Annotated in this window: 28 protein-coding genes; 1 reads left to right on the forward strand and 27 read right to left on the reverse strand. The window is 49.4% G+C overall.

Annotation, left to right across the window (positions count from 1 at the left end; genetic code table 11):
- Positions 1 to 524: 524 nt before the first annotated feature.
- The 17 genes from ACFVTB_RS21910 to ACFVTB_RS21990 all read right to left on the reverse strand — a co-directional run bounded on the left by ACFVTB_RS21910 (position 525) and on the right by ACFVTB_RS21990 (position 30,316).
- Entirely contained in the window at positions 525 to 1,250 is a 726-nt protein-coding gene (locus tag ACFVTB_RS21910; protein ID WP_387753992.1) for a response regulator, read from the reverse strand.
- Positions 1,251 to 1,258: 8 nt separating this feature from the next.
- Positions 1,259 to 2,416: a sensor histidine kinase gene (locus ACFVTB_RS21915; protein ID WP_387753995.1), complete on the reverse strand. Its 1,158-nt coding sequence runs from the start codon at positions 2,414 to 2,416 to the stop codon at positions 1,259 to 1,261.
- A 211-nt stretch (positions 2,417 to 2,627) separates the two neighbouring features.
- The gene (locus ACFVTB_RS21920; protein WP_387753998.1) at positions 2,628 to 5,330 is read right to left on the reverse strand and encodes a stalk domain-containing protein; all 2,703 of its coding nucleotides are present in this window, start codon (positions 5,328 to 5,330) and stop codon (positions 2,628 to 2,630) included.
- Positions 5,331 to 5,521: 191 nt separating this feature from the next.
- On the reverse strand, positions 5,522 to 9,904 hold the full coding sequence (locus ACFVTB_RS21925; RefSeq protein ID WP_387754001.1) for an Ig-like domain-containing protein: 4,383 nt from the start codon (positions 9,902 to 9,904) through the stop codon (positions 5,522 to 5,524).
- Between the two features lie 157 nt (positions 9,905 to 10,061).
- Positions 10,062 to 11,270, reverse strand: coding sequence for a methionine adenosyltransferase (metK, locus tag ACFVTB_RS21930; RefSeq protein WP_387754004.1), 1,209 nt, complete (start codon positions 11,268 to 11,270; stop codon positions 10,062 to 10,064).
- Between the two features lie 169 nt (positions 11,271 to 11,439).
- Positions 11,440 to 11,715: an alpha/beta-type small acid-soluble spore protein gene (locus tag ACFVTB_RS21935; RefSeq protein WP_387754006.1), complete on the reverse strand. Its 276-nt coding sequence runs from the start codon at positions 11,713 to 11,715 to the stop codon at positions 11,440 to 11,442.
- A 113-nt stretch (positions 11,716 to 11,828) separates the two neighbouring features.
- Positions 11,829 to 12,311: a hypothetical protein gene (locus ACFVTB_RS21940; protein WP_387754009.1), complete on the reverse strand. Its 483-nt coding sequence runs from the start codon at positions 12,309 to 12,311 to the stop codon at positions 11,829 to 11,831.
- An 85-nt stretch (positions 12,312 to 12,396) separates the two neighbouring features.
- Positions 12,397 to 14,499, reverse strand: coding sequence for a hypothetical protein (locus ACFVTB_RS21945; protein ID WP_387754011.1), 2,103 nt, complete (start codon positions 14,497 to 14,499; stop codon positions 12,397 to 12,399).
- Between the two features lie 179 nt (positions 14,500 to 14,678).
- A complete protein-coding gene (locus ACFVTB_RS21950) occupies positions 14,679 to 17,288 on the reverse strand; it encodes an S-layer homology domain-containing protein (protein WP_387754013.1) in 2,610 nt (869 codons plus the stop codon).
- A 524-nt stretch (positions 17,289 to 17,812) separates the two neighbouring features.
- Positions 17,813 to 21,445 carry an S-layer homology domain-containing protein gene (locus ACFVTB_RS21955; protein ID WP_387754069.1) on the reverse strand — a complete coding sequence of 1,211 codons (3,633 nt, stop codon included), beginning with the start codon at positions 21,443 to 21,445 and terminating at the stop codon, positions 17,813 to 17,815.
- Positions 21,446 to 21,865: 420 nt separating this feature from the next.
- Positions 21,866 to 22,999 (reverse strand): glycosyltransferase family 4 protein, encoded by a 1,134-nt coding sequence (locus ACFVTB_RS21960; RefSeq protein ID WP_387754016.1) that lies wholly within the window; start codon positions 22,997 to 22,999, stop codon positions 21,866 to 21,868.
- Between the two features lie 106 nt (positions 23,000 to 23,105).
- Positions 23,106 to 23,807 carry a WecB/TagA/CpsF family glycosyltransferase gene (locus ACFVTB_RS21965; RefSeq protein WP_387754072.1) on the reverse strand — a complete coding sequence of 234 codons (702 nt, stop codon included), beginning with the start codon at positions 23,805 to 23,807 and terminating at the stop codon, positions 23,106 to 23,108.
- Between the two features lie 79 nt (positions 23,808 to 23,886).
- On the reverse strand, positions 23,887 to 25,020 hold the full coding sequence (gene csaB / locus ACFVTB_RS21970; protein ID WP_387754018.1) for a polysaccharide pyruvyl transferase CsaB: 1,134 nt from the start codon (positions 25,018 to 25,020) through the stop codon (positions 23,887 to 23,889).
- Positions 24,984 to 27,095, reverse strand: coding sequence for a DUF5693 family protein (locus ACFVTB_RS21975; RefSeq protein WP_387754021.1), 2,112 nt, complete (start codon positions 27,093 to 27,095; stop codon positions 24,984 to 24,986). Before ACFVTB_RS21975 ends, csaB begins: the two co-directional genes overlap by 37 nt.
- A gap of 164 nt (positions 27,096 to 27,259) precedes the next feature.
- Positions 27,260 to 28,972: a phospho-sugar mutase gene (locus ACFVTB_RS21980; protein ID WP_387754024.1), complete on the reverse strand. Its 1,713-nt coding sequence runs from the start codon at positions 28,970 to 28,972 to the stop codon at positions 27,260 to 27,262.
- Positions 28,973 to 29,138: 166 nt separating this feature from the next.
- Positions 29,139 to 29,570 carry a 3-hydroxyacyl-ACP dehydratase FabZ gene (fabZ, locus tag ACFVTB_RS21985; protein WP_387754027.1) on the reverse strand — a complete coding sequence of 144 codons (432 nt, stop codon included), beginning with the start codon at positions 29,568 to 29,570 and terminating at the stop codon, positions 29,139 to 29,141.
- A gap of 200 nt (positions 29,571 to 29,770) precedes the next feature.
- A complete protein-coding gene (locus tag ACFVTB_RS21990; RefSeq protein WP_387754029.1) occupies positions 29,771 to 30,316 on the reverse strand; it encodes a CDP-alcohol phosphatidyltransferase family protein in 546 nt (181 codons plus the stop codon).
- A 243-nt stretch (positions 30,317 to 30,559) separates the two neighbouring features.
- Here ACFVTB_RS21990 and ACFVTB_RS21995 point away from each other — a divergent pair, with 243 nt between their 5' ends.
- Positions 30,560 to 32,767, forward strand: a complete 2,208-nt coding sequence (locus ACFVTB_RS21995; RefSeq protein WP_387754032.1) for an Ig-like domain-containing protein — start codon at positions 30,560 to 30,562, stop codon at positions 32,765 to 32,767.
- Between the two features lie 250 nt (positions 32,768 to 33,017).
- Here ACFVTB_RS21995 and ACFVTB_RS22000 read toward each other — a convergent pair whose 3' ends face one another.
- The 10 genes from ACFVTB_RS22000 to ACFVTB_RS22045 all read right to left on the reverse strand — a co-directional run bounded on the left by ACFVTB_RS22000 (position 33,018) and on the right by ACFVTB_RS22045 (position 42,359).
- A complete protein-coding gene (locus ACFVTB_RS22000) occupies positions 33,018 to 33,341 on the reverse strand; it encodes a DNA-directed RNA polymerase subunit beta (protein WP_387754035.1) in 324 nt (107 codons plus the stop codon).
- A gap of 15 nt (positions 33,342 to 33,356) precedes the next feature.
- Entirely contained in the window at positions 33,357 to 34,187 is an 831-nt protein-coding gene (locus ACFVTB_RS22005; RefSeq protein WP_387754038.1) for a flagellar hook-basal body protein, read from the reverse strand.
- A 34-nt stretch (positions 34,188 to 34,221) separates the two neighbouring features.
- Entirely contained in the window at positions 34,222 to 35,085 is an 864-nt protein-coding gene (locus ACFVTB_RS22010) for a flagellar hook-basal body protein (RefSeq protein ID WP_387754041.1), read from the reverse strand.
- Between the two features lie 154 nt (positions 35,086 to 35,239).
- A complete protein-coding gene (gene mreB / locus ACFVTB_RS22015) occupies positions 35,240 to 36,241 on the reverse strand; it encodes a rod shape-determining protein (protein ID WP_387754043.1) in 1,002 nt (333 codons plus the stop codon).
- Positions 36,242 to 36,377: 136 nt separating this feature from the next.
- Positions 36,378 to 36,665 (reverse strand): sporulation transcriptional regulator SpoIIID, encoded by a 288-nt coding sequence (gene spoIIID, locus ACFVTB_RS22020; protein ID WP_387754046.1) that lies wholly within the window; start codon positions 36,663 to 36,665, stop codon positions 36,378 to 36,380.
- 185 nt (positions 36,666 to 36,850) lie between these two features.
- A complete protein-coding gene (locus ACFVTB_RS22025) occupies positions 36,851 to 37,597 on the reverse strand; it encodes a peptidoglycan DD-metalloendopeptidase family protein (protein ID WP_387754049.1) in 747 nt (248 codons plus the stop codon).
- 134 nt (positions 37,598 to 37,731) lie between these two features.
- Positions 37,732 to 38,877: a stage II sporulation protein D gene (gene spoIID, locus ACFVTB_RS22030; protein WP_387754052.1), complete on the reverse strand. Its 1,146-nt coding sequence runs from the start codon at positions 38,875 to 38,877 to the stop codon at positions 37,732 to 37,734.
- A gap of 95 nt (positions 38,878 to 38,972) precedes the next feature.
- Positions 38,973 to 40,145, reverse strand: coding sequence for an ABC transporter permease (locus ACFVTB_RS22035; protein ID WP_387754055.1), 1,173 nt, complete (start codon positions 40,143 to 40,145; stop codon positions 38,973 to 38,975).
- Positions 40,087 to 40,845 carry an ABC transporter ATP-binding protein gene (locus ACFVTB_RS22040; protein WP_387754058.1) on the reverse strand — a complete coding sequence of 253 codons (759 nt, stop codon included), beginning with the start codon at positions 40,843 to 40,845 and terminating at the stop codon, positions 40,087 to 40,089. Before ACFVTB_RS22040 ends, ACFVTB_RS22035 begins: the two co-directional genes overlap by 59 nt.
- Positions 40,842 to 42,359: an efflux RND transporter periplasmic adaptor subunit gene (locus ACFVTB_RS22045; protein WP_387754061.1), complete on the reverse strand. Its 1,518-nt coding sequence runs from the start codon at positions 42,357 to 42,359 to the stop codon at positions 40,842 to 40,844. The genes ACFVTB_RS22040 and ACFVTB_RS22045 overlap by 4 nt, the downstream gene beginning before the upstream one ends.
- Positions 42,360 to 43,448 lie beyond the last annotated feature (1,089 nt).

Here is a 43,448-nt window from a genome sequence, read left to right on the forward strand (position 1 = left end):
TTCTTCCCTGTAACGGCCATTTCGGCCGTTATTTCAGCTAAAAGTTACTTTCATGCGTCCTTCTGACCTCACTCGTCTCCTCCAACGGCCATTTTGGTCGCTATTGCGACGCTGCGTGCTCACTTCTGCCCTGCAACGGCCATTTCGGCCGTTATTTCATTAATTCCAATGTTCACCACCCTACCATAACGCCCGCCCCACGCTCACGGATCAAAAGAGCCAGAAAACAAAAAAAGGCCTCCAAACCTCGCTCGACGGACTGAGCCGTCGAGCTCGGAACCGCTAAGCTGCGGCGCTCCGAGACCGCGGACGGCGCCGCGAGCGGGTTTAGAAGTCTTTTTCACTGCTTGCTGTTTCTTAAAGCCCCAGCATGAGGACTGTAGATACGCTTTGTTTATTTCAAGGATCCTGCTTTATATGTATGCGTCCCTATCCATCGGCCAGCCTGACCGGCCAACTAACGCAGCAACCACACACGAAGCCGCTGCTCCATCCGGCCAGACCAGCCTTCGGCTCAACGGTCGCTACAGCGTTACCCAGCCGTACTTGATCGATTGGATAACCGCCTGTGTACGGTCGTCCACTTCCATCTTTTGCAGAATGCTGCTGACGTGATTTTTTACCGTTTTCTCGCTGATGAACAAAAACTCGCCAATCAGCTTGTTGCTCTTGCCTTCGGCCATCAAGCGAAGCACTTCCGCCTCGCGCCTTGTGAGCGGGCTGTCCTCGCCGATGAATTTCACACCAGGCTCTCTTGCCGCCGCCGCACCGGATACAACGCCCATTTCGTCGAGATAAGTCATCCGGCGAAGCTGGTTGATCAACTTGCCTGTTACCTTCGGATGAATATAAGCGTGGCCGTTCACGACCGAACGAATCGCGTTAATCAGCGACTCCGCCTCCATATCCTTCAGCAAGTAACCGGTAGCGCCTTTGCGCAGCGTCTCGAATACATAGCTTTCGTCATCATGAATGGATAGAATGATGACCTTCACTTCGGGAAAAATCGTTTTTAACCGTTCTGTTGTTGCTACCCCGTTCTCGATCGGCATATTGATGTCCATGAGAACGATTTCCGGCAGTGTGTGATTGCAGAACTCCAGCACCTGAATGCCGTCGCCGCATTCGCCGATGACTTCCAAATCGTCTTCCATATTCAGTATCCGCTTTAAGCCTTCCCGAAAAAGCTGATGGTCGTCAGCCAGCAAAACTTTAATTTTCCGTTTGCCATCCAGGGCATTTTGCGTCATTCGTCATCTTACTCCTTTCTGCTCTCTGTAATAGGGATTTGATACATAACTTTCGTCCCTTGTCCTAATTTTGAGTCTATTTCCAACCTCCCTTCGAGTAGATCGACACGCTCGCGCATGCCCATCAGGCCGTAATGAGAGTTGTGGCTAGCATGAAATTCGACAAGTTCACTCTGAAAACCTACCCCATTGTCAAGGACGGTTATGGTGACTAAATCTGGCTGATAAGCCATCTCCAGTGTGACGAAAGAAGCGTTAGCATGCTTTTGCGCATTCGCATATGCCTCTTGCACCAATCGGTAAATCGCTGCCTCCATCGCGGAAGGCATTCTGATTTCTTTCCCAGTCAGCTCGAATTTGGTATGTATCTTGGTTTTTTCCTCAAAGTCCTGAACGAATTTGCGAAGCGTAGGCACAAGTCCCAGATCATCCAAAGCCATTGGACGCAAATTGAAAATAATTTTACGTATTTCCTCCAGCCCCGAACGCACTTGCCCTTTCAAATCTATTAATTCGTCCTGCACCAGTTGAAATTCCTTCTTGATGAGCATTCTTTCTGCAATTTCTGTGCGGAGAACGATATTCGCAAGTGATTGCGCCGGTCCGTCATGAATTTCGCGGGCAACCCGTTTGCGTTCTTCCTCTTGCCCGAGAATGATTTTAAGTCCGATGGCTTGCCTTGTCTTAGCGGACTCCAATATTCTCGTCACTTGATTGAGATCGCCGGATAAATACTCTAGCACGACGTTAATTTGCGAAGCGATCATCTCGGCGCGCTCGATAGAGTTCTCTACATTACGCACCCGCTTCTGCAGATCATCCCGCCGCGTTTTCAAGTAGGCTTCTTTTTCGCGATACACCATTAAATCGAGCTGGATTTGCGTCGCCTTCTCGTAAGCGAGCTTAATATCCTCTTCCTTATATCGGACAAAATCCTTGCTGACTTCAGTCAACCGGATACGAGCACGCCGGTAATCGGCCTCCAATTCATCCACTTTCTTGATCGTCTTGGCGTTCTCCTCAAGTACGATATCAAGCTCTTGCATGAGAGAATCCAATTCGCCTCGAGCTGTCTCGCATATTTCATAAATTTGAATCTTGCTGTCTTCCATGACAGCGATCGCGTTCGTTATAACGCGGTTAATATCTTCGATATGTTGGTCCACGACAGATCGGCTACCTTTCCGCATGCATTAACGGCATCGCCCGTCATCGCGAACGTTTCCGGGCGAAGCTCGTTTTGCAATGAAATATAAATTCTTCTTTATATTCCTAGGCTGCGATAGAAATCTGCCGCCCGATCGGGCGGCAGAAACCGCCCAGCTCATGAAGGTTATACCATTCTATCATAACATAGAACGGCTGCCGCTCGCCCACCTAATCAATGGTAACTTTTCTAGTCGCTTTCTCGTATCCAACCTTTAGTCCTAGATTTTCAGAGAACAATCGAATCGGAATGAGTGTTCTGCCGTTGCGAATAATTGGCGCAACCTGCGTCTCCGAAAGCTTGCCGTTCGTAATCAGCTCTTTCTTCCCGATCGTCATCTCCAGCATTGTCGAGCCGTTAATCACGGTCACACGATTGAGCTTATTGTCCCATTGCAAACGGGCGCCCATCGCATCGGTGACGAAGCGAAGCGGAACATAGGTCGTACCGCTCAGTTCGAGAGGAGGCACGTCTAGCGTTAGTTTTTTATCGCCGACAACGGCATTCTTGCTGCCGATCGTCATCTCAACATGCGTTCTCGTTGCCGCCGACGGATCGGCCGCGTATTGCAGCTTCAAGTTGTCGACACCGACCGTGCCGGTTGCGGATCGTTCGTCTTGGCCTTCCGCAATCGTAACGACGTAAACCCTTTTCAACTTCACCGGGTATTTCATGCCGTAAGCTCCCAAGTCGGCGCGAACGGTCTTCCATCCCGTCCAATCGAGCTGCTTCGCCAGATCGACCATATAGTTTTTGCCGTCCGCATCGGTGAATTCGGCGCGCAGCCAGTTCAGGCTTCCGTCGCCATATACGTCCGCCGACAGCCCCGTAGGGGATCCAGTTACTGATCTACCGCTCGTGCCATTAAAGACGGCATATACGGCTTTAGTCCCTGTTCCGGCGGAGAAATCATAGTCGATTTGCAGTGCCTTGCCGGAGGATTGTCCCGGCAAATCGGTCGCAAGTTTCACGCCGCCGGTAGTCGTGGCGGCCGGTGTAAATTGAGATGTAATGCTGTAGCCAACTTCTTCGAAGTTCTCCAGCTCCCGTTCGGTGCCGCCTGCCGTCAAAGGCAGCAGCGTCGGATAACCGTCGTATCTGCCGATTGCGTAACCGGTCGATCCGGTCACCGTGTTGACGGTCAGCGTATTGCCTTTAACCGATCCTGTCAATCCGATATATTCCCATTTGAGCGAATCGCCGGAAAGCTTATAGCTTTTGCCGTTTTTGAGCGTCACCGTTACCGGCACGGAAACGGTCGCTCCTGCGGCCAGGACGCCTGCTGCCGTATCCAGTCTCAGGTCCGCGATCTGATCTCGTCCGATGACCTCGACCGTTTGTGATGCGGTTACGGAGCCGGATTTTACCGTTACTTTTCCCGTACCTGCTTTCGTCGCTGTAAAATCCGCCCCGCTTAACGAACCGATGCCGCCGCTGCTGCTCCAGTTTGCGTTCGTACCGTCGAGTGTGAATGGATTGTAGTACGTGTCGTAGCCCTTCACCGTGAAGGATGTCTTCTGACCGACAAACAATACATTCGATCCGCTTACCGTAATTCCTTTTAACTGGCCTTTCGGCGCCGTCGTGAACACGCCAATCCCGTTGGCGACGCTGCGCTGCGTCGTGCCGTACTGCGTGGAATGCGTCAGCTGCAGCCCGGTCTCGCCTAGCGGACGGTCTATCATCGTTGTCGAGCCGCCGCCGTCCAAGTTAATGCCTTTAAATACGCCTAGCTGCACCATAATCTGCTGCAGTTCCTTTAGATTTGTGCCGGTGCTGTTCCCGAACTTTTCGGTCGTAATCAAGTATGCCTTTTTACCGTCCTTGGAGTAGCCGACCGCCGAGCGGGATACGTAGGAGGAGCCGCTTACTCCGGTAATATCGCGAGAAAAAGCTGCCGCCGCCCCGTTATTTACGAGAATGGTATGGCCCCCGATCATCATCTCAAAAGTAGAAGGATCGACCTTGTTGCCGCTTGTCTGAGAAACTAGCGAATATTGGTTTTGCACCGCTTGCCCTACTTGCAAATGCTGCACGATAAAGTCGGCCGCCGTACCGTGTCCGCGAAGGATATAGCCGTCGCTCGGCACTTTGCCCGCAATCGCCGCCTTCTCCGATATTTGTTCGACGATGCCGTTGCGCACGAGCACCTCGGTTGGCGTCGCGCTGGAATTTTTCGGACGCTCCGCCCCGCCCCATGCGCTAGTATAAATGTATAAGGCGTTGACGTGGCTGTACTTAGAGCCCATCTCCGGGTTATTGGCCGATTGGTTAATGCCGGCAAGCGCGAAGGTCGCTCCGTCTCCTGCCGTCACCGTTCCATCGAATAAGTAACTGTCGATAACCGGTTTTTTGTCTTTGGTCACGCCAAAAGCGTACATGCCTTTTATTTGCATCGGGCTTGTCAGCAAGGAGCCGCTTGTAATTTGCGCGCCCATCGGCGAGCCTTCTGTGGTCGTTATAAAAACGTCGGCGTTTATGCCCGCAACCGCTCCGTTTTCTTTTACCATGTTCGTTACCGTGTTCAGTTGGCCGATACTGTTGCTTCTGCCGCTCAGTGCGTTTAATTGCACATAGGGATTGGAAAGATCAATCTCGATCACATTGACATTCGATTGCACGCTCTTTCCGCTGCGTGTTCCCGTCCAGACATAGCTCAGTTTTTGCGCGCCAGCCGTTATGTATGATTTGTCGATAAGCTTCAAATTAGTGCCGACTGCGGCCGCTGCGATCGATACCTTCATCGGGCTCCAAGGAACCGAAACTGCTGCTGTCAAAGGTTGAAGGAGCAATGCCCCGCCAATTACAACTACAATCACTTTCTTGCCTAGACCTAACGTCTGCCGAACGCTGTTGTCCCCTGCCTTACGCATATTGATTGCAACTCTCCCATCTCTCGGATCCTGTTCGAATAAGAACGGACTCTATAAGTCTATCAATTATAGACTACAAGTGGGGAGTAAAAGTTACGATTTTTAAGATTAATATTTATTCATGGTAGAAAATATTACCGGCATAAAAAAGCGGCGGCTCTATGAAAGAGTCGCCGCTTTGCCATGTTGATTTACAGGAATTTCACATATTCCAATAAACGCTTAATCATAACCGTCGCTTCCGCTCGAGTCGCATTTGTCGTAGGACTGAACGTAGTCGTCGTCTTGCCGGTAATAACGCCCGTATAGACCGCTTTCGCTACGTCCGTTTGCGCCCAAGAAGCGATTTTATTGCGATCGCTAAATTTGCTCAAATAGGAAGCTGTAGAAGATGGCAGCGAAACGCTAACGTCTGCTACTTTCGCTGCTCGCGTCATCATAACCGCCATCTCCTGGCGAGTGATTGGGCTGTTCGGCTTAAACGTGCCGTCCGGATGGCCCATTACAATACCCGCATCGGAAGCAGCTCCGATATAAGCCGCCATTTTCGTCCCGCTGTACACGTCCCTATACTTAGCGGCTGCCGCGTCATTGCCTGGCAATCCTAGCCCCTTCGCAATATATGTGGCGAACTCGCCCCTTGTAATCGGCTTTTCCGGCTCAAAGCCGCCGGAGGAACGTCCCTCGACAATAAATTTATTTGCCAGCAATAGAATCGTTTCGCCGGCCCAATGCCGGTTGATATCGTTGTAGTTAAACGAGCCTTGTACTAGAGCGTAAACGCCGTTGCCTTTACGCTTGAAGGACGCAATCGTATCGGAACCGGATACTTGGAATACCGTCGGGACATACGATATGCCTTGAACGGCAGGATCGTACCACACGACAGTCGACGATTTCACGGTTACGGAGGATGTCACTTGGAACGTTTTCGTGACATGACTGTAGAACGCCGTTACCGGTTGTTTAGCCGAACCGTTTGTCGCCGACAAGACAAAGTTGGCCGGCGTTGAAAGAATAGTAGCTCTTGAGTTGCTGTTAATCGCGCTCGTCAAAGAGGACGTCAAGTTGTTGTTTCCTTTGTCGATCTCGATCAGCAAGTCTGAGCCTACTCCGTAAGAACCGACAGAATTCAAAATCTGTGAATAGTTAAGCGAAGCAAGCGGAATTTCATAGGACACGCCGTTATATTGGACGGCGAAGATCCCTTTCTCGCTGTAATACATTGCGCTTTGTAGTGCGGCGATAGGAACGGCGACAATAGCCGCATTTTCCGAACTAGGTACTTGAATCACCAATCGGGCAACTGACGAACTAGTCGTCCGCAATGCTTGAAATCCGAGCGTGATTTTTTCCGCTTGGACTGTATATTTTGTAGCGTTAAATCCTGCAGGCGAGGTGCCTGTCGTTCTAATTACGGTGGATGGATCAATGCCGATTCCCCCGCCAGTTACTTGTACGAATCCGCCCGGAATCGTGTCTAGCGACGATGTTTGGTTGGAAGCAGAGAAGTTCATGATATTCTCAACCGTTTTGCCGCTAACCGTTCTCAATCCATTTGTAGAACTGCCGTTATAAGAGAAGGTAACGGCGCTTCCGCTTGTTAAGGATGACGACAGTGTCAAAGTCACAGTAGATCCATTGATTTCAATTTTCGATACGGTGTACGTCGTTCCGTTCGATTGAATCAAGAATTGCGAAGCGATCGGTACATAAGAGATGTTTAACGTTTCGTTAAACGTTAACGTAACTGTGCTTCCTTTTGCTACCACTGCTGCAAGCAAGCCGCTTGTATTGCCTACAGGCGCATAGACCCCTGTGAACGACGGCGCCTGGTTGCCTGCTTCATCTTTTATTCGATAGGTGCCCGGGTTATAGGTCACATAAACCGAGTCATTGGTATTAACAGAAGAACTGAGCGATAAAACCACGGTCTCGCCGGAAATTCTGACTTGCGTTACGCTGCGCAGGTTGCTGTTAACACTTACAGTAAAATCGTTTACCGAAGGAATCGATGAACCGCTCAGCCATTTATTGTAACGGATTGTAATCGTCGAGCCGTTCGAAATGGCACTGATCAGCGATGGTGTCGTATAATCGGGACCACCCGTTATTCTATAGCTAGAAAATGATGCTACGTTGATACCATTCGAATCTTTAATCGGAAGCGAACCCGGCGTGTAAGATACATATACCGTTTGTTGACCGTTGAACGTGTAATTCACCGTTAACTGGACGGTTGAACCTGATACATAGATCGAAGATGGTTCATACCAAGAGCCGTTAATAGAAATGCCAAACTGGGTATGAGCGCGACTGTTGGCAGCAGCCAAGGCACGGCTGAAGTTCAACGTCACGACGTTGCCGTTGACACTGCCACTTGTGATAGTAGCCGCGCTGCCACTCTCTAAAGGTACGACATCTTGAGTTGCGATGTTTAGCGCCTGGTTTCCGATCAAATCTTTAATTCCTCCGCCGTTCAACGGCTTCGAATAAGAAAGCTTTACGGATTGTCCATTTATTATTTCGCTTGCCAGCGTCAATTTGACTGTATTGTATGCAACAGCTACAGAAGTGACCCGACGCATCAAATCATTTACTGTAATATAAAAATTACTGACCTCTGGAATGCTGTAACCGAGATCCTCATTAAAAGTCAATGTAATAATATTTCCACTGTATTCCAACTTGGTAACAGCAGGAGGCGTCGTATCGTTACCAATGGTTTTAAAGGTCCATTGATATTGGTTTTTAATGCCTTCATAAGCAAGGCCCGCATAATCAACCACCGCGTTACTGCCGATTTCAATGTAATAATTGACGCCTCCCTCCAAGACCGTTCCCGAAGGTTGCGTAATGATAATTTGTTTAGAATTGTCAGGATTTACATAAAAATTGGCCTTCACTGGCCGGGCAGTTTGGCTATTAATCGGTCTAATCCAAATCTCGCCGCTTCCTGCCATAACTGGTTTGTTGAACAACGCGTAAAAAGTCGAATTCGGCAATACATTTGTCGAATTGTTTTGTGGAGAGATCACTTCCAGCAACGGTTTCACTGTGTCTTGTGCCACTCTAAATTGCCATTGATTCGCTGCCATGCCTCCGTAATAATTATTTGCAGCATCACGAAAAGCTCTATTCCCAATCACTACGTAATATTGGGAGTTATTTACAAAACTTTTATCCGTATCAAAGCTATTCAACGCCTTATTCGGATTGATCGTTATTTTATTTGTTCCGCCACCGGTTACGTTAGTCGATGTAACCGGAATAGAGCGAAATAATACATTGTTAACGACATTACGAATCTCAATATTTCCCTGATCCGGATAAACCGGCTTGTTGAATGCAATTTCCAGATTGGAAGTAAGCGTTCCTACGACAACCCCATTAGTCGGGTATACCGCTGTTGCAAGAGGTGCATCCTTGGCGTCGCCTGGATCAGTTGTGAAGTCCCATACAGAGGCATTAGAAATGCCTTGGAACCATTCGCCAGTCGTTTTATCAACAAATGCTCCCGGATCGATCAATACATAGTATTGAGTTAAAGGAAGCTTTTTCGAGGTTGTTATAGTCACGACACTTCCGGTAATCGATACTCGCGACGTATCGGTAGCAAGGATACGCTCGTCGTAGTTATCATACGCTCTTACAAGATGGATATATTTATTGGCAGAAGCGGCTACATCTTTATCAAATGCTACAACCAACGAAGCATTGACCTTAACCGATGTAGCGTTATCTATTGGTTCAAATCCAGTAACATTCACAGGAGCAGCTGCCGTTACAAACCGCCAGTAAGTTCCCTGATATGAATTTCCTGAGTAGTCTTGAAAAGCTCCACTAGGGATGCTGATGGTATACGTGCTATTCGGAAGCATAGCTGCTTGCGGTGTAATTGTAATCGTATTTGTACCGCTTCCCGTCACTTGACTTGAAGTAACCGAGATTTTACGATCATCGCTAGGCGTGCTGTTCGTCAGCACGATATCCCCCCCTGCAACATACACCGGTTTATCAAAGACTAACGTAATCGCACTCGTAATTGGAACTCCTGTGGTGTTATGTGCTGGATTGATCCCTAACAATTGTGGACGATTTACGTCTACCTGTTCGATCGTTTTAAAATTCCATTGCGAAGCATTTGCAATACCAACATAATTAGCCCCGTTGGATTGGTTAATGAATGCGCCTGGATCGATCAAAACATAATAATCAGTGTTCAATGCAAATGCAGCGCTCGGTCTCACTGTTACGGTTCTACCCGACGCATCTATTGAAATGCGCGAATCGGTCGCTACATTGTAGCTTTCGAAAACTTTATTTTGCGTGTAATTGTAGATGGTAAACGCAGCCGAACCCGTACCACGGGCAACTGGCTCATCGAAGGTTAACGTCAGCGGCGCATTTAATTGCACGCCCGTAAAATCGTCTTGCGGACTTGTACTTTGCAGCACAGGCCCGGTAGCTGCTGCTTCAACCGGTGCCGTGAAGCTTAACCAATTAGGCAACACCAGTTGTAAGGCGATAACAATCGCTACGGTTAAACTTAATCTTTTGCGGTAACGGTTCATTCCCTATTCACTCCCCGAATAAATACAGTCGTACTTTATTTGTCGGTTTTTAGGAGAGAATAGTGTAGATGATTTGGGTAATTTGTCCAAAATTAAACGAAAAAAGTTCTGAATCCGAGGATTCAGAACTTTTACTCAATAATAGACTTAAATGTATTTAGTTAGCCAAAGCGTCCGCTTTCAGTTTATCGGCTTTATCAACGCGTTCCCATGGAAGATCGATGTCTGTACGGCCAAAATGTCCGTATGCAGCCGTTTTTCCATAAATCGGGCGACGCAGGTCGAGCATTTTAATAATCCCGGCTGGACGGAGATCGAAGTTGCTGCTGATTACTTCAACAAGCTTCTCTTCCGAAACTTTCCCAGTTCCGTATGTGTCGACGTTGATCGAAACCGGTTGCGCTACGCCAATCGCATAAGCAAGCTGGATTTCGCATTTGTCGGCCAAACCTGCGGCAACGATGTTTTTAGCCACATATCGGGCTGCATAAGCGGCCGAACGGTCGACTTTAGTCGGATCCTTGCCGGAGAATGCGCCGCCGCCATGGCGAGCGTAGCCGCCGTAAGTATCGACGATGATTTTACGGCCTGTCAGGCCGGCATCGCCTTGCGGACCGCCGATTACGAAGCGACCGGTTGGATTAATGAAATATTTCGTTTGCTCATCGAGCCATTCAACCGGAACAACCGGTTTGATCACATGCTCAAGAACATCGTTCTGAATTTGCTCTAGCGTAATCTCTTCCGCATGCTGAGTCGAAACGACAATCGTATCGACACGGACAGGCTTGCCGTTGTCATACTCGATTGTAACTTGCGTTTTGCCGTCTGGGCGAAGGTAGCCCAATGTACCGTTTTTACGCACCTCGGATAAACGACGGGCAATGCGATGCGACAAAGCAATTGGGAGAGGCATTAGTTCTGGCGTTTCATTCGTGGCGAAACCAAACATTAAACCTTGGTCGCCTGCGCCAATGTCTTCATTTTCTTGCTGTACGTCTTTGCCGTCGCGAGTTTCAAGCGCCGCATTAACGCCTTGCGCAATATCGGCAGACTGTTCGTTAAGCGAAGTCAAAACCGCACATGTGCTGGAATCAAAACCGTACTTCGCACGCGTGTAGCCGATCTCTTTGATCGTACGGCGAGCAATTGCTGAAATATCGATATAGTCAGCACGGCTGCTGATTTCTCCAATGACAAGTACAAGTCCTGTTGCAACAGACACTTCACAGGCAACGCGTGCGTACGGATCTGCCTCCAAGAACGCGTCAAGGACCGCATCTGAGATCTGATCGCAAATTTTATCCGGATGGCCTTCCGTCACCGATTCCGATGTAAATAAGTGACGTCCTTTAACAACCGACATCCGTATCAACCTCCTACACAGCTTTTATATGAGATAAGTGCTGACTGCCTACATAAAAAATGAACCTTTTCCAGTAGGAAAAGGTTGTTAGACAACTCTCTAACTCAGTATAATACCGAAAATGCCTGAAGGTGTCAATGGACAGGCATAGATACCATATTTTTTATGCTTACTTATATCCCTGAAGCACTTGCTCAGCTTGTGCGACTAATCGTCTTGTGATCGAACCACCAACCGCTCCGGCTTCTCTCGTCGCCAAATTAGACCACTGAATGCTGCTGTAACCGCCTGAAGACGCCGCTCCCAGCTCGCCTGCAAATTCTGTATCTTCTCCTGCTCCAGCAGCATAGGATGAGCACAAGCCGAGCTCGGCGGCGATTTCATACTTCATTTGATTAAGTGCAGCCTGACAACCCTGTACGACAACTTTATTAGAACGACTCATGATAAGCACCTCCAAAGGAATGTAGAAACATGTCTTTAGAGTGCGTTCACTCGGGGTTTTATAAGCGTATAACCTATTGTTAATGAGGGTAAAATGTTCTAAACAAGCCGATGTTATTGTACAGTATATCCGCCCCGCACTAGTACAGTTAGCGATTTTGTGAAACCGGGATCTGTGGTCACTCCACGCCCCGCACGAGGGAAAAGAATCAAATGGTTCGCTGGGACGGTATTCCCTTTAAAAATATCTTTACCTGCCGTCAAATCGGACAAACCATTAGCGTCTGGGCTGAACACGACAGCTTTGCCGGAGCGAACAATTACTTCTGTTCCTTCACCAGCAATTAATGTTTTACCGTTAGGTACCGTTACCACTTCCAGTTTTGTACTGGATCCTGCATTTCCGCCGCCGCTGCCTCCTCCAAGCTTGGCAATTTGTTCATCGACATAGCTTTTCGTTACGACTGGATCATCAACAGAACCAGGATTTGACCCAATTCCATCTGCTACTATAGCGTCCATTCTTGATAAACCGAAAATAAATCCAACGGCGATTAAAGCGACTACAACGATTGTACGAATGGTCATTTTTTTCATGCTAACATTCTCCTCTCAAAGCAAATCGAGTATCTATTTAAAGATACTCGATTTTAATAGATTTCACTATGCTAATTTTGCTATTTTATTTAACGTCTGGATTTGCCCAGTTCAGATAAGGAGACCATCTGATCGTTCTCGAAACCAATTTCGTCTTATAACCGTTGATCTCTTCATATACATTCAACTGTATCGTTTGCGATATTGATTTGCTGGACAAATCTTGCACAATGTTGTTGTAGTTGTTGCCCAATTTCCAGACGTATTGTCCTGTGGTGCCCTCCAGTTCAATCGGCACTTGAACCATGACGGAATTGATCGACTCATCCTCAATTACGACCGTAAACTTCTTGCTGCTGAACGCTTCATATGCGAAGTCTCTTGACACTTGACCATTCAAATCGATATCGGCTTTCACATCGTTTAGGTACGTAATAATATTGTCGATATTGACCGTGTAAGCGCCAATTTTGATTTTGCTGAAGTCATTCGTTGTTTGATCGGCCTCAGGCAATGCGTAGCTTGTCGCATTAATAAACCCTTTAGCCGGAGTTTCATTCGCTTTTGTAATACCTTCGTCATTGTATCCGACTCCAAGGACTAGTGCTGCGCCTTTCAAGTCTGCATTTTTCGGTACTTCGGCAGTTAAAATAACTTGCTCTTTCTTCGAAGGACCGATAACGGTATCGGATTTAATCAATGTCGTATTATATTTACTTCCAGTAGCAGTCTCGATGTAGCCAAGTAGTTTAGTTGTAGCCGTTGCAAAATCCTGATTATTCGTAGCGTCTACATAAATAGCCAGCAAGTTGTTCGCTGAACCTTGCAGCAACTTCACGTTAGTAACCTTGACTCCCAGTTTCACACCTAGATCGTTCAAATTGTTCGTATCGCCCAGTGCGATAGACTTTGGAGTCGATACCGCAGTTGTTCTCAATGCGGCTAACTCCCGATTGGTTTCGCCCTCTTTTTCAAAAAGCTTCACTTTAAGTTCCGCGAGATTAGTTGTAGTTGGTACTGTCGCGGAATAATAAGCAGTTACACTGCCATTGGAAGCGATAGAAAGCTGCGAATCCAATGGAACTTTCTTTGTTTGGATTTCAGCATTGTCGCCTAAATAGAAACTGCCGGTTATGGCTGGTACAGGCGCAGACTTCGAGCTTTTATTCGTAATTGTCAACTTTGTAATTAAATTGTCTTGACCCATCCAAGTATATCTTTGAAGCGAGTCTACTTTCACTTTATACGTATAATCATCTTTAACATATTCATATTCCGTCGTTGTAGCGCTAGTGTTGTTGGCACTCAAGCTCAGATTAAATTTAGCGACCGGCAGCGTAACCGATGCCGCAGCCTCGCCAAGCGACTGGGATACAATCAATTTCTGTCCGTTAGTCGATACCGCTTTCGGAAGTGTGATCGTCAGCTTAATTTTTTCCAAGATTTGCGGGCGCAATAAAAGCCCTTGGCTACTGTCTGTTGACGTTTTCATTTGATACATCGATCCGTTGGAAGCTTGTATAAAAAAGCCCATATTGGACAATAACGTTTCGTAGTTGCCCGTGTTTCTCATTGCAAGCTCAAGATTAATGATGTTATTATCAGTGCCTTTGGAAATTGTAGCTTTATTTACGCGAATATTAATATTGGTATTATTCAATTTAACCGACTTATAACCGTTCACTTTAACCGCATTATTGTAGCTGGAAGAGAAGTTGAATTTACCCAACGTTCGTTCGTAGCCCGCTACTGAAAAGTCGAATTTCACGACTCTCAATACGAGATCACTAAGCGAAACATTCGATGGTACCTCGCTGTAATAAGTTAGCGTAATGCTCGATTTTGCAGGTACAGATTTTTTGCTCTTATCGCTTTCTACTAGAGTAGCAATATATTTAGTTCCGCTAACCGAACTCAAGCGAAACCAGTAATCCTGCAAATTAATTGGTGCGTTACTCCCGTTATAGAACGTGACGGTAAAGCTTGCTGTACGCCCTTTGCTGCTAGGCATCACATCGGCGTTCTCCAGCTTCACGTAAGAATTACTTGTAATATAAACGGGCTGAGGCGCGTTGCTGGCTGCTGCTTCGCTGGTCGAAGCGAGTGCCGGCAATAGTAAAGAAACAATAAGTACAAAAACTAAAGCAACATGAATTTTTAACGCTTTCCTGCTCTGAACAACCTGCATAGTATCACTCCGCATCGTTTTTTATATAGACGTATGCTTGATGGAATAAGTTTCGTTTCCATAGAAACTTTTCCTGAACATAAACTCCCTCCTATTGTAACAGACTTATATGAACATATAATGAACATAAAAAAAGACCTGGCGAGAAATCTCGCCAGGTCCTTTCGTATCAAGAAAGATTACTTCTTGATAATTTTGATAGCTTTTACAAGCTTGAAGCTTGCATAGTCAGCTTGAGTATCAACAGCAATTGCGAAGTCGTATTTGTCAGCTGCGCCAGCATCGTTTTGTCCAATTGTCAAGGACAGAATGTCAGACAGGTTGCCGATCGATACGCTGCCTCCGTCTTTAATGAATACTACGGAGTCACTACCTACATAGTAAGTGTCGCCAGTGCCGTTAATTTTGAACGTGCCGTTAGCCAGTTCAATGTTGGTGATTTTGTCAGTAGCAGGACCTGCGTTGATAACAGTCAGCTTGTCGTATTTCGAGCTAGCTGTACCTTCGTCAGTCAGAGCTACCAGTACATGATCGTCTTTGCTCAGACCAGCAACTTGAGTGTAGATACCCGAGTTGTCTTCGATGCCGAAGTCTTTGTCTTCGCCTTTAACGTTCAGTGTAACTGTGTAAGTCGAGCTGTTAGCAGTGTCATGTTTAGTAGCACTTACAAACAGACCGTATTGGCCAGTCAGGTTTTGCGAAGCGGATTTCTTAGTGATGATTACATACTTCGCGAACGTGCTGGAACCGTCAGTGATTACATTTACGTAGTCACCTTTCGAAACGTTGGACAGCGAGCTTACAGTAACTTCGCGATCTGCAGCAGGCTTAGTCAGAACTTTTTGTGCATCCAATACGATCGTGTTAGCGTTCGTGTTGAATACAGTGTTGTTCACTTTAACTGTTGTATCCGTTTTTTCGCTAACTTGGTCAGTTGTAGCTGTAGCAGTCAGGGCACGGATCGATTGGATACCGTTGATGCTGCCATCAGTGCTTTTCAGCGTCCAAGTAACGAAGTAGCCGTTGTTAACGATGTCGAACGGAGTAGAAATGTTTTTCAATGTAGTGCCAGTAGTCCAAGTATCGTTATCAAGGATTACATTGATGTTTTTGTTTTCTTTGATGGAGTAAGTTTTGAAAGCATCTTTCAGTTCGCCAAATGCTCCACCAGTGTTGAAGCCGTTGTCAGCGTTCAGGATAACACCATATTTAGCATCGCCTGCGCCGCCGCTAGTCAGTTCATGATTAGCAACTTCACCGTTTTTGTTCAGGAACAATTTGTATTTAGCGCCGATTTCAACTGCTTTAGCGCTGCCTACACGTTTGTACTCTTTACCACCAAGTGTGAAGAAGTAGTCGCCGTTAGCTTTAGGCGAGATTTGTGTTACTTCACCTTCAACAACAGTACGAGTAGCGTTAACTTTCAGAGCTACTTTATCTTTGTTAGTGTAGGCAATTTCAACGATATCGTTTTTAGCAAGATCAGTTGCTGCTTTAGCTTCGCCATTGATTGTTACAAGAGTGTCAGCGTCAAGATTGATTGCGCCAAAGTTAGTTGTAACAACGCGTGCTTTGGAGTTGCTGTCTGCAGCGATGTAAGCATCAAGGATGCCGTTAGTGATGCCGTATTGTGTAGCAACGATCGAACGAACGTTACCATTGTCGTTCAAGAAAGCTTGAACTTCAACGTCTTTAGCAATTGTGTAAGTGGAAGATTGCTCTTCGCCGTTCACAAAAGCGTTGTAAACGCTAGCCGATACTGGGTATTCAACTGCAGCAGAACCAGTTTTGATTTTTACTTTAGCGTTGCCGTTTGCATAAGCAGCATCCAAAGTACCAGTGATTACGTCAGCTTCGTCTTGGATATCGCTCAACGCGATAATGCGGCCTTGGCTGTTTTTAACCAGTTGTACTTCATGTCCAAGCAGTTCAGGCAGTTTTTTGCCGCCAGTAATTACGAAATTGCTAGCGAGCAGTTTAGGACCCGAAGTTGTCAGTACACGACCGTCAACCAGAGTTCTGGAAGATACGATTGCTTCTTCAGTCGCGCCCAGACGGGAAATCAGTTTCGATTTGTTACCGTTGCGGTCTGTGATCGCGGAGAAAGCTTGTTTGTCAGCTTCCCATTGTACCAGGTACAGATCCAGGGAGTTGTTAACGATTTGAGCTACAACAGCACGAGTAGCCAGTGTACCTTGAGCGATGTCAACTTTGCCGAACAAGCCGATTTCCTCAGCTTTTACCAGCACGTTGTACGGCCAAGAACCGGACAGTTTGTTGTCTTGGTAGCCCAGTGCACGAACAACGATTGCCGAAACTTCTTCGAACTTGATGTTGTCGTTTGGACGGAATTTGCCAGTACCTTTGTCACCAAGCAGGTAGCCTTTTGCAGTTGCTACGTTGATGAAGCCCGTGTACCATTCGTTCGTTTTAACGTCTTTGAATTCGGATTTCACGTTTTTCAACGCGTCAGCCGCTTTCTCAGAACCAGTAGCTGTAACGATTACTTTCGCCAGTTCAGCGCGAGTAATGTTGTTAGCTGGTTTGTAAGTACCGTCTGCATAACCATTGATAATACCAAGAGCGACAAGCTCTTCGATTGCGTTTCTTTCTTTCACGTTAGCCACGTCAGATGGAGCTGCTGCAAACGCAGGAACCGCCACGGACAGGACCAAAGAGAAAGCCAGCACGAATGCTAATAAACTTTTCTTCATAACCTTTTTTTCTCCTCCTCTAAAATGCTTCGGTTGTTGAGAGTCTTGATTAGATGGATTGCTCGTTTCCCTCATAGCCGTTGTCACCCCCTTCCCAGAGTAGAGCAGTATTTAGTATAAATGATGTCTGCTGCCATGTTTAACCCTATGTAAGAACATGTCGCAGAAACTTGTAAACAGGTCAAATAAAATACTAGAGAAGCTATACCACTTTAACATTATACAATGGGCTACCCTCACCGTAAAGAGAAAGTTGAGAATTCATTCCAACTAACTTCGGATTAATAGGGACAATGCACTAATCCAACGGCGTTTTGTCATTCGACATGTATTTAAACGCATGGCGGCCATAAAAGTTGCGGTTGTTTTTCAAAAAAACAATAAGATTTTCGCAAATCTTTTAAAGCTTGGCTATTCTGTTCATATGTATGCCGATTCAGCCGAGAAAAGCTCTCTATGCAGCCTTCGTACTATGCAAGTATAGCTTGTTTTATTCCTGCTCGTCATTGCTAAAGTTTTTCCATGGATAATGTTGCAGAGCCTATTTTTTGAAAAAGAGAGGACAGCTTCGTTCGCTGTCCTCTCTCGTTGCCAATTAATTAGAGTAGCTTGTTCTTACGCATAACTCTCTCCGCGATAACAGCCGCGTCAGCACGCTTCAGATTCGATTTCGGATCGAAGCGGTAGGTCAGTTTAGCACTGCCAGTCGTCGTATCCGGCAATCCTTCAATAAACTTCGCTTTGTAAACAGCCAGTACGGAAGACATAGCATACGTGTCGATAAGCTTTCCGTCCGTAAATGCTTTTACTAGCGCATCCCTATCCTTCTTCTGGTCATCCTTGCCGTCCTTCACCAAACCGGCAGCGCGCGCGATCATGACGGCGGCTTCCTCGCGGGTAAGCGGCTCGTTAGGCAGGAATTGGCGTGGTCCTTTACCACGAATAATACCCTTCCTCACAGCCGTCTCGATATAACGGTAATCCCAGAACGGACTGAGGCCCAGTACCGGCACAACGTCATCGAACGTCATATCATTCGGGTCGTATTCAAGCGGAATATTAAACATTTTCACAAGCAATTGAGCAAATTCGCCGCGCGTAATGTTGTCATACACGCCAAACTCGCTATTATTTTTCGAATTCATAATGCCGCGTCCGTACAGTAGCTCAACCGAGTTCCGGGCGTAATCGTGGCCGATAATGTCGGAGAAGCTGTAACGCATTTGCATGACGACAAAATAGCCGAAGCCGTCAATTGGAGCAGTGATTGTTTTCTTGCCGCGATTAATTTTGCCGCCAATGTTCTCCCATTTGCCGTTGTAGTAACGCCAGATTGCAAGCGTATTAGCAGCGGAATCGACAATATTGGAATCATATTTAATCGTAATTTGGCCAGCATTCGATGTTTCGAGCCAACGAGTCAACGGACGGCTGAAGAACTCGTTGCCGACTTTATAAGGCTGATCGCCTTGTTTGTACGTGTAACCCGTTTGACGCGAGCCCTCTACATAGCCCGAATCGATCCAGAACAGATTAGAGGCGAAGCCGAAATGCGTAATCGGGCGTATAACCGCCGCACCGAAATCGCTGTAAGAGACCGTGTTGAATGTACCGTCTTTCGCTTCGTTGTTCGAGTCGTATTCACCAACGGCATTATAGACTTTCAAAGTACGGCCGTCTTTACGATCTGCGATACCGAATAAAATTTTCTGCGAATCGAACAAATCAATGGTTGTTACATCTTGGCCTGGATTGACGTTGGCCGGACGAAGCAGCGTCTTTTTCGGGAACGTCAACGTCAATTCGTTCTTGAACGCCGCGAGCTTCCCTGCGCTTGTAATGTTGGCTTTATATTGAGCGCCAATTGAGTTGTCAGCCGCATAGTTCACTGAGAACTCGCCGTTCAGCTTTTGGGTGCCGCGATAAACGGTGAACTTCACCTTATTGACCCCGGCCTTCAGGTTTTGCAGCTCATAACGGAAAATGTCATCAGCAACGCTTCTCGTCATTTCCGCTTTACCTACGAGAATACGGTCCGCGCCTTCCGCTTTGATACTAATGTTCATGAAGTTTTGGTTAATAACCGCTTCCTGAGGAAGCTTCGGCGATAAAATTTCGTAAGGCGGAAGCTCTCTACGGATCGTAATCGTTTGCGATACACTTTCCGTACCGACTTGCGAAATAACCGTAATACTCTTCACGCCGGTTGTCGGCAAATTAATATCGAATAAACGCAAATGATAAGTTCTCGCTGTTTTGTTCGTTTCCTTAGGTTCGATAAAAAGTTTGTCTGCGCTATTATTGAGCAGGTTCAGATCGTTGGTCACATCGTCTCTTGATGCCGTTGCATAATCGATGCCGTCCACTTTAATGATCAAATTGTTCAGGTTTGAAACCGTGAACAGCAAATCTACTTTTTTCTGCGATGTGGTATAGCTGTTGGCAGTCGTTCCAGGAATAAATTTCTTATCCGGATCGGCAAACAGCCGCTCGTTGAGAACATCGTCTATCGGTTTAATTTTAAAAGGGACTGGAACGATCTTCGTCACATTCGGACGTTTGTCAGAGAAACGATAGATGGTCAGTGTCGTCGATACGGCTACGCCGTTTGCCTTGCCCGATAACATGATCTCGTTGCTGCCATAAACGAGGTTGCCAAACGTGCTGAGCGTAATGTTGAAGGTGTCGCCCGTAATCCCCGTAACCGGCGCCGATTTTCCGTTTAACGTCAATACAAGCGTAGAAAGATCCGCAGTTCTGAAGTTTAGCAGCTTGCCTTGCAACGCAGTTAGCGGCTTGTCATCGTAATAGATTGCACCGTTGTACGTATTGGTTACTTGAATGGAAGAGATCGGGTTATACGTGAAAGTACGAATAACTGTATTCTTCTCACTGCCTACCGTTACCGTAAAGCTAAGCTCGATGTCGCCTTGAGGCAGAGCGTTAATACGGTAAATGTGCTGGTTCGTACTCGAAGATGTGAATTGATCATAGCTGAAAGACGTGTTCGCCGCGATTGGAACCCCGTTGCGTTTCGCCGTCAAGGTCGCCGTACCGCCTGTGAAATTAACCGTATCGACCGCTATCCAAAGCGGCATTTGGCTAACATTCGCATTGTTGGAAAATTTCGTACTGGAGTTATAAGAAGCGGCAGTGCCATTAATCGTTACGTCATATAGCTGTTGCAAGTCCTTAATATACGGAGCGTTGGTGCTTCTCACTGTGAATGGAACCGGGAAGTTGGCCTGTGCCCCGTCATAAGTATCGCTCTCAACGACCAGCTCGTATTCTGCGCTGTCGCTCGCTGTGATTGGAGCATCGCTTGTGAAATTAAACTCCGCCCAATCGGCAGTTACCGGCCCTCTAGTTGTCGTAGTCGTAATCGGACTTCCAACTAACACTCCGTCTTTGTACAGCTTCAAAGTAACATTCGGAATCTGGCTTGGAAGGGAAGTAGGGAAAATAATTTTACCTGTTACCGTGCTGGAAGTGATCGGCTGGACGATCGGCGATCCATCCAACTGAACCGTGCCCGCGAAAATGCCGTGAGCGGTTGGCGTATTGCTCTTGAAATATATGAGTTCACGGTTAATCGTGAACGTTTTGTCGCCGTTGCGAGAGATGATCTCCAGCTTGTTCAAGCCGAGCTGCAAGTTCAAATCGGATAAAACGAACGTTCCGGCGCCGCCGTTGAACATCGCTTTACCATTGATAAGAACCTCTTGCGCATTGCTCGCTTTGACCATAAGGGACGGATTCGGCGTCGTTACAACGACCGGCTGTCCTTCGTTAATCGGCGTGCCGTTTGCCAATTGAATGGTCGTAATAACCGGAACGTTGCCGTAGCTGACGTAGCTGGAAGCTTCGACAAGCCCACCGGATCCATTGCCGCTTGTACCGATGACCGTAATTCGGTTCAAGCCTTCGAACAATTGAATGCCGGCAAAAAAGAACGTGTTGCCTACGATAGACGGCGTAATACCACCGTTAGTCGATGCAACGACAGAGCCGTTGACCAGTCTTTCAATTTTATACGTAATGGAGCCCGATGAGACATCGCTGTACGAGCCTCGCAAATCGACTGTGTTTCTATTCACGACGGTAGGGTTGCTCTCCACCGTGCTGAAATCGGTAAACTGAAAATACATCGAATTTGCTTTGGCGGGACTAATCGGCGCAATCGTCGCCACAAGAGCCACTGCCATAACAATGCTGAGAATTTTGTTCCACATTCTTAACACGTAGTTTTCCTCCTTTTGAATCATATTGCCTCAAAGACATGATGCCTTCCAATCGGACTCTACCCCTAGCTAGTCCAAACGATCAGGACTCATGACGGCTGTTCCGTCGCCTCGTTCTATTCGTTCTAATCTTTTACTAAGCTGCCGCGTACAATATTGCATGTCCGAATCGCTCTATGTCGGCACTTCCCCCTCTTCTATCCGCAACCCCGTCTGCGTTACACCGATGCTGCTGCGCTACCCCTCGGCTGTGGATGCATTCTGTACCTTGTTTATCGGCTAATGAATGTCGAATCTTTAGTCAAATCTCTCCGTTTTTTGGCGAAAAAAAGAGCGATGCAAGGATTAGGGTCCTCGCATCGCCTCGTTCTCTATTATTATGAAAATTTTCTAATCAGGAGTAAATATCGATTATTTCGAACGATCCGTATCCAAACGCAGCAGATGGCGTTTGAAAAAGTTGATCAGCGGGCGTCTCGTCTTGTCGACGATACCAGTCAGTTCCGCTCCGATCTGCAGGCAGAACATCAGCAGACATACCACGATGAATGTAATCCAGTTCGCCGCGCTCGATTGCACGACGGTCGATTGCAAAATCGCAAAGCCGCCAAACACAGCCGCAACACCCCAAATGATAAGCACCGTTTTGCGGTGGCTAAAGCCAAGCTCTTGCAAGCAATGATGCAAATGCCCTTTATCGGGCGCAAAGATCGGACGTTTGTTGACCAAACGGCGAATAATCGCGAAGAACGTATCCGAAAGCGGAACGCCGATAATAAGCAACGGCGTCACAAACGATACAATCGTAATCTGCTTGAAGCTGATCATCGACAGCATCGATAGGCAGAAGCCCAGGAACAAAGCGCCCGAGTCGCCCATAAAGATTTTCGCCGGATGGAAGTTAAAGAACAGAAATCCGACAATGCCGCCAAGCAGCAGTGTGCTCAAAAGAATGATCGGCACGTTGCCCATAATGATCGCCATCACTAGTATCGTTCCGATGGCGATGCCGGATACGCCGGCGGCCAGCCCGTCCAACCCGTCAATCAAGTTAATGGCGTTTGTTACGCCGACGATCCAGAAAATCGTGAGCGGAATCGAAAGCCATGCCGCAATCGGCTGCATCGCTTCAGCGAATGGGAAGTTGACGAAGTCGATTGTAATATCAAAGCCGAATACAACGACGCATGCCGCCGCAATCTGACCGACCAGCTTTACTTTTGCTGAAAGCTCAAAGCGGTCGTCTAGAGCGCCGATAATAATAATCAGCGTGCCGCCGACCAGCATAGCGCGGATCAGATTTAGGTTTTCCGGGGTAAGCAGGCCTTTCGGAATGAAAGGCGACAGCACCAGAAAACCGATCACGAACGCCGCATAGATCGCCAAACCTCCCATACGAGGCATAATCCGCGTATGTACCTTACGGTGGTTCGGCTTATCGATTGCACCGACGAAAAAAGCGAATTTCTTAACCAATGGCGTTAATACAAGTGCTATAAGAACAGAAATAATAAATCCGGTTGTATACAATAAACCTGCTGACATGGTGTGCAGCTCCCCTTTTCTTTCTACCGAAGTGAATTATACTCCGATGGAAAAAGAAACTCCAATCCCGTTTTCAATCGATTTTAACGGTTTTGGGAGGTTTTCACTAGATTGACCTAGGTTTTGTGACGTTTTCCTTATCCCGTATCACTTTCACGACGAATTTCGGCAATACCATCATTCTTGGCAATCTTTTCGGCTCTTGCAGCAAACGGTAGAACCACTCCAAACGCAGCTTCTGGAACAGCTTAGGCGCTCTGTTCAGCCTGCCTGAAATAATATCGAAGCTGCCGCCCACTCCCATAATAATCGGGACGCCCAGCTCCTTTTTATATTTGGAAATCCATGGCTCCTGTGTTTCCGCGCCTCTGGCTACAAACAATAAATCCGGCGAGGCCTCGCGAATAGCCGCAATTACTTCGGCGTCTTGATCCGCTTTAAAATAACCGTTGCGCACGCCGACAATCCGCACCTGAGGATATTGCAGCTGCAGCTTCTCAGCCGCCGCCTCAATGACCTCCTGCGACGTTCCGAGCAAGTACACCGACCATTTACGCTTCTCGCCCGCTTGCATAAGCCTGTGCAACAAATCGAAACCGGTCACTCTTTCCGACACTGGCGTACCGACGTGATTGGCCGCCCATACGACGCCTGCTCCGTCCGGCACGATCAGTTCGGCCGTCCTCATCATCTTGTAATAGTCTTTGCTGTCTATAGCCGACATGATCATAATCGGATTCGCCGTAATGACATGCGTTTGCCGTTTTTGCGCGACAGCATCCGTTAAATAGTCGACCGTCTCGTCCATACTCAACGTAGAGAATGGAATTCCATAAATCGGGATTGTAGGCACCTGTTTCGACAAGCGAGTATCACCTCAATATGATTTAACGCAATAACTGCGCAATTTGTTGCGCAGGCCGTTGCGACTGTTGCTTTAATTTACTAATTGCGTCTTCATGCTCGGCTCTCCAGGCAGCAGCGTCGTCTAGCAGCTTTTCCGCTGCAGCCGCGAATTCCGCCGCATCCAGACGTTCCGTCGTACCGATCGCTGTCAGACCGATCCGCCCCAGAAATTGGTCGATCTTAGGATCGTAGGACAAGCCCAGCATTGGTACATGCTGATTCGCGGCATAGATAAGCGCGTGGAGCCGCATGCCAAACAGCATATCGCAGCGGCTTACCTCAAGCAACATCCGCTGCGGGTCGTCGCCGGGGGAGGCAAGCTCCACCGTGCTTCCTTCGCCTAGCCGCCCGGACAATCGTTCCATCACCAGCTTTGACGTCTCCGCATCTTCCGGGGTATGGAACGGCAGGAAACGCAGCCGCACCGGACGGCGGCTCGCCAGCTCGGCCAGCGCATCCACCGCGCGTTCCAGATCGGCTCCGTCCTTGCGCCAATGACGCAAGGACACGCCGACAACCGGCACGGAACCGGCAGCCGCGCCATCTCTCCCCGCTGCCGTATTCGCCGGCAGCGGCAAGCCCATTACCGGATCGGGCACAACCTCAATCCGTTCCTTCGAAACGCCGATCCGCCCGAGATATTCAGCCGATTCGGCGTCCCGTACCGACAAATAGGCGCTCTTCCGCATCACGTGACGAATAAGCGGATCCATCCAGCGGCGGTTGACCGGTCCGATCCCTTGCGAATAAATGAAGGTCGGCTTGCCAAGCAGCTGTGCCAGTTTAATGACTCCCACGTAATACGGAATCGTCTTGGCGCTCGTTGCATCCTGCAGCAGGCTGCCGCCGCCGCTAATCAGCGCGTCGCATTCACGAAGTGTCTTGAACAAGTCTGCTGGACGCATCCGGTGAGCCGACTGTACACCGTACATCCGGCTTGTCCACTCTGGATCGGCGGACAGCACGACAGGCTCGAACTTCACGCCTGCCGCCCGCCCCTGTTCCTCCAGTGCCAGCAAAATCGAGCGGAGCACCGCTTCATCGCCGCTGTTGCTAAAGCCGTAATAGCCGGAGACGGCTACTCGGCAAATTTTCTTTTCCAAACCGGCCACCATTTTCGCCACACCCCTTCCAGCAGCTGCCAAACGCCGATCAGCACCAGGCCGAAGATGGCGCCCAGTCCGAGACCGAGGAAGACGCGAATAATCGAAATGTGCAGCGGCGTATGAATATGGGCGAACGTATCAACCATCGACAGCTGTCCGATTGAGCCGACAATAAGGAACAGCCACGCTGCGCGGTAACGAAGCGCCAGGAACAACCCAGCAAAGAACAGCGGATGGGAGAACAAAAACTCTTTATTGCGCGGACGAACGCCAAATGTCGACTCCAGGAACGTCCGGAACTCGCGTTCGAATGGCAGTGTCGTTCCGGCATTGCCCGTACGGGACAAATAATAGAAACCGGCTGCGGCGACAATAACGCCGACAATGACCATAACGACCGTAATTGGCATTTTCATAAAACCGCGAAGCCGCTTGATTTTCGATTCACCGGTATACAGCAAGACGTAAATAGCGGTCAAAGCGATCGGAGCCAGATGCAGCAGGCTAACACCACGATACTGCTCCAGCACGAGGCTGTACGTAACGTTGTTTAGCAGCCCGACAATAATCGGCACCGCAACGAGCGACATTAGCGCCGTAACAACAAACCAATTGATCGCCAGACCAAGCCGGCGACGAGCCGGAATGCCTTCGAACACCCATTTCACGCCAGTTTCGCTTGTGCCCTCAGCGGTCCGTGTCGACCATTCAGTTCCCCCGACAGAGCGCTCGCTGCCCGCCGTCCGAGAATAAATACGGTTCATGACCCAGACGAGCGCCAACGTTGGCGCCGCAATGCCCGCGCCAAGAGCCAGCGCTTGCTCCATCAGCGGCCCTTTGAGGACATAGAGACCAGCGCTGCCGACCAAGCCGATCAAGAAAACAGGAATCGCAACGCCCGATACAAAAGCGCTAATTAACAGCGCAATCAACGCCACAGCAGCGGCGGCAACCATCGCTTTCAGCGGCTTCGCATAGGAAGGATGCTGCACTTCGAACGGCTGGGCCAGATTCGGCGGGAAGCCTGCATCGGCAAGCGTTTGAACGATGCCGTCCTCGCCCTTCATCGACATATACAAATTGTCCAGCGAGTTAATGATCCCCGACTTCTCAAGGCTCGCACTAGGCGCGGCATTCAAGAAAAACATCCGGATATTGCGGTCTTTCGCTGCCAGTAAGAACCGGTCGTTAATCGCCTGCGGCGTCATGCCCAGCGCGTCCTCCGGCGACAACGAATATAGCCTTACCGCATTATAATTTGTAATAAATGCTAATTTATTTATGCCGAGCTGAGGTTTTTTCAAATTCTCTATCAAAGTGATACCCATGCCGTATTTGTTCAGCAGCTGCCCGAAAGAATCGATGCTCTGATCTTCGGCATGGTTCGTGTAGCCCTTCACTTTATCCCCATCGAACAAAATGCGGGTCACGCCGTATTCTTTCAACTGACTGAGCAGCATGTCCACCTGATTTTCATCGTAAGGAAGAACGCGATCTGAGAACCGCGCAAGGATGTGGAAACCAGCATCCCGCAGCGTTTTAATCGTGATCGGATCAAAGTTGATCGGCTTCAGTAATGCATCTTGCAGCGGCAACTCGATTACCATGCCCTCACGGCCGCCGAACGACCAATCGCGATATACGGCCCCTACGCGATCGAACGCTTCGCGAATAATCGGACCGATTTCTTCTTTCTCACGTTCGCCGGTAAATAGCAAGTACGTAAAGTTCTGGCCTTTCGGCTCCAACTGGCTCTGCAGCAGTGCGACGTCCTTCGAATTGTAGTACGTCAGGCGTCCAGCCTGCTGCAGCTCGCGCAGCGAGCTTTCGTAAAGCGACATCGTTGTGACGCCGACATACTTCATATTTTGAATCTGCTCCGCGATATAATCGTGAGGTCTAGCTTGTATCTCGGCAATCTCAACCAAATCGCGGTAGTCGAACACATATTCGACCTGCTTCGAGGTCGATTCCATTGTCATTCGGTTATAGCCGAGCGGCATTGCCGCAACGACGCCAATTAAAGTAATGATCCACAGCCAAAGCTTCGCTTTGCGGTTCCAGTGCTGCCAACGCTTAAGCACGATAATCCTCCGTTCAAGTTGCCTATTGTCATCCATTTCATCGTTCATCAAAAAAAGAAAGCGGATACCGCACGCCCCCATGTTCCTGACGTTGCGCATTCCAAAAAGTTGCGCCGCGGCATCCGCCTATTTGACATTTATTGTCGAAGCCGAGCGCTGCGGTATTACGACAGACCGTCGACCCGTGCCATGACCGCTTCGCGCAGCTTCCCTAGCGCGGCATCCGCCTGGCCGGTCTCGCTGCCTCGAACCGCGAAATACACTTTAATTTTCGGCTCTGTACCGGAAGGACGCAGGCAGAACCAGGAACCGTCCGCCAATTCATATTTAAGCACGTTCTCTTTACGGAGACCGTCCAGCCCTAACGAGTAATCAAGCACGCGCTCGACCTTCACGCCACGCACATCGGCCGGCGGAGCGGAGCGCCAATCTTCCATAATGCTTGCAATCTTCTGAACGCCGTCCAGTCCCTTCATCGTGCGAGACTCCAGCGCTTCGAGGTACACGCCGTGCTTCGCGTAAAGCTCCTGAAGAACGTCGTACAGCGTTTTTCCTTGATGGCTATAGTATGCCGCTGCTTCCGCAATCAATAACGAAGCGACTATCGCGTCCTTATCGCGAGCGTAAGTGCCCGTCAAATAACCGTAGCTTTCCTCATAACCAAACAGGAATGTACGCTCGCCAGTTTGCTCATAAGCAGTCATCTTTTCTCCGATATATTTAAAACCGGTCAGCGTATTTTCTACCTCTACGCCGTAAGACCGGGCGATATCCGCACCCATTTCACTCGTTACAATCGTTTTAATGACGACACCGTTGTCTGGAAGCTGTCCTCGCTCCTTCAACTGGCTCAAAATATAATCAACCATCAGCGCGCCGGATTGATTGCCTGTCAGCACAACGTATTCGCCTTGATTGTTTTTCACGACGGCGCCCATCCGGTCCGCGTCTGGGTCCGTGCCGATAATCAAATCCGCTCCGACTTCCTGCGCCAGCTTAATGCCAAGCGTGAAAGCTTCCCGTTCTTCCGGATTCGGCGATTTGACTGTAGAGAAGTAACCATCCGGCTTCTCTTGCTCTGCCACAACGTGAACGTTCTTGAAGCCTGCTTTGCGCAGCGCCTCGCGAACAGGCACATTACCCGTTCCGTGCAGCGGCGTAAAGACAACGCTAAAGCGTTCGCCGACACCGCTTGCCAGCAGCTCGCGGTTAAGACTTTGCGCAACGACCGTATCGACGTACTGTTCGTCGGCGCTCTCGTCAAGCCATACCAGCAGCCCTTGAGCTTCCGCCTCTTCGCGGCTAATCCGGCGCACTTGATCGAAGCCGGCCACTTGCTGAATGGCGGCAATCACTTGCTCCGCATCATCCGGAATGAGTTGGCAGCCGTCGGCTCCGTATGCCTTGTAGCCGTTATATTCCGGCGGGTTATGACTTGCCGTAATAACGACGCCGGCTCCAGCCCCGAGCTCGCGAACCGCATAGGAAAGCTGCGGCGTCGGGCGAAGCGAACGGAATAAATACGTTTTAATGCCGTTAGCTGCGAGCACCAACGCCGAATCAAGCGCAAACTCCGGCGAATGGTTGCGGGAATCGTGCGCAATGACTGCCGACTTGCCCGCTTGTCCGCCTGACAGCAGCCAGTTGGCCAAACCTTGCGTCGCTTTTCCGACCGTGTACGCGTTCAAACGGTTTGTCCCTGCGCCCATGACGCCGCGCAGACCGCCCGTACCGAATTCCAAATCGCGATAGAAACGATCTGCGATTTCTTTCTCTTGACCTTCCAAGCCGCGAAGCTCCGCTTTTGTCGCCTCGTCGATCGACGGATCCTTCAGCCAAGCCTCGTAACGTTCTCTTGCCGTATCTTTATGAACCAAATGATCATCTCCCATGTATCCAGTTATTTATCCGCCGCGCTTGCCGGCTGTTTCTAAGTTGAATTGTCTGACTAAACGGGGTTAAAATGAGCTCCCGATCGGCTACGAAAGTTCATGGCTTGCGCCACTTTCAACCTATTATAATGTAGCTCTCCAATTACCCGTGTTACTCGCGGTCTTGCAGCGCAAACATCAATTCGCCTTCAGCAACGACTTTATCTCCCACTTTTGCGATAGCTTGCCCTTTGCCGATTTTACCTTTAAACCGCGTAATTTCAACACTAAGCGTGAGCGTATCCCCCGGAGTCACTTGCCCGCGGAAGCGTACGCCGTCAATACCCGCAAAAAAGCCGAGCTTGCCGCGATTTTCTTCCACCATCAACATCGCCACGGTGCCTACTTGGGCGAGTGCTTCAATGATCAAAACCCCCGGCATAACCGGATAGCCCGGAAAGTGTCCCGTAAAAAACGGTTCGTTCATCGTTACGTTTTTAATGCCCACAGCGCGAACGCCAGGCTCCACTTCTAGGATGCGGTCGATCAGCAAAAACGGAGGGCGGTGTGGAATAACTTCTTGGATCTGATTAATGTCTAGCATTGGGATTGCCCCTTTCTTCTTGCACATAGGTATATTTTTCTCATTCAAGACTGAAACTAAGCTTATCCTTCAACAAACTGCAGTTGTGAAGGTTAAGATAAGGGGGCTTGGCTGCCGGACCTGAAGCGTCTGTGCCGCCAAGCCTCTTTGTAATTGTACGTATGACGGGTCCTCATCGATACAGACGAACGTCTTCCGACTTAAGACCCGGCGGTCGGCGTTTGCCCTTGATCCGTTTCCGAAGGCTTGTTCAGTGCTTTGAACAAAACGATGTACATAATCGAGGTCGCAAACGAGAAAGCAATAACCGCCCAAAAATAAGCTTCGGCGAATGGAGCTTTGAAGAAGACGAACATGATGCCCAGATAGAAAAGCACCGTGGTCAATTTCCCCATCCAGTTGGCCGGAACCGTTTTCTTTCCGCGAAAATGAAAAAACAGCCCGCCCAGTATCATTCCTGCATCGCGCAAAAAGATGGCTGCCGCCGCCTCCCATGGAATCAGGCCGCTGACTAGCAAAGAGACGATAACCGTGATGAACATCAGCTTATCCGCGAGCGGATCGAGCATCATGCCGATGGTTGTCACCTGCCCGCTGCGCCGAGCAATATAGCCGTCCAAAATATCGGTGACGCCTGCCGCGACAACAACTAGGAAGGCGGGTATCATGTGGCCCTTCGCGAATACGACCACATAGAAAGGAATCATTACGAACCGTAATGACGTCAATAAGTTCGGCAGATTCAAACGCGCACGCCCCTCTACCTTTTCCGGTTCCTCTATCAAGGTTCCCAATTATTATACAACTACCATATAAAAAATAAAACAACAGCGTCCCCTCAGACCAATTCCTGCTATGAAATCGACGAATTCCCCGTTCGTTCGACCTATTTTTTAGGAGTATTGTTCCATTTCTCTTCATTTTGACGGCCGGTCGGCCGTTATTATAAATAGGAAATGTGAATCCATTGCAGAAAGGACAGGGATGTAGTGAATTTTAGCTTATCGTGGAACAAGTCGCCTCTGACCAAATGGCTCGCAGTCGTTATTGCAGCCTCGTTACTTTTAGCAAATTTGGGAGGCGTCGGCATTGCCAATGCCGCCGACACCGTAAACGGAATCGAATTCGATTATGACGCCGAGAATTATAATTCAAGCAAATCGGCGATTGAAGTCTTTATAGAAAACGGAGATGTCGACTTGTCCTTGCTCGCCTCTATTGCAGGCGCTTCAAGCAAGAAGGACGTAACCGCAAATGCTACCTGGAAATCTTCCAACACCTCGTATGTCAAAGTCAATCAGGGCGTGCTTACCGCTGTCGGTAAAGGAACAGCGACAGTATCCGCTACATACGGAGGCTTTACCTTATCCATTAAAGTCATCACGGATTTTGTCTATGATGAATTGAAATTGCTGCAAGAAAGTGGAGCGGCTCCGGACTCTAAGGATGTTGAACTGGGCGATAAGATCGAGTTCACGCTGGAAGGACGCAAGAATGGCGCTACCACAGACGTAACCGAAGACGCAACATGGACGACGTCCAGCCCGCAAATCGCAAAAGTTGAAAACGGCGTTATCGAGCTTCTCTCGACGGGCACCGTGACAATTAAAGCGGCTTATCTCGGCAAGTCAGCTTCGATTAAGCTGAAAGTTACTTCTCCTTACAAATCGATCGCCATTTCGCCGAAAGGTCTGCTTGAATTGTATTTGGGCGACAACGATGAAAAACCACTGGAAGCGAAAGTAACAGCAAAGGATGGCAGTGAATCCGACGTTACTAAAGATGCTGTATGGAAAAGCGATAATGAGAGCGTAGCGACGGTTGAAGAAGGAATCGTTAAACCGGTAAGCGCCGGAACGGCAAAAATCTCCGTTACCCATAACGGCGTAACCGCTTCGATTCAAGTTGCCGTACGCTCCGCTTATCAGGCAATTAAGCTGTCTCCGTCAACGGAGCTTCACCTTCAGCTGCATAACAGCAACGTTCAAATCGAGGCTACGGTACTACACAATTCGGCTACGCCTTCACCGATTACGAAAAGTACAGATGCCGAATGGACCTCGTCCAACCCTGTTGTTGCTACTGTTTCAGAAGGACTAATTACGCCAAAAGCAGTTGGCACAACGACGATTGCCGTAAAATATAAAGGCATCACGAACAGCGTCAACCTGACCGTCTATCCGAGCATCAGTTCGTTAAAGGTCGATAAAGATAAATTGGACGGTTTTGTCGACAGCAGCGAGAACCTTCCGAAAGTAACGGCAACCACCTTTAGCGGTGAAAATGTCGATGTCACGAAGCTGGTTCAATGGGTTTCCGGCAACGAATCGATCATAGAAGTGAAGGACGGCAAATGGAAAGCGGTCGCTCTAGGCCAAACAACGCTTAAAGCATCCGTAGACAGCCATCAGATCGAAGTTCAAGTAACGGTTAATCCAAAACCGCTCAAGCTGGTACCAGAGTATAAAGATACGACCATCATTCTCGGACAAGAGGTTTCCCTTCCGTCGATTATCGTTGTATACGACGACGGAGTAGAAGCGAACGTTTCCGATAAAGTGACCTGGAAGGTCGGATCTGACAACATCGTACTGAAGTCAACGACAATGAGAGGCTTGGAGCCGTCTTCGGTCACTTTAACGGCAACCTACTTAAACAAATCGGTAGCAGTTAAAGTAAGAGTGGAAGAAGAGATTGTAAAAATCGTCGTCGAACCGTCTACGATTAATCTCTTCCCCGGCTCCTCCAAATCGATTCAAGTAAAAGGTACTTATAAAAGCGGTAAAACCGTTTCATTGAACGCTAAAGTCGATTGGGTATCGGCCAATGAAAAAGTCGCTGTCCTCCGCTCCGCTTCTTCGGTGAAGGCGGTCGATGTCGGTACGACGAAACTGACCGGTTCTTACCAAGGGAAGGCGGTTGAGGCGATCGTAGTCGTTTCGCCAAAACTGAAATCACTTGTGGTTACGGATAAATCGCTCAACCTTAGCCCTGGACAAACGTTCCAAGTCGGCCTTACAGCCAACTATACGACAGGCAGTCCAGTAGCGGTAACGAAGGAAGCAATTTGGACCACCTCCAAATCGAGCGTGGCAACTGTCCAAAACGGACAAATCAAAGCCTTAGCCAAAGGATCGGCAACGATTAAAGCAACCTTTGAAGGCAAATCGGTTTCCGTTCGAGTAACGGTAAAATAATAAGCAAATAGCAATGGCGGTGCAGGAACTAATTCCTGCACCGCCATTTTTTAATTTGGATAAGCATCAGTTCGGCTCTTACTAAATCGTTTAATGGTGATCGGAAGAACCCTCTGCCCCGCAGCGCTTCCACTCACATATAGTCAAGAACTTGATTTCGGTTTTGAGCAATAAAAGACGAAAACCGTTGCGCTGCCCTGAGGGTTCACCCCTCATGGACGGCGCAACGGCCATTATCCAACCATACGTTTTACTTATCCGAAAAAATTAGATCATAAAGATGCTTCCAGGTAGACACGCTGAACACTTCGTCTCCCGGCTGCTTGCCAACAACGGCATAACCGATGTACAAGCCTGCAACGAGCATCACGATCATAATGATTGGAACGATGCTTTTTCGTAGCAGCCACAGCAGGATACGGACTCCCATTGGACGCTTCTTTCGTTTATTATTATTATCGCCGGACTCTCGGCCTTCAGACGGCTTGTCGCTTCTCGAGCCACGTTCCCGTTCACCGGCTTGTTCCGCCGACGCTCTTCTGGACAAGGCGATCCGTTGATCGGCCATACTCATAACCCATCATCCTATCTATTTGCGCAGGCTATTGGCCAGCCCCATCATCATGTCGCTCGACGTCAATGCGCGGGAAGCTAGCTGATAAGCGCGCTGCACGGTGATCAGCTCGGTTACTTCATCGGTCAGATTAACGTTGGACTGCTCAAGCGCTCCTTGTCTAATGGCAACGCCATTATCCGAGCTAGGAACGATTTCCTGCAGGACATCGGTCAAGGTAATGCCTCCGGCTACCGCATATAGATTGTCGGCAACTTGCGTCAGCGATTCCTGGCGCAGCACACGACTCATCTTCAATATACCTAAATTAACGATGCTGCCGTCTGGCGCAATCCCTTGGACAGTACCGTCTTCTTTAACCCGAAGCTTGTGGTCTTTAGGCATAACAATCGGTCCATCGTTGCCGGGTCCTCTCGTTGCAATGACCGGATAACCTTCTGCCGTTGCCAAAATGGTATCACCGTTTCCTTTAACAGTCAACAAGAACGATCCGTTGCGCGTATACCCGCGCGTTCCGGCATCGTCGGTCATGACCTCAAACATCGCATTTCCTTCGATAGCCAGATCTCCGTCTAATCCCGTCTCTTTAATCGATCCCTGTTCCAAATTCGGAACGACCAACGACATACGGGAACCCCAGCCTTGCGTAAGACCAAGCTGAGTAAGACGACCGTCCTTTTGAAATTTATCCGGCTGCTTCGACATCGTAGCCAGCAGTTCTTCAAAGGTCGATTCTTTTCGTTTGTAACCAACTGTATTCACATTCGCCATATTGTCGGCCAGCATATCTAATTTCATTTGATAGCCGTTCATAGAGACCATAGCGTTAATTAAGGAACTATTCATGACGCGCCTCCCTCATGCGTACTTGTCCGGCAGCTTAAATACGGCCGATTTGATTGACCGCTTTTTCCAGCGTCTCGTCGTACGCTTGCACCACTTTCTGGTTCGCCTCGTAAGCGCGAAGCGCCGCCATCAAATCAACGGAAGCCTGAGCGGCATCGACATTGGAACGCTCAATAAAGCCTTGCTTCAATTCAACCCGCTCGGCAGCCGCTATCGGACGAACCTGATTGTCCTCGCCCGTAAAGCGATAGTTGCCAGTGCCTTCGCGAACAAGCAAATAAGGGTTGTCCACTCTCGTTAACAGCATCTCACCGACGACCGCCCCCGTCTTTGCATTAATAAGACGACGATTCTCATCAATAACGAGCTCATCCATCGTAACCCCTACCGGGAGACGGATTGGTTGATTATTGACGCCCATGATGTTCGAACCATCTTCGGCTACGAGATAGCGATCGCTAGTCACACCAAAAGTGCCGCCGCGCGTATAACGGATTTCGTCATTCTGATTTCGCAACGTAAAAAAGGCTTGCGGCTGATACGTCACATCCCCATCATCCGATACGTTCTTGCCCGCTGCGTCAAACGTGATGTTCGGCACCTCAATATTGGAAAGAATCGCAAAGTCTGTCGAGCGGCTCGTTTGCTGCATGTCGCCTTGCTTGTAGATCGCAAGCGCCTCTTCGGCCATCACGCCAAAGCTCATGCGCCCGATTTCTTTGCTCTCTTGCGGCTCTACGCCAGTCATGCTGAGCATGAATTCCGGAAACGACCGGGATACGGTAGTGGTCTGCTTGTATCCGGGCGTCATTATATTCGCTATATTATTCGTTACGGTGTCATGCTTCCGCTGCTGAGTCATCATGCCCGCAGCAGCCGTATACAATCCTCTGATCATCTTTCGTTGTCGCCTCCCCGGCACTTTGATCGCAACCGCATACTTCTACTAACTATATCGGTTTTCCGTGCGACCGCAGTTATAGCAATTCCTATGACCATAGACTCAATTTACGCCTCGGCGCGCCCCCCATTCAGCGCCCTACCCGCGCCAATTAGACTCTGGACTTTTTACCGAGCTTGTCCAAATTATCGAGCAGAATGCCGGTGCCTTTCACGACGCAGTGCATCGGATCTTCGGCAATCAAAACCGGTACCTTAAGCTCCGTAGCCAGCAGCGTATCCAAACCGTCAAGCAGCGCTCCGCCGCCCGTCAAAATAACGCCGCGGTCGATAATGTCGGCCGACAATTCCGGCGGCGTCTTCTCAAGCACCGTCTTCGCCGCGGACACGATCGCCATTACCGGATCCCAGAGCGCTTCACGCACTTCATCCGAACGGATCGTTATCGTCAGGGGCAGTCCCGACACCATATCGCGACCGCGAATATCCATTTCGTCCCTGCGGCCTTCATTATGTACCGTGCCAATTTTGATTTTAATGTCCTCGCTTGTCCGCTCCCCGATCAGCAGACGATATTTATCCTTGATATACTTCATAATGGCGGAGTCGAACTTGTCCCCCGCAACCTTAATCGAGGAGGCCGTCACAACGTCTCCCATAGACAGAACCGCTACGTCTGCCGTTCCGCCGCCGATATCGACGACCATGTTGCCGCTGGGCTGGAATATGTCCATTCCAGCCCCGATTGCGGCAGCCTTCGGCTCTTCCTCTAAGTAAACGTCCTTCGCTCCGCTTCTTTCGGCGGCTTCGCGAATCGCTTTCTGCTCAACCGACGTAATGTTGGCCGGAGCACAAATCAGAATGCGGGGACGGCTAAACCATTTGCGCCCCTCCACCCGATCGATAAAAGCTTTAAGCATAATTTCCGTTATTTCGAAATCGGCGATAACGCCATCTCGAAGCGGACGGATCGCCACGATGTTGCCCGGGGTACGGCCTACCATGCGGTGAGCTTCCTCGCCGACCGCCAGCACCTTCTTCGAATCGCTTTCAATCGCGACGACCGAAGGCTCATCCAGCACGACGCCCTTTCCTTTCACATGAATAGATACGTTCGCCGTACCCAGATCTACTCCGATATCCTTGCTCAGCATAAGGCTAAAGTCCTCCAACGAATAATGTGTGCTTCTCGTTCAAATTAGTTCCACCGACGCGGAAACCGCTAGCATACAATATTCGCCAAAAACCACTAAATTCCTCTATGATAGACGCAAAAAATATCGAATTTATTTAGCTTTTACCTGCTGTAAGCACCTCGCGCTTTTTCGTGCTCGTTTTCTTGTATTTAATCTTCGTCGCTTCTCCCCCTCTCAAGTGCCTGATCGATTTGTGGTACTCGAGAATGTGCTTCACCTGATCTGCCAGGTCGGGGTTGATTTCCGGCAAACGTTCGGTCAAATCCTTATGCACCGTACTTTTGGAAACGCCGAACTCTTTGGCGATCGTTCGTACCGTATGCTTCGTTTCAACAATGCAACGGCCTATTTTAATAGTTCGCTCTTTGATGTAATCGTGCACGTTCCCGCCTCCCTACTCGAGATAGTTTGGTACATTATATGAGGGGTGCGGGTATATATTCTTTGTGTCCAAGCATGACAGGCCTGTTTGGCCGAAAATTTTCATAAAGACATAAAAAAGGCAGGGGATAACCCCCTGCCTTTAGGTCTTAAGAACCATTTTCTCCTTGAACGCTTCGGCCCCTCTTATTGCTCGCCGATCGCCGTTGCCGGATTAACCGATTTTCCATTTTCCAGTACGCCGAAGTGCACGTGCACGCCGAGATCGCGTTCGAGATCGTTGCGGCCCGCCTGAGCGATCACATCGCCCTGCTTCACTTCCTGCCCAACTTCAACCTTCACGTTGCTCAAGCTTTGGTATACCGTTACCAAGCCATCGCCATGGCTGATTTCAACCACATTGCCGTTCGTCGGATGCGTGCCAACCTGCGTAACCTTGCCGGAAAGAGCTGCCGTTACATCAAACGGCTGATTGTTCGGATCGGTAAAGTCGATACCGAGATGAGCGGAGAATGTGTCGCCCACTTGCATGACTGCAGCTGCTTTTTCCTCGCTGCTGGCGTTCTCGTCATAGAACTGATTTTCGATCTTCAGCGAGTCCTTGTTGGCAACAGGCCATGCCAGCTTCTCGCCTTTACGGATCGCCTCCAGACCTTTATCGTCCGGAGTTGCGATTTGCTCGCCGCCTTTAGTGGTTTCAGTTTGCCCGGTTTCCGTTGTTGCCGTCTCTTTGCTGTTGCCCGCATCCTGATAGATCCACATTAAGGTTACGATGATTGCTGCCGCGGCCATAAATACTGCTGGCGAAACCCATTTCCGCGACAACAGTCTCTTCAACCCGTTGCTAGATTTGGCGGCAGATGCTTCTCCCATTGCGTTTTTGGGAGCTTCTTCTGGTCTTTGCTTCGGTTTGTTTTGATTTTGTTCATTCATTTTGATATCACCTCACTAGCCATTGTTGCCAGTATCTCTAGCTTTATACGTGAGTTAATATCAAATTTTTGAAAGAGATAATTAAAGTTGCGAGACATCCGAACGGCTGTCTCTGCTGTATATGCGCGAATCCCTTAAGAACGAACCGCCTTCGCCCCATCCGAAAGCTTCGAAGCTTGCTCGATAGACGTTCCAGAATAGTAGTGCGAGATAATATCTTCCGCGCTTGCGCCTGACTTTGCCATCCCGTTGGCCCCCCATTGGCTCATGCCGACGCCGTGTCCATATCCGAAGGTCGTGATGGCGATCGAATCGTCCTGAATTGTCCAAGAGAACTGCGAGGAAGCAAGCCCTAGCTTTTCACGGGCTTCTCTCCCGGTCATTTTCTTCGTACCGACGGCAATCATGCCAATTCGTTTGCCCTCCGTCAGCTTCACGACCCGAATCGCAGGCTTCTTCTTGCCAGAATGCTCGATGCCAAGCTTATCGTAGAATTCGTCTAGTCCGAACACGACCGTTTCTTTATAGCGGGGAGACAATTGTTTGTCCCACGGGCTGGATACGCTCCGCAAATAGGGAATAGACTGATTGAAGTAGTCTTCCGAGTTTTCGGTATAACCGTTGCTGGTAGAGAAAAAGACGGCCTGGATCGGTTCGCCTCTGTATGTGATCACACGGCCTTTCGTTTCTGTAACCGCCGCATCCAGCTTCGCCTCGTAAACTTTTCTTTTCTCCTTCGGCAGCTGCTTCCGCCATTCCGAAAACGGCAAATAGACTTGATGGGCGACCGTGTCGGTGGCATCGGCCCTGCCTGCTGCCTGCTCTGGCAAACCGCTGACGTCATGGGCGTCAAGACGCCTGACAATATAGGTGCGCGCGGCGATGGCCTGCGCTTTTAAAGCTTCAAGCTCGAATTCAAGCGGCATCTCCGCTGCGACCACGCCTTTGACATAAGTCTCGAGCGGGACTCTTTCAATCCTTTTCTCTTTCGTCAAATAGACGCGTACAACAACTTCCTCCGTCTCGGACGAGACGGGGCTATCGTCTCTGTCCCGGGTGGATACGTCATCCCGTTCCCCCGCCTCTCGCTCGGCCGCCGCCTGCTGCATAGCGGTTTCCTGCCGCTGCTCGATGCGATCGGCCAGCTTCATCGCGGATAACCGATAGCCCGCAACAGACAAGCCGATCATTCCTCCAATCATGAACAGCGACCACCACCTAAGCGCCTGCGGGTTCTTCCATTGAAATCGTTGTCCGCTAGTCCGCTTTCCGCGCTTCATTCTATCCCATCCCATCCTGCCTTTTATCTCTCTCAAACCGGCTGATGGTTTATTCTATGAGCGAAAATAATAGGATAGAACCTGTCCTCTCTCTCTTAATCGTGACGCAAGGCGTCTACCGGCTTCAAACGAGCTGCCTTATTCGCCGGGAAGAGACCGAACACGATGCCTACTACGCCAGAGAAAGCGAATGCAAGCACGACGGTGTCAATCGGAACTTCTGTCTGGGTCCCTGTTACACGTCCGATCACGTACGAAGCCGCGTACCCAAACCCGATTCCGAGCGCGCCGCCCAGCCCGCTAATGGCCACTGCCTCTACGAGAAATTGGAATAAAATATCCCGCCGCTTGGCGCCCAGAGACTTGCGTATGCCAATCTCCCGTGTCCTTTCGGTCACCGAGACAAGCATAATGTTCATAATGCCGATGCCGCCTACAACTAGCGAAATAGCAGCTACATAAAGCAGCATCGTATTCATCGTCTCATTGACAGAGTTGAGCGTTTCCATCGCGTCTTGCTGATTAAAAATACGATAGCTGGAATCATCGCCGCGGAATTTCTCGGTCAGCTTCATCTCCATAAGCTTGACAACTGCGTTCATCAGATCCAAGTCGTTCACCTTCACATAGACAGTCCGCACGCCAACGCTTTTGAATATGCGCTGGGCAGTCGATAGCGGAATGAGCACTTTTTCATCGTTAGAGCCGCTAAGCGAGCTGCCCTTCGGTTCCAGCAAGCCGACGACCGTATAGCGGTACCCATTAATAAGAATAACCTTCCCTACCGGATCGTCCGCCCCAAACAAATCTTCAGCCGTCGACACCCCAATGAGCGCCACCCGCTGCGAGTTGTTCTCGTCCGGCGGAGCGATGTATCGGCCGGACTGAACGCTGAAATCATTGACTTGCTCGTATTCCGGAGTAATGCCTTCTACCGTTACATTAACGCTTGTCGTGCCATACTTCACCGAAGCGCTGCTGCTGACTACAGGAGATACGCCTTCCACATTGGGCAAATCGGAGAATGTCATCGCCTCCTCCTTGGATAGCGTTGTCTCCGTTCCCCGTCCGGTAATGGTCACAGACAATAGATTTGTGCCTAAACTGGATACCTGCTCCTCCACCTGATTCGAGGAGCCTTTACCCATAGCTACTAAAGCAATAACGGTGGCCACGCCGATTAAGATGCCGAGCATGGAAAGCGTCGTTCTAAGCTTGTTCGATAAGACGCTCTTGAACGCCATTTTGAAGCCTTGCGTCAGCTTCATATCCGCCACCCCTCTCTTCGCTGAGCACGCCGTCCCGAATTACGACCGTTCGACCGGCACGTTTCGCAACGTCCATATCGTGTGTAATAAGTACGATTGTATGACCAGCCGCATTAAGCTCTTCCATCAGCCGGAGCACTTCCTGGCCGGTTTTGGAATCGAGCGCGCCCGTCGGTTCGTCCGCCAGTAGAATAGGAGGATGAGCCGCAAGTGCTCGCGCAATCGCCACCCGCTGCTGTTGACCGCCTGATAGCTCGCTTGGACGATGATGCATCCGTTCCTTTAATCCCACTTGTTCAAGCGCCTTGACGGCCCGCTCCTTCCGCTCGCGAGCGGACAGACCGCGATAAATAAGCGGAAGCTCGCAATTTTCAAACGCGCTCAGCTTCGGCAATAGATGAAAGCCTTGAAAAATAAAACCGATTTTGTTGTTGCGGATCTCCGCCAATTTGTTATCGCTTTGCCCTCTAACTTCAATGCCGTCCAGCATGTAGCTGCCTTCGGAAGGCGTATCAAGGCAGCCGATCACATTCATCAGCGTGGACTTGCCGGAGCCGGAAGGACCGACGATTGCCGTAAAATCACCCCTGCGTACTTGCAGGGACACACGATTTAAAACCTGCACCGTTTCTCGGCCCATCTTATATTGTTTAGAAACGTCTCGAATATCAATGAGTACGTCGCGGTTCGCCGTATTCATCGGCCGCCTCCTCCGAAGCCGCCAGCCCCTCCGGTACGGGTCATGCCTCCGCCTTGGAAGCCGCCTCCTCCCGGAAAGCCGCCTCCGCTTCCGCCTGCACCGCCGCCGAAGAACATGCCTGGCATTTGCTGCTGCGAGGACTGCGAAGACGACCCTACTGTTCCCTGCGGCAGCGCCACCAGCACTTCATCACCCTCAGATAAACCGGAGACGATCTCAACATAATTTTCGTCGCTTATGCCCGCCGTTACTTCCTTCAATTGTCCGCCCATTGCCGCGCCTGGTTGCCGCGAAGATTGCGCGCCCCCTACCGCCGGGTTCTGCTGGCGTGTTGATTGACCGCCTGCGGCTGCGTTCGGCTGACGTGTTGATTGACCGTCTGCCGCTGCGTTCGGTTGACGTGTTGATTGACCGTCTGCCGCTGCGTTCGGTTGACGCTCCGGTCGTTCTCCTTCCGCTCCTCCAAAACCGCCTTCCGGTGGAACGCCATTCGGGCCATTAAAGGCTTCCCCAGACGGAAACTGACCGCCTCCGCCCTCTAATCCCGGACGCTGCTCGCCGTTGCCGCCAGAGGCTGAAGAAGAGCCGGCGGACGGAACTCTGACGTAGGATTTGCCTCTCATCTCCAGCACTGCTGAAGCAGGCACGACGACGATGTCTTCTTTTGATTCAATCACAATATCGGCTTGACCGGACATACCGGCGATTACGCCCTCGATATCTTTAAGCCCGATTGTAACCTCGTAGGCGGCTACGCCGTTCGAAGCCGTCCCCTCCTTCGCCAGCTCTTCGACCGTGCCTTCGATTGTCCGGTCGGCAATCGCATTGAGATTGACCTGTACGGCTTGACCAACCTTCATTTTCGGCATATCCAGCTCATCGACCTGGATGACAAACTTCAATGCTTTATAATTGACAATTTCCGCTACCGCCGCATTCGGCTGCAGTTCGTCGCCTACCGCTATCGTACTCGTCGTCACTTGCCCTCCGACTGGCGCAATAACCTGCTTTACCTCCGACTGTTGAGCAACGAGATCCTTTCTATCAGATTCATTTTGCGCAATCTCGAGCTTTAGCATCTCGATATCGTTCGTAATCGATTTTTTGCGCTGCTCCTCGTCCTCGGTGCCAATCGCTTCTTTATATTGGGTTTGATATTGCTCCATTTGCAGCTGCTGCTTCTTCAGCGTAATATCCAGCTTGCCGATTTGACTGCTCATATCGGCATTTTCGAAGGTGACGAGCACCTGTCCTTTTTTTACCGTATCGCCTTCTTTGAAGCCCAGCGATTTAACCGTTCCGCTCACGCCAGCCGTTACCGACGCGCGCTCGTTTGCCTCCACCGTACCGGTTCCGCTCACTTTGACTTCAATGCTTCCTTTTGTTGCTTTTACGGTCATGGCGGACGGTGCTGCCGCCGTTGTCTCCTTATCTTGCAAAAAATAATAGTAGGCTCCTGCTCCTGCCGCAGCCACTATTAAGATAACGCCAATCCATATGCTCCATCGTTTCATCGGATTCCGTGCCCCTTCCTATTCTTCCTCATCAGCGTGAATAGGACGAATATAGCACCGGAAAATGAACATTACATGAACAGAAACGATAGGTAGGGGCGAGCCTCAATGGGTTGCGCAAACTATGCTGGCAGTGCGTCTTGCTACGTTTTCCAGCGGTCAGATTGTGTTTTCCGCCAGTCAGATTGTGTTTTGGACATTCGCCTAGACAGGGGTTAACGCGGCCGTTCATTTGGAAGTGGCTAGGTCGGTTAGGCGAGGTTCGTAGTGGAATGGAAGGATCAAAAGCGCCTTACAGACGTGGTTTTGCGGTGCATTGTACTCTGTAAGGCTTAAAAGTGTCTTACAGACGCTGCTTTGCAGCGCGTTGGGCTCTGTAAGGCTCAAAAGCGCCTTACAGACGTGGTTTTGAGGTCCGTTTGTACCTCTGTCAAGAAAGTAGACACGCTCATTATGCAACCTGGTGCTGCTCGTAGTAACGTTTTTCCCACAAATGTGGGGTCATGTAACCATTAAAAGATGAATGCGAATCCTTTTGTAGCCAAACTCTACTCCTGTTAGACGGAAAACCGTCTTACAGACGCATATCGGTACTCATTGGACTCCTGTTAGACGGAAAACCGTCTTACAGACGTATACCCGGCTCTCATCGGCTCCTGTAAGACGGAAAACCGTCTTACAGACGTATATTCGGCGCTCATCGGCTCCTGTAAGACGGAAAACCGTCTTACAGACGTATATTCGGCGCTCATTGGCTCCTGTAAGACGGAAAACCGTCTTACAGACGTATACTCGGCGCTCATCGGCTCCTGTAAGACGGAAAACCGTCTTACAGACGTATATACGGGACTAATTGGCTCCTGTAAGACGGAAAACCGCCTTACAGACGCATATCCGGCGCTCATTGGTTCCTGTAAGACGGAAAACCGTCTTACAGAGGTGAATTTAGAGCCGGTGCACCTCACTCGCACGTATTTCTTCTCTGTAAGGCGCTTTCGAGCCTTACAGCACGGTCGCAGGCTCATTTTCTCCTCTGTAAGGCGCTTTCGAGCCTTACAGCACGGTCGCAGGCTCATTTTCTCCTCTGTA

Origin of the sequence: Paenibacillus sp. NPDC058071, from assembly GCF_042885235.1 — a bacterium.
GTDB lineage: Bacteria > Bacillota > Bacilli > Paenibacillales > Paenibacillaceae > Pristimantibacillus.

What these genes read in the sequence shown, in the direction of transcription:
- mreB (WP_387754043.1), bottom strand. Translation starts at nt 36,241, where the DNA reads ATGCTGAGCAAGGATATCGGAGTAGATCTGGGTACGGCGAACGTATCT.
- ACFVTB_RS22035 (WP_387754055.1), bottom strand. Translation starts at nt 40,145, where the DNA reads ATGAAGCTGACGCAAGGCTTCAAAATGGCGTTCAAGAGCGTCTTATCG.
- ACFVTB_RS22010 (WP_387754041.1), bottom strand. Translation starts at nt 35,085, where the DNA reads ATGATCAGAGGATTGTATACGGCTGCTGCGGGCATGATGACTCAGCAG.
- spoIID (WP_387754052.1), bottom strand. Translation starts at nt 38,877, where the DNA reads ATGAAGCGCGGAAAGCGGACTAGCGGACAACGATTTCAATGGAAGAAC.
- ACFVTB_RS22040 (WP_387754058.1), bottom strand. Translation starts at nt 40,845, where the DNA reads ATGAATACGGCGAACCGCGACGTACTCATTGATATTCGAGACGTTTCT.
- ACFVTB_RS21955 (WP_387754069.1), bottom strand. Translation starts at nt 21,445, where the DNA reads ATGTGGAACAAAATTCTCAGCATTGTTATGGCAGTGGCTCTTGTGGCG.
- ACFVTB_RS21925 (WP_387754001.1), bottom strand. Translation starts at nt 9,904, where the DNA reads ATGAACCGTTACCGCAAAAGATTAAGTTTAACCGTAGCGATTGTTATC.
- ACFVTB_RS22000 (WP_387754035.1), bottom strand. Translation starts at nt 33,341, where the DNA reads ATGAGTATGGCCGATCAACGGATCGCCTTGTCCAGAAGAGCGTCGGCG.
- ACFVTB_RS22005 (WP_387754038.1), bottom strand. Translation starts at nt 34,187, where the DNA reads ATGAATAGTTCCTTAATTAACGCTATGGTCTCTATGAACGGCTATCAA.
- ACFVTB_RS21910 (WP_387753992.1), bottom strand. Translation starts at nt 1,250, where the DNA reads ATGACGCAAAATGCCCTGGATGGCAAACGGAAAATTAAAGTTTTGCTG.
- ACFVTB_RS21940 (WP_387754009.1), bottom strand. Translation starts at nt 12,311, where the DNA reads ATGAAAAAAATGACCATTCGTACAATCGTTGTAGTCGCTTTAATCGCC.
- fabZ (WP_387754027.1), bottom strand. Translation starts at nt 29,570, where the DNA reads ATGCTAGACATTAATCAGATCCAAGAAGTTATTCCACACCGCCCTCCG.
- ACFVTB_RS21935 (WP_387754006.1), bottom strand. Translation starts at nt 11,715, where the DNA reads ATGAGTCGTTCTAATAAAGTTGTCGTACAGGGTTGTCAGGCTGCACTT.
- ACFVTB_RS21920 (WP_387753998.1), bottom strand. Translation starts at nt 5,330, where the DNA reads ATGCGTAAGGCAGGGGACAACAGCGTTCGGCAGACGTTAGGTCTAGGC.
- ACFVTB_RS22045 (WP_387754061.1), bottom strand. Translation starts at nt 42,359, where the DNA reads ATGAAACGATGGAGCATATGGATTGGCGTTATCTTAATAGTGGCTGCG.
- ACFVTB_RS21960 (WP_387754016.1), bottom strand. Translation starts at nt 22,999, where the DNA reads ATGTCAGCAGGTTTATTGTATACAACCGGATTTATTATTTCTGTTCTT.
- ACFVTB_RS21965 (WP_387754072.1), bottom strand. Translation starts at nt 23,807, where the DNA reads ATGGACGAGACGGTCGACTATTTAACGGATGCTGTCGCGCAAAAACGG.
- metK (WP_387754004.1), bottom strand. Translation starts at nt 11,270, where the DNA reads ATGTCGGTTGTTAAAGGACGTCACTTATTTACATCGGAATCGGTGACG.
- ACFVTB_RS21950 (WP_387754013.1), bottom strand. Translation starts at nt 17,288, where the DNA reads ATGAGGGAAACGAGCAATCCATCTAATCAAGACTCTCAACAACCGAAG.
- ACFVTB_RS22025 (WP_387754049.1), bottom strand. Translation starts at nt 37,597, where the DNA reads ATGAATGAACAAAATCAAAACAAACCGAAGCAAAGACCAGAAGAAGCT.
- ACFVTB_RS21945 (WP_387754011.1), bottom strand. Translation starts at nt 14,499, where the DNA reads ATGCAGGTTGTTCAGAGCAGGAAAGCGTTAAAAATTCATGTTGCTTTA.
- csaB (WP_387754018.1), bottom strand. Translation starts at nt 25,020, where the DNA reads ATGGTGGCCGGTTTGGAAAAGAAAATTTGCCGAGTAGCCGTCTCCGGC.